This is a genomic window from Mucilaginibacter sp. A3364, from assembly GCF_059690715.1.
In genome coordinates, this window is sequence record NZ_JCAWED010000001.1 from 115344 (window position 1) to 173014 (window position 57671).

At 43.3% G+C, this 57671-nt stretch carries 50 protein-coding genes and 1 tRNA gene (2 of these 51 cut by a window edge); 24 read left to right on the forward strand and 27 right to left on the reverse strand.

The annotated features are described in order from the left end of the window. Nucleotides 1-462, reverse strand: the beginning of a protein-coding gene (locus tag AC59JT_RS00415) for a DUF6538 domain-containing protein (RefSeq protein WP_497394989.1). Its footprint begins 828 nt before the window's first position; the window shows 462 of its 1290 coding nt (coding positions 1-462); its start codon is at nucleotides 460-462; its stop codon lies off the left edge, out of view. Between the two features lie 331 nt (nucleotides 463-793). Further along, nucleotides 794-2470 (reverse strand): hypothetical protein, encoded by a 1677-nt coding sequence (locus AC59JT_RS00420; RefSeq protein ID WP_497394991.1) that lies wholly within the window; start codon nucleotides 2468-2470, stop codon nucleotides 794-796. 722 nt (nucleotides 2471-3192) lie between these two features. On the opposite strand from AC59JT_RS00420, the gene AC59JT_RS00425 reads away from it, so the two are divergent. From AC59JT_RS00425 to AC59JT_RS00450, 6 genes are all read left to right on the forward strand, one after another. Next, nucleotides 3193-4098, forward strand: a complete 906-nt coding sequence (locus AC59JT_RS00425) for a toprim domain-containing protein (RefSeq protein WP_497394993.1) — start codon at nucleotides 3193-3195, stop codon at nucleotides 4096-4098. 45 nt (nucleotides 4099-4143) lie between these two features. Next, entirely contained in the window at nucleotides 4144-5400 is a 1257-nt protein-coding gene (dcm, locus tag AC59JT_RS00430; protein ID WP_497394995.1) for a DNA (cytosine-5-)-methyltransferase, read from the forward strand. Between the two features lie 32 nt (nucleotides 5401-5432). Continuing rightward, nucleotides 5433-5804: a DUF2958 domain-containing protein gene (locus AC59JT_RS00435; RefSeq protein ID WP_497394997.1), complete on the forward strand. Its 372-nt coding sequence runs from the start codon at nucleotides 5433-5435 to the stop codon at nucleotides 5802-5804. A 266-nt stretch (nucleotides 5805-6070) separates the two neighbouring features. Next, nucleotides 6071-6952 (forward strand): ArdC family protein, encoded by an 882-nt coding sequence (locus AC59JT_RS00440; protein WP_497394999.1) that lies wholly within the window; start codon nucleotides 6071-6073, stop codon nucleotides 6950-6952. Between the two features lie 785 nt (nucleotides 6953-7737). Next, nucleotides 7738-8532 carry a hypothetical protein gene (locus tag AC59JT_RS00445; protein ID WP_497395001.1) on the forward strand — a complete coding sequence of 265 codons (795 nt, stop codon included), beginning with the start codon at nucleotides 7738-7740 and terminating at the stop codon, nucleotides 8530-8532. Between the two features lie 252 nt (nucleotides 8533-8784). Further along, nucleotides 8785-9156, forward strand: coding sequence for a DUF2958 domain-containing protein (locus tag AC59JT_RS00450; protein WP_497395003.1), 372 nt, complete (start codon nucleotides 8785-8787; stop codon nucleotides 9154-9156). Between the two features lie 37 nt (nucleotides 9157-9193). On the opposite strand, the gene AC59JT_RS00455 is transcribed toward AC59JT_RS00450, so the two are convergent. The 7 genes from AC59JT_RS00455 to AC59JT_RS00485 all read right to left on the reverse strand — a co-directional run bounded on the left by AC59JT_RS00455 (nucleotide 9194) and on the right by AC59JT_RS00485 (nucleotide 16198). Then, nucleotides 9194-9577: a hypothetical protein gene (locus tag AC59JT_RS00455; protein ID WP_497395005.1), complete on the reverse strand. Its 384-nt coding sequence runs from the start codon at nucleotides 9575-9577 to the stop codon at nucleotides 9194-9196. Next, on the reverse strand, nucleotides 9567-12281 hold the full coding sequence (mobF, locus tag AC59JT_RS00460; protein WP_497395007.1) for a MobF family relaxase: 2715 nt from the start codon (nucleotides 12279-12281) through the stop codon (nucleotides 9567-9569). The genes AC59JT_RS00455 and mobF overlap by 11 nt, the downstream gene beginning before the upstream one ends. 190 nt (nucleotides 12282-12471) lie before the next feature. Further along, entirely contained in the window at nucleotides 12472-13227 is a 756-nt protein-coding gene (locus AC59JT_RS00465; protein WP_497395009.1) for a hypothetical protein, read from the reverse strand. A 26-nt stretch (nucleotides 13228-13253) separates the two neighbouring features. Next, nucleotides 13254-14756, reverse strand: coding sequence for a type IV secretory system conjugative DNA transfer family protein (locus tag AC59JT_RS00470; protein WP_497395011.1), 1503 nt, complete (start codon nucleotides 14754-14756; stop codon nucleotides 13254-13256). Between the two features lie 70 nt (nucleotides 14757-14826). Then, nucleotides 14827-15024: a hypothetical protein gene (locus AC59JT_RS00475; protein WP_497395013.1), complete on the reverse strand. Its 198-nt coding sequence runs from the start codon at nucleotides 15022-15024 to the stop codon at nucleotides 14827-14829. A 101-nt stretch (nucleotides 15025-15125) separates the two neighbouring features. Further along, complete coding sequence (locus tag AC59JT_RS00480; RefSeq protein ID WP_497395015.1) at nucleotides 15126-15917, reverse strand: hypothetical protein; 792 nt, start codon at nucleotides 15915-15917, stop codon at nucleotides 15126-15128. Nucleotides 15918-15919: 2 nt separating this feature from the next. Next, complete coding sequence (locus tag AC59JT_RS00485; RefSeq protein WP_497395017.1) at nucleotides 15920-16198, reverse strand: helix-turn-helix domain-containing protein; 279 nt, start codon at nucleotides 16196-16198, stop codon at nucleotides 15920-15922. Nucleotides 16199-16476: 278 nt separating this feature from the next. Between AC59JT_RS00485 and AC59JT_RS00490 the strand changes: the two genes are divergently transcribed. Next, the gene (locus AC59JT_RS00490; protein ID WP_497395019.1) at nucleotides 16477-16785 is read left to right on the forward strand and encodes a hypothetical protein; all 309 of its coding nucleotides are present in this window, start codon (nucleotides 16477-16479) and stop codon (nucleotides 16783-16785) included. A gap of 151 nt (nucleotides 16786-16936) precedes the next feature. Then, nucleotides 16937-18181 (forward strand): hypothetical protein, encoded by a 1245-nt coding sequence (locus AC59JT_RS00495; protein ID WP_497395021.1) that lies wholly within the window; start codon nucleotides 16937-16939, stop codon nucleotides 18179-18181. A 181-nt stretch (nucleotides 18182-18362) separates the two neighbouring features. Here AC59JT_RS00495 and AC59JT_RS00500 read toward each other — a convergent pair. Continuing rightward, nucleotides 18363-18436 (reverse strand) — tRNA-Met (locus tag AC59JT_RS00500). 100 nt (nucleotides 18437-18536) lie between these two features. Here AC59JT_RS00500 and AC59JT_RS00505 point away from each other — a divergent pair. The 3 genes from AC59JT_RS00505 to AC59JT_RS00515 all read left to right on the forward strand — a co-directional run bounded on the left by AC59JT_RS00505 (nucleotide 18537) and on the right by AC59JT_RS00515 (nucleotide 21741). Continuing rightward, entirely contained in the window at nucleotides 18537-18920 is a 384-nt protein-coding gene (locus AC59JT_RS00505) for an START-like domain-containing protein (RefSeq protein WP_497395023.1), read from the forward strand. A 30-nt stretch (nucleotides 18921-18950) separates the two neighbouring features. After that, complete coding sequence (locus AC59JT_RS00510; RefSeq protein ID WP_497395025.1) at nucleotides 18951-20396, forward strand: LptF/LptG family permease; 1446 nt, start codon at nucleotides 18951-18953, stop codon at nucleotides 20394-20396. Between the two features lie 142 nt (nucleotides 20397-20538). Beyond that, a complete protein-coding gene (locus tag AC59JT_RS00515; RefSeq protein WP_497395027.1) occupies nucleotides 20539-21741 on the forward strand; it encodes a bifunctional 3,4-dihydroxy-2-butanone-4-phosphate synthase/GTP cyclohydrolase II in 1203 nt (400 codons plus the stop codon). On the opposite strand, the gene AC59JT_RS00520 is transcribed toward AC59JT_RS00515, so the two are convergent. Then, nucleotides 21738-26198 carry a translocation/assembly module TamB domain-containing protein gene (locus AC59JT_RS00520; RefSeq protein WP_497395029.1) on the reverse strand — a complete coding sequence of 1487 codons (4461 nt, stop codon included), beginning with the start codon at nucleotides 26196-26198 and terminating at the stop codon, nucleotides 21738-21740. The two genes, AC59JT_RS00515 and AC59JT_RS00520, sit on opposite strands and share 4 nt — an antisense overlap. A 192-nt stretch (nucleotides 26199-26390) precedes the next feature. Between AC59JT_RS00520 and tsaD the strand changes: the two genes are divergently transcribed. Together tsaD and AC59JT_RS00530 are read left to right on the forward strand one after the other, a co-directional pair. Continuing rightward, the gene (tsaD, locus tag AC59JT_RS00525; RefSeq protein ID WP_497395031.1) at nucleotides 26391-27392 is read left to right on the forward strand and encodes a tRNA (adenosine(37)-N6)-threonylcarbamoyltransferase complex transferase subunit TsaD; all 1002 of its coding nucleotides are present in this window, start codon (nucleotides 26391-26393) and stop codon (nucleotides 27390-27392) included. A 97-nt stretch (nucleotides 27393-27489) separates the two neighbouring features. Continuing rightward, a complete protein-coding gene (locus AC59JT_RS00530) occupies nucleotides 27490-27657 on the forward strand; it encodes a hypothetical protein (protein ID WP_497395033.1) in 168 nt (55 codons plus the stop codon). A gap of 95 nt (nucleotides 27658-27752) precedes the next feature. Here the strand turns inward: AC59JT_RS00530 and AC59JT_RS00535 are convergent, their stop codons facing one another. The 3 genes from AC59JT_RS00535 to AC59JT_RS00545 form a co-directional block, all read right to left on the reverse strand. Then, nucleotides 27753-28487 carry a hypothetical protein gene (locus AC59JT_RS00535; RefSeq protein ID WP_497395034.1) on the reverse strand — a complete coding sequence of 245 codons (735 nt, stop codon included), beginning with the start codon at nucleotides 28485-28487 and terminating at the stop codon, nucleotides 27753-27755. Then, a complete protein-coding gene (locus AC59JT_RS00540; RefSeq protein ID WP_497395036.1) occupies nucleotides 28484-29032 on the reverse strand; it encodes an RNA polymerase sigma factor in 549 nt (182 codons plus the stop codon). Before AC59JT_RS00540 ends, AC59JT_RS00535 begins: the two co-directional genes overlap by 4 nt. 303 nt (nucleotides 29033-29335) lie before the next feature. Further along, nucleotides 29336-29965 (reverse strand): polysaccharide deacetylase family protein, encoded by a 630-nt coding sequence (locus AC59JT_RS00545; RefSeq protein ID WP_497395038.1) that lies wholly within the window; start codon nucleotides 29963-29965, stop codon nucleotides 29336-29338. Nucleotides 29966-30082: 117 nt separating this feature from the next. Between AC59JT_RS00545 and AC59JT_RS00550 the strand changes: the two genes are divergently transcribed. The 4 genes from AC59JT_RS00550 to AC59JT_RS00565 all read left to right on the forward strand — a co-directional run bounded on the left by AC59JT_RS00550 (nucleotide 30083) and on the right by AC59JT_RS00565 (nucleotide 34690). After that, entirely contained in the window at nucleotides 30083-31531 is a 1449-nt protein-coding gene (locus tag AC59JT_RS00550) for a TolC family protein (RefSeq protein ID WP_497395040.1), read from the forward strand. Nucleotides 31532-31553: 22 nt separating this feature from the next. Next, a complete protein-coding gene (locus AC59JT_RS00555; RefSeq protein WP_497395042.1) occupies nucleotides 31554-32897 on the forward strand; it encodes an efflux RND transporter periplasmic adaptor subunit in 1344 nt (447 codons plus the stop codon). A 201-nt stretch (nucleotides 32898-33098) separates the two neighbouring features. After that, nucleotides 33099-34103 (forward strand): NAD(P)H-dependent glycerol-3-phosphate dehydrogenase, encoded by a 1005-nt coding sequence (locus AC59JT_RS00560; RefSeq protein ID WP_497395044.1) that lies wholly within the window; start codon nucleotides 33099-33101, stop codon nucleotides 34101-34103. A gap of 239 nt (nucleotides 34104-34342) precedes the next feature. Then, entirely contained in the window at nucleotides 34343-34690 is a 348-nt protein-coding gene (locus tag AC59JT_RS00565) for a hypothetical protein (protein WP_497395046.1), read from the forward strand. Between the two features lie 421 nt (nucleotides 34691-35111). On the opposite strand, the gene AC59JT_RS00570 is transcribed toward AC59JT_RS00565, so the two are convergent. Beyond that, the gene (locus tag AC59JT_RS00570) at nucleotides 35112-36998 is read right to left on the reverse strand and encodes a DEAD/DEAH box helicase (RefSeq protein ID WP_497395048.1); all 1887 of its coding nucleotides are present in this window, start codon (nucleotides 36996-36998) and stop codon (nucleotides 35112-35114) included. Between the two features lie 537 nt (nucleotides 36999-37535). After that, the gene (locus AC59JT_RS00575; RefSeq protein WP_497395050.1) at nucleotides 37536-38168 is read right to left on the reverse strand and encodes a porin family protein; all 633 of its coding nucleotides are present in this window, start codon (nucleotides 38166-38168) and stop codon (nucleotides 37536-37538) included. A 144-nt stretch (nucleotides 38169-38312) separates the two neighbouring features. On the opposite strand from AC59JT_RS00575, the gene AC59JT_RS00580 reads away from it, so the two are divergent. Next, the gene (locus AC59JT_RS00580) at nucleotides 38313-40052 is read left to right on the forward strand and encodes a glycoside hydrolase family 3 protein (RefSeq protein WP_497395052.1); all 1740 of its coding nucleotides are present in this window, start codon (nucleotides 38313-38315) and stop codon (nucleotides 40050-40052) included. 251 nt (nucleotides 40053-40303) lie between these two features. Here AC59JT_RS00580 and AC59JT_RS00585 read toward each other — a convergent pair whose 3' ends face one another. Genes AC59JT_RS00585 through AC59JT_RS00595 form a run of 3 tightly spaced genes read right to left on the reverse strand, consistent with a single transcriptional unit; the run spans nucleotide 40304 to nucleotide 43997 of the window. Then, on the reverse strand, nucleotides 40304-41389 hold the full coding sequence (locus AC59JT_RS00585; RefSeq protein ID WP_497395054.1) for a hypothetical protein: 1086 nt from the start codon (nucleotides 41387-41389) through the stop codon (nucleotides 40304-40306). A gap of 3 nt (nucleotides 41390-41392) precedes the next feature. Then, nucleotides 41393-42247 (reverse strand): class I SAM-dependent methyltransferase, encoded by an 855-nt coding sequence (locus tag AC59JT_RS00590; protein ID WP_497395056.1) that lies wholly within the window; start codon nucleotides 42245-42247, stop codon nucleotides 41393-41395. After that, nucleotides 42240-43997 (reverse strand): FAD-binding protein, encoded by a 1758-nt coding sequence (locus AC59JT_RS00595; protein ID WP_497395058.1) that lies wholly within the window; start codon nucleotides 43995-43997, stop codon nucleotides 42240-42242. Before AC59JT_RS00595 ends, AC59JT_RS00590 begins: the two co-directional genes overlap by 8 nt. A 289-nt stretch (nucleotides 43998-44286) precedes the next feature. On the opposite strand from AC59JT_RS00595, the gene AC59JT_RS00600 reads away from it, so the two are divergent. The 3 genes from AC59JT_RS00600 to AC59JT_RS00610 all read left to right on the forward strand — a co-directional run bounded on the left by AC59JT_RS00600 (nucleotide 44287) and on the right by AC59JT_RS00610 (nucleotide 49269). Continuing rightward, nucleotides 44287-47457, forward strand: coding sequence for an ATP-dependent helicase (locus AC59JT_RS00600; RefSeq protein WP_497395060.1), 3171 nt, complete (start codon nucleotides 44287-44289; stop codon nucleotides 47455-47457). Between the two features lie 86 nt (nucleotides 47458-47543). Then, nucleotides 47544-47834, forward strand: a complete 291-nt coding sequence (locus tag AC59JT_RS00605) for a GIY-YIG nuclease family protein (RefSeq protein WP_497395062.1) — start codon at nucleotides 47544-47546, stop codon at nucleotides 47832-47834. A gap of 58 nt (nucleotides 47835-47892) precedes the next feature. After that, nucleotides 47893-49269 carry a M28 family metallopeptidase gene (locus AC59JT_RS00610; RefSeq protein WP_497395064.1) on the forward strand — a complete coding sequence of 459 codons (1377 nt, stop codon included), beginning with the start codon at nucleotides 47893-47895 and terminating at the stop codon, nucleotides 49267-49269. A gap of 67 nt (nucleotides 49270-49336) precedes the next feature. Here the strand turns inward: AC59JT_RS00610 and AC59JT_RS00615 are convergent, their stop codons facing one another. From AC59JT_RS00615 to AC59JT_RS00625, 3 genes are read right to left on the reverse strand one after another with little or no spacing between them, the layout of a single operon-like run. Beyond that, nucleotides 49337-50140 carry an ABC transporter permease gene (locus AC59JT_RS00615; protein WP_497395066.1) on the reverse strand — a complete coding sequence of 268 codons (804 nt, stop codon included), beginning with the start codon at nucleotides 50138-50140 and terminating at the stop codon, nucleotides 49337-49339. Then, nucleotides 50137-51042, reverse strand: a complete 906-nt coding sequence (locus AC59JT_RS00620; RefSeq protein ID WP_497395068.1) for an ABC transporter ATP-binding protein — start codon at nucleotides 51040-51042, stop codon at nucleotides 50137-50139. The genes AC59JT_RS00615 and AC59JT_RS00620 overlap by 4 nt, the downstream gene beginning before the upstream one ends. Continuing rightward, nucleotides 51036-51251 carry a hypothetical protein gene (locus tag AC59JT_RS00625; protein WP_497395070.1) on the reverse strand — a complete coding sequence of 72 codons (216 nt, stop codon included), beginning with the start codon at nucleotides 51249-51251 and terminating at the stop codon, nucleotides 51036-51038. The genes AC59JT_RS00620 and AC59JT_RS00625 overlap by 7 nt, the downstream gene beginning before the upstream one ends. Nucleotides 51252-51451: 200 nt before the next feature. Between AC59JT_RS00625 and AC59JT_RS00630 the strand changes: the two genes are divergently transcribed. Together AC59JT_RS00630 and AC59JT_RS00635 are read left to right on the forward strand one after the other, a co-directional pair. Further along, nucleotides 51452-52462: a sensor histidine kinase gene (locus AC59JT_RS00630; protein ID WP_497395072.1), complete on the forward strand. Its 1011-nt coding sequence runs from the start codon at nucleotides 51452-51454 to the stop codon at nucleotides 52460-52462. A gap of 2 nt (nucleotides 52463-52464) precedes the next feature. After that, nucleotides 52465-53202 (forward strand): LytR/AlgR family response regulator transcription factor, encoded by a 738-nt coding sequence (locus AC59JT_RS00635; protein WP_497395074.1) that lies wholly within the window; start codon nucleotides 52465-52467, stop codon nucleotides 53200-53202. 31 nt (nucleotides 53203-53233) lie between these two features. On the opposite strand, the gene AC59JT_RS00640 is transcribed toward AC59JT_RS00635, so the two are convergent. The 5 genes from AC59JT_RS00640 to metK all read right to left on the reverse strand — a co-directional run bounded on the left by AC59JT_RS00640 (nucleotide 53234) and on the right by metK (nucleotide 57098). After that, on the reverse strand, nucleotides 53234-53644 hold the full coding sequence (locus AC59JT_RS00640; protein WP_497395076.1) for a hypothetical protein: 411 nt from the start codon (nucleotides 53642-53644) through the stop codon (nucleotides 53234-53236). 19 nt (nucleotides 53645-53663) lie between these two features. Continuing rightward, complete coding sequence (locus AC59JT_RS00645; RefSeq protein WP_497395078.1) at nucleotides 53664-54404, reverse strand: lysophospholipid acyltransferase family protein; 741 nt, start codon at nucleotides 54402-54404, stop codon at nucleotides 53664-53666. Nucleotides 54405-54707: 303 nt separating this feature from the next. Next, nucleotides 54708-55274, reverse strand: a complete 567-nt coding sequence (locus AC59JT_RS00650; protein ID WP_497395080.1) for an NUDIX domain-containing protein — start codon at nucleotides 55272-55274, stop codon at nucleotides 54708-54710. A 3-nt stretch (nucleotides 55275-55277) separates the two neighbouring features. Further along, nucleotides 55278-55766, reverse strand: a complete 489-nt coding sequence (locus tag AC59JT_RS00655) for a DUF3347 domain-containing protein (RefSeq protein WP_497395082.1) — start codon at nucleotides 55764-55766, stop codon at nucleotides 55278-55280. Between the two features lie 81 nt (nucleotides 55767-55847). Continuing rightward, nucleotides 55848-57098: a methionine adenosyltransferase gene (gene metK / locus AC59JT_RS00660; RefSeq protein WP_497395084.1), complete on the reverse strand. Its 1251-nt coding sequence runs from the start codon at nucleotides 57096-57098 to the stop codon at nucleotides 55848-55850. Between the two features lie 204 nt (nucleotides 57099-57302). On the opposite strand from metK, the gene AC59JT_RS00665 reads away from it, so the two are divergent. Further along, on the forward strand, nucleotides 57303-57671 hold the 5' portion of the coding sequence (locus AC59JT_RS00665) for a diacylglycerol/lipid kinase family protein (RefSeq protein WP_497395086.1). 522 nt of this gene lie beyond the right edge of the window; 369 of the gene's 891 nt are visible here — the first part of the coding sequence; the start codon lies at nucleotides 57303-57305; the stop codon falls past the right edge of the window.

Genomic DNA, 57671 nt, shown 5'->3' on the forward strand with positions numbered 1-57671 from the left:
ATATTGCACATCCGATTTTTCTATCCTTACCTCTCGTCTATATTCCCAAAATTTGGGTAATAGGTCGGACAGCATGATCTGTGGTTCAGGAATAATTCCTAGAACCGCTTCTGTCTGCTTTTCATTGAATTGCTGATTGAAAATAAAAAGCAGTCGCTTGACCAATTCTTCTAGGTTGCCGGTTGCAATCTCTTGTTTAGGCAAGTATTGAAATCCCAGAATAGCTGCACGTTCTACTAGGTTAGCATATGCATCATGAGTGTGTTTTTTGCCCGTAGCAGCGAGGCTCTCCCAATAATCAATAAGCTTTGTATGCTCTACCCCTGCGCGCCGCTCTGCCTCTTTTTTGCATTTTGTATGGAGGGACTTTTGAACAAACCTACGCGAGTCGTAGGTTTTGTATTTTACGGGAACCCGTCGATAAAATTGCCAGGTCGAACCGCGCAAGGTGAGATTATACATGAATTGTACCCCATTTTGTACGACAAGTTTTGGAAACTTGCGCTGGATACTATTCGCTGATCTTGATATGACCGGGTTTTAATCAACTTTATCAACGATAAAGTGGCCGATAATAACAAACCGTTCTCAATTTATTGGGAAAAATTGGAGCGGGCGAAGTCCTCGATATCGCGCAAATCAAAAACCTATCTGATTGATATTGTTAAGAAATTTTATACTGTTGTACAAGATTGTACGACAATCTGTATTACGTTCTTATAGGCATTTTAGAGCTATGATCTCGCTTGTCAATGTAAAAACAGTCTGCGGGCACTCCGTTAAACTACGCCATCTAATTATCAGTACCTTCCTGTAGGTGCTCATACTTATGAAGCATCGGTATAATCCGGTCCTTGATATGCGCGTAGTTGGCTTTTACGCCGTTGCGATTAAGTGTGATGTAAAACGGGGGAATGAATTTTATCTTTTGCTTGAAATTGCTAGTTAACAGTTGCCAAATTCGGTTTGGATTTTTCTCGAGTGCTGCCTCCATTTGCTCGAAATCGCTTACATGTATAAGTGTCAAAGGATATACATAAATGGATCGGTCATTAAAATCGTTCAAAAGCTCATCAAAACGCTTGTTAAATACCTGAGCCATTGCAGGTGTTTGAAACGCACGTTCGTTTACAACGATTACCGGCCATACTCTAACTTTTTTTTCAAATGAAAGACCAAGGTCTATATCTTTTAAATTTGTTCTTAAATTTTTGATATTATAAACTAGCTGATCTATGCCGAAATCTTTGAAAAAACGATTTCTATTATTACGGTAGAGAGTGTTCACGCTTCCACCAAATCGTGCCTCATCATACAGGGAGGTAGACTTTACTTCAGCTAACATAATTTTTGAAAGATCACGAACGTAGATATCGCCTGCTTCTTTCGTTCCTTCATTCGTTGGATACTTGAGTTCGTCAAACTTGCGGATAACATATCCTTGGGCATGTTTGAAAGAGCGCTGAAGTTTTTCAGAAATATATTTTTCAAAAAAATAACCAACGATAGATTTAAAGTCTTGCATTGTGGCTTCTCTACCGTCTGGCCATGACGTACCTTTTAGCTGATCGAACCAAAAGTCGTTTATAAATTGATAATAAGCTTTATCTAATAAAACGTTGATGTCCGTCAAAATATATTGACCGTCACCCCACTTTACAAATGGGCTTTTGCGTAAAGTGATGATTTTTTGGATGTCATTTCTTTCCCGTTTTTGTGATAAAGAGTCGAACAATGGAATTGCCCCACTTAAGGGATTCAACTGATAGAAGAACCTTAAGTGTGCAACTTGATTTTGATTCGCCATCCACATGCGATGCAATTCGAATATGAAATGTTCAAATGAAATGCCATAGGTGTTTTCAAAGTACTCGGTTATAGCCTGCGAGGTATCGGCATGATTTGATAGATATTCCATCAGACTCAAACCGCGGTGAACAGAATAGAATGGATCATTAACGAGTGATAATTCAGCAATAGGCAACAATTTAGGGCTTAGAGTCTCAAAGTTTATTGGCTCGTCTTTTTCTAAGCCTTGTAGGAGAAGTAATTCATCGTTTACAGCTAAAATGTAAAGCAATAATGGTTCCCATGTATCGATGTTGGTTTTGTACCCTTCTATTATGGGCACGTCCGCTTGCACAAGTTCTTCCATTGCCAAAAGGCAGCCTTGTCTAGTAAAAACCAAACTCCGTCTACCGCGAGCAACTTGGTCTAACAATGTAGAATATTTATCATATAAGGACGGTATGCGCCCGCAAAACCACATAAGCTCACTGGCTTGTGTCTCAAAAGATGTATCGACTGCCTTTTTTACAGTCCCTGATAAGCGGTAATTTAACCCCGCAAGCTCCAAAATTAAACAGTCTTGCGAAATATGCTGGATCAGTTGCAATCGATTTGGATGGCGTTCCCCGAATAAATCTTTATAGCCTAGGATTGCTCCGGTTTGTGGTAGAGGAAAAGTCATTAAAAATTTTCGATAAGTGTATTAAAGTTATCATTTAATTTAACGTTTGTTAGACTGGATTTCAAAAAAACTAAGATTGTTTTACAACGGCTGTATAAGGTTTAGAGCAAGCGCTTTCAAATTACGTTTTTTGTCTACCTCCACCATTTCTCGATTTAGCCGATCAAAAAAAATCAGGTATTCGTCACCGAACTTTTGGACAAGATGCGCAGCCGCCAAATGAGCTTTACTCAATTCTTCGTTTGTCACCATAACTACCTCTAATAATTAAATTGAAGTGAAAGTTTAGATTAAGAAAAAACCTCAGATCTCAATTTTGATTTTTTTCAACGATGAAAATGGTGAAAAATACATCTGTATGAATATACATATTGCACCTTTGATGTTGTCGTTTTTCTTTGCAATCATAAGTTGAATTGATTTAAGACATGCCTCCCGCACAACGCAAAAAACATAATGATAACGGAAGGCACTTAATGTTAAGCAAAAGAGATCAACTTTTAAATCGGAAACAAGCTGCGCGATATATAAATCGATCGCCCAATTCATTGTCGACTTGGGATTCAAGAAAAACTTACGACCTTAAACCCGTCAAGCATCGTGGCAAATCCTACTACCTGAAATCGGTTTTAGACAATTTTCTTGACCAGCAATTATTCAAACAAGCTAGAGCGTAGCACCGCTTAAAAAACACAAACAGTCTATATTACAAGGAGCGCCCAATGAACATTGAGCAGGCGAAGGCAATTCCTATTGCCGAAATTTTGAACAAACTTGAACTCCAACCGGCAAAGGATAGCGAAACCGACGCGGTTTATCACTCCCCTCTAAGGAATGAACATACCCCCAGTTTCCATGTCGATAAAACTGATAACGTATGGTTCGATCATGGTGCTGGCATCGGTGGTAATGCATTTGAATTAGTAGTGCAAATGCTAAAAGCTCGCGGGTTCGGATATCTGCCAACCGACGCATTGCGATGGTTTAGGAACACCAACCTAGATCCAAATCAGTTTAAGCCGCGCGATTCGGTCAAAGATAAAAAGAGCAAGTGGAAAATCATCCGTATCAATGACCTGGAAGACTTGGCATTAATCCGATATTTGAAACAACGGGGTATTAATCCTGAATTAGCAAAACGATATGTTTGCGAAGTATATGTTCGTAAGCGAAACACGCTTACCAAAATGTATGCACTCGGGTTTGAAAACGTAGATGGTGGCTTTGAACTACGAAATAAATTCGCGAAAAGTTGTGTGGCACCGAAGACTATCTCGTTCATCCGAGCAGATAAACCTAAGCCTAATGGCGTCATGATTTTCGAAGGTTTTCTGGATTTCCTCACATATCTAACAATTAAAAATGGCAAGAAAGAGCATGACATTATTGTTCTCAATTCTGTTGCTTGTGTTGATCATGCTATCCGGTACATCAAAAACTACGGCTACAAAGTTGCCTATACATGGCTGGATAATGACCAAACAGGCGCGGCAGCGCGAGAGCGCTTTGAAGAGTTTATCAAAACCGAGCCGGGACTACTTCATCATCCGCTAAACTATCTTTATATCGAACATAAAGATCTGAATGCTTGGCGTATGCACAAGTTAGGACTACCGGCTGTTTCTTAAGACTCATTGGCAACAATTTCTATCAATCAACTATGGGGCTATTAATTGACAACAATCAAAAAGATCAAGCACATCCGTGTCGCCGAGTTATTTGCCGGAGTTGGCGGATTTCGCCTTGGCTTAGAAGGCTACAACGGCAATTCTGCTATAAGCCGATATAAACGAAGATTGCGAAGTAACTACCGGACCGTTTGGAGCAATCAGTTTGAGCCTGCAACAAAGGCACAACATACCTCGAAAATCTATGTTAAGCGCTTCGGCGGTGATGGTCACGTTAACGAAGACATCACTACTGTTGCCGCTAAAGATGTGCCCCATCATCACCTATTAGTTGGAGGGTTTCCATGCCAGGACTTTTCCATTGCCAACCCAAGAAATCGCAGTGCAGGGCTAGAAGGGCGCAAAGGCATATTGTGGTGGCAGATTCACCGTATTCTCGAAGCAAATTTATTGGCCGACAAGCCGACCAAATATTTGCTATTAGAAAACGTCGATCGACTTTTGACCTCACGTAACGGGCAGGATTTTCACTCGATATTATCTTCGCTTAATCGTCTTGGTTACACGGTTGAGTGGCGGGTTATCAATGCTGCTGAATATGGATTTCCACAACGCCGCAGGCGTGTATTTATCCTTGCGTATCATGCGAGATCGAAACTTGCTTCACGAATTGAGTTACAAGAGTGGCTGCTCAAAAAAGGTGTTTTGACAAACGCCTTTCCGATAGCAAGCGAGGAGGTGTCATTTAATTCATTTCACCTCAATGATGCAGTTTTTGACAGCAAGAACCGACTGTTTGAAAATGCGGGCATCGTTAAACAAGGCCAGGTCACGACGGGCAAAGTCGTGCCAAACTTTTGTGGCAAATTGACGGATATAGATTCCGTGTTGCAACAAGAGAAGCTCGTACCTGCAAAGTTTTATATCGGCCGTAGTCGGCTTTCTAAGTGGCGAAAATATAAAGCCGGAAAGAATGAGAAGCGCGTCCGTAAATCGGATGGAGCAATTTATTATTACAAAGAAGGCGCGATGCCGTTTCCTGATGCCTTGGATAAACCATCGCGAACTGTAATCACATCCGAGGGCAGCTCCAGCCCATCGCGCACAACCCATGTCATCAGGACAGCATCCCAACGATACCGACGCTTGACTCCAGTAGAACTGGAACGGCTGAACTCATTTCCTGATGACTTTACGCAAGGCGTTTCAGATGTAAAACGCGGCTTCTTGATGGGAAACGCATTAGTCGTCGGCGTTGTAGAACGTATCGGCACTGAACTCGCAAAACGCATCAGTGAATAATATTACCCCTCTCAACAACAAAAGGATAAAGCATGCAACTTTTTTCAAAAGAGCAACGTGAACAACTCCTAAAAAACGGCAAAACCCCTGACAACGATCATAAGCCGGTGGTTAAACTTTTTTTGACAAATACGGCTTGTGTATGGCTTGTGAGTGAACTTTTTGCAGATCAGCCTGGTATTGCCTTTGGGCTTTGCGATCTCGGTATGGGTTTCCCTGAACTAGGATATTGTTATCTACCGGAAATACTAGATGCTGAAAATACAGCGAAAGGCATCAAGCTCAAATCTGATGAGACGTTTACAGGTAATTATCCAATGTCTGCCTACCAATCAGCAGCTCGCGAATTACAACAAATCATTACTGATGAAAAAATTGTAAGCAGCTTTTATCCAACCTTGTGAAGCTTCATTTCTTGGGTTTATAGCAAGTATTTGAAATGCCTTTTCTCTAATGAGTAGAAGGTTACGGAGCGGTGATTAACCGAAGCCGCTCCGCATCAAACATTATTTTCTCTCTGCCTACGGCATTCACTCGCCCATCCAAAATAACATTTGACACGTCGCTATGCCTTCGGTTGGCCATCCCCAGTAACCATCAACTCCACAGAAAAGGAAATCAAATGACACATGCAACTCAAACAACATACAAAACAACTTCATACATCGATGTGAAACAACTTGTAACCGACACAATTATTGAACAGCTTGAAAATGGGGTAATTCCGTGGCAACAACCTTGGAAAGGTGCAGATTCTCTCCTAAATGGCCTACCTTACAATGCTGTATCAGGAAATAAGTATCGAGGCATCAATGCCCTTTTACTTTGGTCTTCGACACTTAAACATGGTTTCCAAACAAATGAATGGGGTACATTCAATCATTGGAATTCATTAGGTGAATATATTCGCAAAGGCGAAGGCCAGCGCAAAGCGATGATCGTAAAATACGAACCAATCGAAAAAGATGCCGACGATGAAATAGTCAGACACGCATATTTAAAGAGATATTGGGTATATAACCGATGCCAACTTCAAAGTTGGAAAGACACTCCACCTGTGCCATACGTCAAACCCACGCCGTCACAGTTAATTGAGAAATCTGTAGCCATTGATGAGTTTGTTGCAAACACCGGAGCCTTGATTGAATCCCACGATGGCGGCGCATGTTACCGGCCTGTCGATGACAAGATCTTAATGCCTTTTCATGAGAAGTTTATTGATACACCGACCTGCACGGATATTGAAGGGTTTTACTCGACATTGTTACATGAACTTCATCACTGGACAGGTGCTAAGCACCGCTTGGATCGCACTATAGGTCAAAAATTTGGAGAACATGCATATGCGTTTGAAGAACTTGTCGCAGAGTTTGGTGCGGCGTTCGCCTGTGCTGATTTCGGTATTTCTACCTTGGAGAAGGGCGACCATGCAGCCTATATCGCAACTTGGCTTAAAGCCCTCAAAGACAACAAGGGGCTGTTAATCAGTGCTGCAGGTCAGGCCTCCACAGCCTTCAATTATCTGTGCAACTTACAACCGCAACCAGTTTAACCAAAGAGCCGCCTGGGCAATTGTTCAGGCGGTTTTAAATTTAGGTTTTTCCTTTTCTCTTAAAATGAAGGTTTTTTGTCGGAAACCTACCGAGGCCAGTCACTCCACCAACTATTAATTTCCCCGCCTACGGCTCCTCGCGCACAAATTAACAGCCGGTTCGTTCCCTTATACCTCGGTAGAGATGTTTCCTGTAACCATCAATTTAAGAGAAAAGGAAAAACCAATGTCAAACAACTTTCACGAAAAACAGCACGTGCCGGGTCGTAAAACCCGATTTAAAACTGTGGGTTGCTATGATTTATTTGAACGCAAATATGTTCCAATTGAAAATGACGAAGGTAATCCGTTACAGGATGATCGCACTTTTATTAGTAGCTGTGATCCTACCGTCGTCTGGACAGTTATAGAAGCTGATAACAATATATTATACATCGTTCCGGGTTTTCAATTCGTAAATCGGACTGGCTATTATATAATTTGTGAAAAATCGCGTGGACGCGGATACCATCGAGATTATTACTATTATTAAAAAAAACGGCCTTGGTTGCAAAACCGAGGCCGTTTTTTTACTGCATAATTTATCCCTTTAGGTACGCTTGATTTTTTAAATTTTTGTGGTTATAATTGTATGGGCTTTTTGGCAAGCCTGCTCGTTCGTGCAAAGATTTTATCAGCCATTGGATAAATAAATAATACAAACCCCGCGAGGGATGTTATCCAACCAAAGATTACGAACGTTAAACATATCGGATAACACAGCTCGCAATTAAAGGTATTGTGTTATGAAACCAATTGAATTTTTTAAACTCCAAGCAAAAAATCTTTACAAAGATTTTAAAACCCAAACGTCAACGTATGATCCGATGCTTAAAGAGGACGTTTACGGCTACACCCCCAGATTTTTCGACGTAGGCAGCCTATTTTTTGATTATGAGGTTAATGAAAAGGAATTTAGCCTGATGAACGCACAGCACTTGATTGCCAAGCTTGCAGGCTTTGAAAAATGGACAGCATTAGGCAAAGCTACAGAAGTCGAGCTTGAGCTTGGAAAGCTGCTATTTGAAAACCAGCATAAAATCAATGTCGTTGAATGGGAAGATTACAAACGAGGTGTAGAAAGGGATAATAAAGCCGTCTACGAAGCGGGATTTTGGCTAGAGGTTTTTATTAAGGTGTTTGCCGAGGTAGAAGGGCACAAAAGTTTTTTCCCTGATTACCGTTTAAGTCAGAAACAACACCAGGTAGTCACACCAATTAAATCAGGTAAAATAAGAACTCAGGATCAGGACGAACTCATCAACTATCTGCCGCTTAACTTTGAAAATAGCTTGAAATTCATTCAAACGGCAGAGAGTGCTTTTGAAAACGTCATTGAGCGGATGGAACCGTTACATCCTGAGGCAACACGCAAATTATGGAGTGCCGATCATTACATCAATTTGCTGTTCTCCAAAATGATTAGTCTGCCAATTATGCGTAATCATGCATTAGGGCTAGTTGAATCCTTGTTATTTCCGCATGTGCAGAGGTTAGCCTTGAAAGCGGACGAAATGGCAATAAAACCTAATCAATCGTAAGTCTAACTTGATCTAATCAATCTTCAAAAGCCATCTTGCATATCGTAAGGTGGCTTTTCATTTGTTTTGCCTTCCCTGTAAAGCAGGGTAATTGATTACTATCGGAAATTAACCGAAGTCACTCACTCCACCAACTATTATTTTCCCCTGCCTGCGGCATTCCTCGCGAGGCAAAATAACAGCCGGTTCGTTCGCTTAAACTTCGGTTGGTCATTTCCTGTAACCAATCACCCCACAGGAAAGGGAAAACAAATGAAACTTATTACCAAAAAACAATATACAAAGCTTATTAGCAATGGCAGCGATAAAAATCCAAATAAAGATTACCCGCCAGTAATCAGGATTTTTGTTACTAGTACCAATTGTAGTTGGCTCATTAGCGAACTTAATCCAGATTATCCAAACATTGCTTTTGGTCTTTGCGACCTAGGTATAGGTTTTCCAGAATTGGGATACGTTGACGTAGAAGAAATTAAATCGCTTCATTCCCCAGGCAGATTCCGGCTTGTAGAACGTGATTATTTTTTCGAAGGCAAATATCCGCTATCCGTTTATGCAAGAGCAGCTAGACAATATGAGCACATTGTAGACGATGAAACTATAGTATCTCAATTTGTCGAATAAATTAAGTTCAACGGTTGTCGTCAAACGACGGCAACCGTTATATACTGGATTTAATAGTAATCTCATTAACCACTGGATCGTCTAAGACAAGGTCATTGTATCGCGCATCTTCGCAGTACACCGTTTTTCTATAATGAAGCGCGATAGACTTATATAAGGGGTTTAATCGTTCCCCTACCAACTCAACAACTTCTTGGCCGAAGGATAATTGCATATGGGTATTGTTAGGATTAACAGATCCCGAGTCAAGGCGGCTGTAGTCCAAAAAATATTGTTTACCGTCGGGCCAAACTAAAAACAGGCACCGCCCCAATTCTCCGGCCTTGTATTCCACATCGGAGTCATCAACCGCTTCGCTTGATACATCTTCGTCAACAGGCTCTTCCTGTTTCTCAAAATTTGATAAAAAATCACGGTTCATATTCTAAACGTGCCTTTAGGTTCGGTTTTTCGCGTTTCGGTGCGTTAATTTTATCGTGTTGCTTTTCGGGAGTTATCTGCGGATTAAAGATTTGTTTACGTGGATGTCCTACTAACTCCATAGCTGACATACGATCTCCCGCACGTTCGGCATACTCCAATAGTTGTTCCTTATCATCGGTATAAATGGTTGCGCTATAACGGCCACGGGATGCGGCAACATAAAAAAGCTTGGCATCAACGGCGGGGAATGTAGCTCCTGTTAAAGATATCAACGCCCGATCACAGGTTTTCCCTTGCACCGAATGTGATGTCGTACAGTAGGCATGGTCGATATGTCCGTATTCGAAACTGAGTACGTATGTAGACTTACTTTCCCTGTTTTTGCATTTGATCTCACCAGCTTTGCTAATGGAAACTACCTCGAACATTTGCCCATTACTTAGTGTCTTTTCGTTTTTGTCATGTCCATTTTTAGTTACCCGAACTTTGTCACCTTTGGCGAGGTTTAGAGTAATAGGCTCGTATAGTGAAAAAGCCTTGGCCTTATTTAATGGTAGGGCGATTTCCCTGCCTTGCTTATTTGTAATGGCAATGATCTCGTTTTCGACGCTTTTAACCGCCCAAACTGAACCGCGCTTGATACTTGGTGCGTCAAGGTCAAATTGGACAATATTACCGACCTGATAACTTCGAGCATTTGATTTTTGAGCTTCCGTAAGATTAAGGTTCGCAAGCTTTAAAAACGATTTTTCTTTTTTATCCAATAATCCGATTTGCTGTAACTCGTTTCGGATGTCACGTGTAATTGCCTCGCCCTGTTTGTGGGTTGGGGATATTACCAAAACGCTTGCTTTACTTTTTGCGGCTGAAATGTAATCGGCAACTAACTCAGCGTTTGGGTTTAGCGGGTCAATTTGACGGATTGAACCTATTTCGTCGAGTTTTCCGAAAGCTGCATTTACATTTCCGTTTGCCAAATCCTGTACCGCAGCTCGATATGTTTCGTTTTGTTGGCGGCGTATTTTATTCACTTCCGCAGGTTTGATTTTGCCAACATCAATCAAAATTTTCATGGCATCACCCCTTGACACAGAGCTGTGTTGGAGCGGGTCACCTAAAAGGACAAGGCGCGCATTTTTTTGCGTCGTGAGTTGCAGGAGCGTTCTCATATCTTTGGTTCCTAAAAGTCCGGATTCATCCACGACTAGCACTTGATCTTGGATTTTGTCTTGTACATCTTTGCTGATGATAAGGCGGGCGGCTGTTTCGGAATTGTTAAAGCCCTCTTTCATTAATACCTCCCGTACAGATTGCGCCGTCGGCGCAACGTAAACGGCTTCTTTACCTGCGGCCTTGAGGTGTTTGTCCAACTCGGTAAGTAATGTTGTTTTACCGGCACCCGCAGCGCCACGAACGATGGAAACCATATTCGGACTAGTTAATATGTTGCTTACCGCAGTTTTTTGCTGGCCGTCCAAATCAATATCGGGCAATTGGCTGTACAATGGCCTGAATTTGTTTTGGCCGTTTCGGGCGAGCAATACCATTTCTTTTTCTTCGGCTAGTACTGATTTTTTTGTGCAGATTTTTTGAAAGCCTTTTTGAACACGGATAAAGGATTGATCGCTATTATAAGCATTGTCGATATCATCTAAACTTATGGAGTTGTTGCCCACGGTTAAACGATAGGCATGCTCTAGGAGCCGTCTTTCGTCAATGGTAGATAAACGCTCAAAAACATGCTTTGCGGCATAATCTACGGTTTGTTGCGGTACGAGCTTATGACTCATAGTTTTATCTCTGTGGCGGATCACTGCCTCGCCTAAAGTTTCCTTACCAACTGAAATTTCGCGTATTTGTCTACGCCATTCATCTTGAAGCTCGGCCATGGTTAAATCTTTTTGCTTTTTGCCGCGAGTTCGCTGGCCTAATTGATCTAAGGTTTTTTCGTCAGTGATTCCGTGCTCGGCAGCAAATTGGCCGATCTCACTTGTTCGTTTACCAAAATGTTCGAGGACATGGACTGGAACGCCTACAACTTCGAAGGCAGTTTTTGTTTTCCGAACTTTATACCCAAGTGCCATTAGATTATCGGCGAGACGCTTATGAAATCGCTGTTGGTACATTGGCAAGCTGCGCATGATCTCTTGGAAATTTCCAGCCTTGTAGCGGCCCTCGGCTGAGTCCCACGTAACGTTAAATACTGAATTGTGGCAATGCAAATGCGGATCACTAACACCAAATTTTGATGGCCTTGCAGTTTGATGTATAAATTCGGCAATAACCATTTCTCCCGTGTGCTTATTTTCGTCCTTGCCGTTTTTGCGAACACGAGTAAGCATATCACGTTCCATTTCGGCCATGGTATCACGCACCGCGCTTTGGAAACTTTGTAAAATGTGATCATCTTTGCTCAGGCAGTGAAGTACGGATACCGACTTGGGGCAGTGGTAAGAGATATCATAAAATACTGTGCGTTTTTCTTTTGTACGGGGTGTTAGATTACCCCCTAAAATTGGGTGTTGATTTTCGCATAGAGCGAAAAAGGTATCGCGATCGGCAACGACATTTATACCTAGTCTTTGGGCAGCTAAACCATAGAAATGGCCTTGAAGCTCTTGGCTGGAGACGTAATATCGGGTTGGCTGAAGGCTTTCTGTAAAGTATGCCTTAGCATGGGCAGAGTTGACTGTGGCAAACATTCGAATCATTGCGTGATGGTATTACCATTTGGCAAATCAACCGGCGTCTTTCTCGCTTTATCAACGTTGGTTAACGCCAGTTGACTTGTCCAATATGGATAAGTTTTATCCTAAACTTTGTTAGGTTCTAAGTCAGGGAAAGGGGTGTTATTTTCAATCAGACAATCTTCCCTAAGAGTTAGGGGTTTGGTTAAAAGACCTCAACTGCCGGTTCTTCATCCATTAAGCTTTCGGCGACTTTACGACGCATTTCTTTATCTTTCGGACGACGTGATGTGTGCATTTGAAAACCCCTCGTTTGATCCGGACCTAAGCCTTCGACGAAAGTGTTGACCATTTCCTCATTCGCAATTCGTTCGTCGTTTTCATCCAACAATGCTTGATCGCCAAGGTAAAATCGGGCGGCCCAATTTAAACTGTAGATGATGCTACTAACTATTAATACATAGCCGATACTTTGTTTAAATATTGCCATGACTACCCCTGCAATCAGAAATACTGCAGGCTCATAATAAACCGCTATAAGGTGTGGATTTGGCGCTATTCCAAACGGCCTAAATTTATAGAACCAGTCATTTACTTCTCCGCTCGATAGACTGTATTGATCAAAGTCATAAGTGCCGACGTTGCGTTTAACTTCCAATTGGCGTTTAAAAGAAAAAATTAACATAGCTACAATGAATGCGTACCAAGTCAAATTCTCGCCGATAACATCCATCACAGACATGAAGTAAGGCATTTTAATTACTGGGTATGCTGCAAGTAGGCCTGCCAGAAATAAATTTAGCGCTAAAAGAAAGTGCCTCTCACCGAGATTTTTACGGGTAAAAATTTCGAGAATTGCTACTGGCCAAGACCCGATGATAAGGAAAAAGGTCAAAAAAGCTACCTTGAATACATTAGTCCGTTTTTCAACGGTTGCGAAATAGACATTTGTTTTTTTCATGATTTCTAATTTTTAGTTTTTAATACTTATTTATAATTCTGATTGAACATGATTTTCTGATGGTTTTTACCATTGAATAAAGGGTCGCCTTGCACATGGATGTATGCTTCAACGATGCAGTGAGGATGCCCGCCTGTTTTAAGCCTACTAAATGCTTCAGGTCGGAGTTGCCGTTGATCCTTTAAGCTATATGATTTGGCATGCGAAAAATTTTTGGCGTAGGTTATTGATTGACTTGGATCAATTATAGTTTCATCGCCGATTATATCTGAAGCTCTTTTGTTAGTAGTTACACAGTTATTTGAAAAATAGAAAGTTGTATTCAGGGTAGCGAGAAATGAAGCTACCTTATCTTGAGACTTTTGTCCTCCCATAGCGCCGTAATACTGATGTATATTTTGTGCGATGTAGACGAGGGCGATGCGTGAGCTGCGAGCGGTAGCTTGAAAGGCTGCGTCGTGCTCCATAATAAACTCATGACTTTCGTCGCTCCAAAGGCAAACAGGCCTGTCATTTTTGGCTATATCCCGCGTTTCAACACTTAGTTGCCAGATATATTTGAATAGTAATTGCGCTGATCTTGCTGCTTGAAAATATTTTTTTACTGGCAAGTCAATTAGTATGAGTTTACCGGCCAAACTATCTTCAGGAGTAATTGTCGTTTTACCGCTACAGAAAAGTGAATAAATCGGGTCTTGGAGCAGGTGAAAAAGAAAATTGCTTACCGATAGTAGGATAATGCTTTTGGTTCGTTCAGCGAGCGTTTTAAACGTCTCATTGAAGAATTGCTCGACGAACTTAAAATCCCTTGCCCTAGGAAATTTTTTGATAAAGTATTTTTCGCAAAATTCCCGGTCTTCAAAAATCGCCTTATCGCCATCAGTCCACTTTTCTTTCCAATCTTGATAGTCAACGGAAATGGATTGTTTTATGGCTTCAAAAGCCCTGTTGAAGGCACTGTTGGGGTTTTCTTCGGGTTCTACTTCCGTATCTTCGTCAGCGCCTTTAGGAGCCGACTGTACGATGTCATAAAGCAGTTGCACGCTTACCTGGTTGTAAGCTAATTGGCATAGCGATATAGTATTATAAAGGAGTAGGTCTAACGATTTCTCCCAAAACGGATCATCGGCTTTTCCACCTGAATTTTGATCGCCGCTTCTGATAACGGCTTTTAAAATATTCAAGAGGTTCATGGTAAAACCGCCAGCAGCTTGCTTACCCGACAAATAACTTAGAAAGTCAAAACGGTGTTGTGATGATGGGCCAAGTATTACTAAGTCATTCGAACGGCCAGCCAGTTTTGCGTACTCTTCCCAGGTCTCGCGTTCGGATTTGGCCGAAAGGATCACAAAACCGAAGCCAGCACGAAGGTACTTTAAGGCTAAAGTTTTCATCGAAGAGCTTTTGCCCGAGCCGTTGCTGCCCCAGCATTGCACCCCAAGTATTGAGTGTTTTATACACCAATTTTGGGATGAGTTATCCCCTTTGCCAAACTGCAAGAGCTTGGCATTCAAATCAAAAGAAGTCATATTTTTAAGATTTTTTTTAAAGAAGAGTTGATAATGACCCTGCCTCACGTCTGAAGCAGAGTCAATCAAGTTACTTTTTAAGGCGGTCGTCGTGCTCCTTTTGCGACATACCAGCGCCGTAAGTATTATGGCGAGATGTGCTAAAAGTTGTACTGCCACCGTCATGGTCTTTGATCCAATGACCATTAGACTTGTTTATCCATTTGTCCTCATCTTGTGATGACCGAACATACCCCGCAGCTTTGCGAGAACTTTCGTGATTACTCATAACATTATGATTAAATCGTTGTCCTACTCTTTTTCAGCTTTTCGGATACGCTGGCCTGATGTTGTGGTATTCGGCGTGTTACCCAATTGCGCAATATTCTGTTACCTATCTAGGCCTTTGTTTTTAGTTTTCGTTTTGTTTGGTTTCAGCACATCGTTAGCAGGTGTCTTTTTATTTTGCCCTTTAGGGGCAGGAATACTTTTAAAACCATGCTCAGCCTGAAGCGCCTTATTTTGAGCATCTACACCGTTATACAGGCGTTGGATACTGCCTTGTAGATCGACCCGGTCCTTCGGTGATAAGTCCGAATAGTCTTGAAATATCCGTCCTTTGGGATCTTTGCTATGTAGGGCAACCAGATCGGAGTTGTATTGCTCCATACCATGCTTTATTCCGTCAATGTAGCCGCTATATTTATCGTGGCTTTCCACTGCATTCTTAAGGGCAGTTTTGTGACCCTGGCTCAATCTGTATCCGACATTGAATCCTTTATTAAACTCGGGCCCTTTTTTAACATCGCTGGATACCGCTTGCTCTTGCTTCATTTTTTCATGTACGGTAAGAATTGCGTGTTCTTTACTGGCAACCTCTAAACCCCGCCTGTAATCTTTGTTCAACTTCTTAGTGTCCAATAGATGGCCAATTTGCTTTGGGTCATGCTGGCTTAACGTCCTGCCATTAAAAAAGCCATTGCGAAATTCTCTTGTATTATCCTTGCGCGGCACGTTGGCATTGAAATGGTGATGATCTCGTCCAACCTGCATCATCTTCACAAATTCGTTTTTTGAGTTGCTCTTAATTATCTTCTGCATCAACGCGGGTTCGTAAGAGCTAAGCATGTAACCAATGTTGTAGGCCCGTGCCATCCGTTTTTCTTCTTCTGTTAGTGCCATGATTATTTACGTGCTTTACTTTCTAAATATTCGTCTACTGATTCACGATCATATAAGATGATTTTAGGGCTGATGTAAGAAACTCTAAGAGCACCAGTATCCCGGATCTTTTGTAATGTTGTCGAACTTGATATTCCCAAGAGGGACATCACAATTTCTCCGCTTATCCACTTGTCACCTTTGTCTTTTCCTTTAAGACGTTCGTAAAGTGTTTCTACAAGGACTAAGAAGTCCGGTTCTTTCAGGCAAATAAATTTCGCCTCTAGCGTATTATTCTCCATTCTCTATTGGGTTGATGTCTATATTTTCTTGTTTATCTGATAGGTCTGGTTTTGGCGGTGTAACTGATCCGGAAATGCAATCAAGTCCGCTTAGCACGTTCCAAACGTCATACGACGATATGTTTGAGGCTGGTTCTATTACGGCTAGCTCCCAGTGTTCCGTGGACTTATGGTTATTTCCCATCACTATACTGTTGACCTAATAACTCTTGACAATTCCTGATAATGTGTTATGTATATACAATCTTATTGGCACTAATCTAAGTTGGAGCGAAGCAATGGAATTTCCTGAAGGCTATATTGAATTCAGAAGAAATATATCGGTTGGAGAACAGGGTAAACTTATCTCTTCCGAAGATTTTGAGAATTACGTCGCTCAACATGGAATAGAACGAGCGCTTGGTTACTTGGAAGCAATGAAAGATTTCAATGCCTATGCTGAGGTTATACTTGGCGGCGGTTATTGCAAAAATGGGCTTGCGGAAACCGGCCATAGAGTGAAAAAATATTTGGGTGAACTCGTAAATCATAATGAAGTCTTTTTAAAAGAAATGGCTTTAAAAAAAGGGTTTGATATACAACCTTAATCACATGAGCTCATTTCGTAACATTTGACTCAACAAAATTCGACTCAGTAAATTGTCACAAAAAGTGGTTTTGCATTTTGGGAGAAATTGTTGATCTTGATTGAAATTATATTGTATGTGGGTCCACAAATTTGTATTTACGAAGCTCTATATGGTGTTTGCGGAGTATTGGGTAACAAATGATTTAGTTAAGGATGATGGTCTTATCAACAAAGGCACATCATACAAAGCAAAATCTAAGAATATTTGGGATGCTACGGAAAAGTTATCTGACGGAACTAGGCCTTACATCATACATCGTATACTAGGTAATTACAAAACTTCATACTGGATATTTTATAGATTACTAACAAATTATGATTCGCCTTCCGGTACAGTAAAAAGATGTAATGGGGATTATCAGGACATAGAACCCAACTATATTATAGCATCAATTCGACATCTCAAAAAATACAAAATCCCCAGCCGCTATACTTCACAGATAAAAGACAAGCTATCACCTACGAATGACGCAGATAGTATTTCGGAGATAAAAGCAGAAATTCTATTGCAAGTCTTCATAACTCAGGTTGCTCCAGAGCTTTTGGAATATTTATTACCAAAGGTTGTATCGTTGAACAAGCTTATTTTCGATGACTATGACGACTTCATGTGGAAGTATAAGTATAAAGCGATAGGTCATCGAACAATTTATCAAAGAAATAATAGTCCAATCAGAGCAGATGATATATATTTTGCGATGTACGACTATTTCGATTTAATAACAAAATCTGAATTTGGAAGAGCCTTCGCCTATTGGGATCCAGAGAAAGCGACAGCATTATGGGTAAGTGGATATAAAGAGTTTGCCAACACATACAGGACGAACATTGCTATTCGGCCAACCCTAATTAAGAACCTTCAAATCAAAAGACGGTTTGGGGTTCCAATAGTAGAAAATAAACTAGATTCAAAAAACTTAAGTTTTGTAACTGCTAAAATTGAACTAAAAATAGTTGAATTTGTAGTTATACCCTCCATCCCTAAACGATATCAATTTGCAGGATGGCCTCCTGACCGAAATGCATTTGTAAAATTAGGGATTGAACAAAAGGACATAGTGCCTCACAAGTATTTGAAGCGTTACTTCGATGAACTCTTTAATTTGCCAAGACTTTTTGAATCAACAAGTCTGTTACGAGAAAAATATAAAAAGGAATGGAGTACAACTGGAACTAAGACTAAAGAAAGCCATATCTCAATAAGTTTTAGGTTCGATCATTTTCATAAGAACTGGCTTATTACAGGGATAGAAAGTCTTAAAACTAACATTGAGTTTCTGCCATCTAGTCGCTCATTTATACTTGAACCTATAGGTAAGTTGGATGGGCTAATTCGTACAAGACTTATTTATTGACTTGTCTATAACTGGTATTTGGTATTGTTGATACTATTAGGCAATCATCACTCAATCGCATTGATTGCCAAACCCTTTAACGACATTTCGTAGCATGATACAAGGTTGAGGCTTGTTGTACCTATGTTGTACCCACACAAAAAAGCCTATTACGATTTCTCGTAACAGGCTGATTTTAAAGTAGCGGGGAGCAGGATCGAACTGCCGACCTTAGGGTTATGAATCCTACGCTCTAACCATCTGAGCTACCCCGCCGGAGGTCCCTTTAAAAAAGGTTTGCAAATATAGGATAAATTCGTTTCCTTTAAAAAAAATGTTAACATTGTGTAGTTAGCATCCCTTTATAAACCCTAATATGTCTGATAATAAGAAGAAATTTACCCTGGAGTATGAGATCAAATCATCTCCCAGAATATTATATACCTTTTTAAATGAGCCTAATGGCCTTTCGCAATGGTTTGCTGATGATGTAACCATCCGCGATCAAACTTATACCTTCACCTGGGATGACGAGCCGCAAAAAGCCAAACTGGTTAACGTAAAAGAGAATAAACTGGTACGTTTTAAGTGGCTTGATGACGAACCACAGTGTTATTTTGAGATGGAGATCGTGCAGGACGAGCTTACCAATGATGTTGCCCTTAGCGTAACCGACTTTGCCACCGAGGATGCCATTGCCGAGCGCAAGCTTATTTGGGACAACCAAATACAATACCTCATTAGCGTATTAGGTGCATAAGGGGAAAAAATTTTCCCTAATTTTGCATTTGTGAAAAAGATACACCTGCTGTTACTAAAATCATTTATAAGGCCCTTTGTAAGTACCTTTTTGATAGTAATGTTTGTGTTGTTGATGCTTTTCCTGTGGAAATACATTGACGACCTGATAGGCAAAGGTTTTGAGTGGTATGTTATTGCCGAGCTGATGTTGTACGCATCAGCCACCAATGTTGCTATGGCGCTGCCGCTATCGGTGCTCCTGTCATCCATCATGACCTACGGCAGCCTGGGCGAAAACTATGAGCTGGTAGCCATCAAATCTGCCGGTATATCGCTAACACGGGCCATGTACCCCATGTTTGTGTTGGTGAGTATTTTGAGCGTTAGCGCTTTCTTCTTTTCGGAGTACATGCTGCCGAAAGCCAATCTTAAATATTTCTCGTTACTGTACGATGCCCGCGAGCAGAAATCGGCTAATTTTTTGCCGGAGAATGTGTTTAGCAACAGTTTCCCCAATTATACCATCCGCGTTAAGCGTAAAGATGCCGACGGCCAAACCCTGCACGACTTAATAATTTATCACAAAGACCCCATGGGTAGTGATAATTATATGATGCTTGCCAAAGAGGGTAAAATGTACAAAACCAACGATAACAAATACCTGGTAATGGAGCTGAAGGATGGCATTAGATATTCGGAAGCTGCATCAAAAGGCAATTATAATGAGCGCCAAACGCTAACCCGCTTCAGGTTTAGCGAAACAAAAACCAAGTTCGACCTATCCAGCATGGGTTTTACCCGTAGGGATGAGGCCCAGTTTAAAGGCGCTTTCCAGATGATGAACCTGCGTCAGCTGGGTGATACTATGAAATTGATGGATAGGAATCTGGATAGCAGCCGGATTACCAACTACCGTTTAATATCGCCCTATATAAAATATTTAACTATGCCGTCCGCGTCGCGGGTTAAGCAGTATGATAAATATACAAAGCCCTACATGAAAACCGCCAGCCGTACCGAATTAACAGCTTCATTAGCGGCAGCCAGCGGCGAGGTACGTTCTATACAGGACCTGATCAAAAACCGCAACATAGGGTACCAGGAAAACTCGTTCAGCGTACATAGCGCCGAGGTGGAGTATCAGAAAAAATTTACGTTATCGGCAGCTTGTTTGGCGTTATTTTTAATTGGTGCGCCGCTTGGGGCCATTATCCGTAAAGGGGGGCTGGGCTTGCCGGTTGTGGTGGCGGTGGTGTTTTTCCTCATCTACTATATCATATCAACCATTGGCGAAAAAGCGGTAAAAGCCGGCGACGCATCAGCATTTGTAGGTATGTGGATAGCTATTGTGGTACTTACGCCTTTCGGCTTATTCCTATCGTATAAAGCGGCTAATGATTCGGTAATATTTGATGCCGATGCTTATAAGCGCGCCATAGGCAAGTTTTTTGAACCCATCAAAGCGAAGTTTTTCAAGAAGAAATCGGTTAATTAGAGATTGAAGATTAGTATTTCCTTCTGCAGGCAACTGATCATTGATCGCCAACGTCATTAACACAGCACACATCTTTACACAACCCCGACTGAATTTTCGGCCACTAACATTTACATTTGTTTATTAATTAGGCTACCATAATATGTTAAATACCATTCCAGAAGCTATTGAGGCTATTAAAGCGGGTAAAACCATTATTGTTGTTGATGACGAGAGCCGTGAGAACGAAGGTGACTTTTTAACCGCCGCCCGCAATGCAACACCCGAGGCTATAAACTTTATGGTGAAGCATGGCCGGGGCCTGGTATGTGCGCCAATTACCCAGCAACGTGCTACCGAGCTGGAGCTGGAACCCATGGTGAGCCACAACACTACATCCTACGAAACAAACTTTACAGTATCGGTTGATCTGTTGGAGGGATGTACCACCGGTATATCGGCTACCGATAGGTCAAAAACTGTAATGGCCTTAATTGACCCAAATATCGCCCCTGAGGCATTGGGTCGCCCCGGGCATATATTTCCTCTAATAGCCAAAAACGGTGGCGTATTGCGCCGCGCAGGGCATACAGAGGCAGCTGTCGATATGGCCGTACTGGCAGGTTTTGAACCGGCCGGTGTTATTTGCGAAATTATGACCGAGGACGGCGAAATGGCCCGCCTGCCCGAACTTTTAGTGCTGGCTAAGGAATTTGATATGAAGATCATCTCTATCAAAGACCTGATAGCATACCGCCTGGATACCGAAACGCTGATCAGGAAAGAGGTATCGGTTAAATTACCTACCGAGTGGGGCGACTTTGACATGATAGCTTACACCCAGATCAATACCGGCGAAAACCACATTGCCCTGATAAAAGGCGCCTGGGAAGTTGATGAACCAATATTGGTGCGCGTGCATAGTTCATGTGTTACCGGCGATATCTTCGGCTCGTGCCGTTGCGACTGCGGGCCGCAGCTACATGCAGCCATGCAAATGATAGAGAAAGAAGGCAAAGGCGTTATTGTATACATGAACCAGGAAGGCCGCGGCATTGGCCTGGTAAATAAACTAAAAGCCTATAATTTGCAGGAAGCCGGCTTTGACACTGTTGAAGCCAATATTAAACTGGGCTTCGGTATGGATGAGCGCGATTACGGCATTGGCGCGCAGATACTGCGTAGCCTGGGCATATCAAAAATGCGCTTAATGACCAACAATCCTAAAAAACGTGCAGGCCTTATTGGCTACGGTTTAGAAGTGGTTGAAAATATGCCTATAGAAATTGCGCCTAACCCGCACAACGAAGCATACCTTAAAACCAAGCGCGACAAAATGGATCATGCCATTTTGCGGAATCACTAATCTTCGTCGTCAGTATTTTTAGGGCCTGCGCCGGTGGTGTCAGGCTTGGTGCGCGGTACTTCGCCGGGTGTGTTGGTTGGCACGGTTGGGTCAACAGGGCGTTGTTGCCTGGTTCGGCGCCTGAATATATTCTGCAAAAATTCCTTCACATTATCAAAATCGCGCTGGTAAACCAGGCCCAGGCCGTTAACATATTGCGCTGTTAACTGGTCTACAGTGTTTAGGGTAGTAGTGTTTAGTACACGGTAAGAATATCGGCCGGTTAAACTTCCGTCCCTAAACTGGCGGATGCGGTATAATGCCTCAAAGTCCTTCGTTAGCTTGCTGAAATCAGAGTTTAATAAACTGGTGTTATTGTTGAAAATGCCGTTGCCGGTAGCGGCGTTATTAAACAAGCTTCCGTTAAATACCAGCCTGTCATTAAAGAATTTTACCGAAGCGCTGGCTTCGTTAAACGAGCGGATAGTTAAGTCAAAACCTTTGATGTTTGATTGCGATATAAAGCTGTTCAATTGGTTAAATGCAAACTCGCTCACCGCGCTGCTGGCGGTATTTACCACCTGGTTACCTATATTATTGTTATTGCCCGGCGCAAACGCGCGCCTAACAATAATGCTCAGGGCTTGCTGGTTACGGTTATTGTTATCCGCCAGGTAAGTGCCCACATCGTCTTTAATTGACGGCTCGGTTGGGAAGTTAAAGTCAAACTCAATAACCGGCTGTATCAGCGATTTGGTGATGATCAATTCGGCCTGTACCAATACCTGCTGGCTACCACGTGGTGATTGCAGGCCCGCTGCAGTATACAAAGGCGCGATATCTGTACGAACCTCGTAAACGGCTTTCAGGTTTATATCGGCATTGCTTGGGCTGCCCGTCCATAGGATGGTACCGCCCTGGTTTACCGTAAAGTTTTTACTAATAAAGTTTTTGGCCGTAAACTCAAACTTACCGGTAGTGATCTGGAAGTCGCCAAACATGTCAAAATCGCCCAGGCTGTTTATTTTAAGCTGTAAGTTACGTGCAATACCCGAGCCTTGCAGCACGCCGTAGTCGGTAGTTATGCGCACTATGCTTTTTTCATCGACATTAAGCACCATGTTTAAGGTAACGCCGTTAAAAGCCTTGGCAATGGTTGCGGCATTGCCCGTGGTGTCTTTATGGCTAACATGTTTAATAAAATCGTACTCGCTAACAGTTGATGAAGTATTTAATGGCAGATTGAAAACCGTACCCGCTTCGGTGCTGGCATTAATATCAATACTCATGTTATCAACCGGGCCGTTAAACTTGAAAGTACCGGTGGCATAGGCTGTACCAAAGTATACGTGGTTATCCTTAAAGGCGGTATTGAGCGCCATCAGGTTTGCGGCCTCCAGGCTTACATTAATAGTTGGGTTTGATAAATTATTAAGGTCTACAGAACCGTTAATAGTGCCTTTGCCGCCATGGGTATCCTTTAACTGCACGTTTTTCAACGTAATTACGCTGTTTTTTACCGTAACCTTATCTTCAAGAATATAGGCTGTTTTTAAATAGTTAACTGTTAGACCGGTGTTGTTAAACCGGATATCGCCATTTAGCTCAGGCTTTTCGGGCGTACCGGTAAGCTTGATATCAGTGGATATGGTTCCTTTAATATCAGATACCAGGCTTTTGATAAATGGTTCCAGGATGATCACCTGCGTTTGATCCATTTTAATGTCGAAGTCCAGCTTATCGGGTTCATCTTTCACAATAAAATAGGTGCCGTCAACTTTCAGGGTTTCCAGTCCTTTGTTTTGGATATTGATGTTCACCTTGGCTTGCTGGGCTTCATTATCCAGGTTTGATACAATGCTTACGTCACCTACCAACGTGTTGTTCATGCGCATAGTATCAATTTTCAAATGCGCGTCAATCCCCGGCGCTTTAAGTAGCGATGCCAGTTTCACTTCCCCGTTCAATAAGCCACCCATGCTAATATCCGATGCTTTGGTAAGCTGGTTAATGGTGCTCATGTTAAATTTCTCAAACACTACTTTCAGTTCTTCTTCCGGGTTTGATGATATAAAGCCATCTATCTTCACTTTCTGAGCGCCGTTTGATAGCTGGAAACCTTCTACCTTGGTTTTTCCATCCAACAGGCGTATCTGCACTTCTTCCTGTATACGCCATTTCTGGTTTTCCAGTATCACGTCAGACGGCAGCAGTTCCAGTTTGGCCGTAGTATCGCGCCCGAAAGCTACCAGGCCGTACAAGTCTAACTGGTTGGTAGCATCCTTATCCGCCAGTTTAATGTTAAATTTTAAGCTGTCGCGATTTAGGAAATTACTGATATCAACGTTTTTGATGTAGAGGTTCTTGGTCAGATCAACGCGGGTTAATGATACGTTGAGCATCAGGTTCTCGGCGCTGGTGTTTTCGTCAAGGATGAGGTCATGAAAAACAATATCCCCATATTTAATCGTTTTTACATAACCGCTTAATGATGCCTGTTGGGTATTGGAGTTAAACGTGCCGGTAAAGGTTCCCTGCTCGGGCACTTTCAGATCGGGCAGGAATATGGCCGTAAGCGGATCAAGATTTTTAATAGCCAGGTTAAACTGGAAATTTTGCGGTTTGGGCTGCACAATGTCCAACTTTAGCGATGGTACGTATTTTTTTACGATAGTTTTGAAATACGACGGTAAGGTAGCCAAATCAAAACTACCGCGTATACTGCCATCCAAAGCATCGCTGCGGAAAGCTATCGACCTGTCGTTACCCTGCCCGCTGGCCTTTAAATAAGCCGAATCTAACAGATAATTATTCCGCGGGTCAATTATCCGCATAGGCGATAGCAAAACTTCCCCCTCAATATTCTTCAGATCATTACCCGAAACTCTTGCCCGCATATTGGTGCTTAGGGTGATGGTATCCTTTAGCAGTTTTAGCTTGTTTAGGTTGGCATCGGCAATGTTGGCGGTGAAATCATATATCGGAAGCTTGGGCGCAAGGTCAATAACACCTTTGGCATCCAGCTTAATATTCCTATCGTTAATGGTTAGTACGCCATCAATTTTTTGGCGGGCAAATGTGCCGTTAAGCGCTACGTTGTTGTAGGTATAGCCTTTAAAGGTGATGTATTGTATTTTGGCTTTTACCTTGGTGTTTAAAGTTTTTACATCGTCGCCACTACCGCTAACTGCTGCCGTAAATGTGGTGCGGCCCAAAGTGTTTTCGCCTAACAGCGTGCCCAGATCAAAGTTCGTGGCATCCACCTTTCCGCTATAGCTTGGTACGCCTTTTTTATTGATCTTAAGGTTAATGTCGGTATCAAACCTGCCCAGGCCGGTTTTAAATGTGCCAAAGGCTACAAAATCATTTTGTAAGCCGGTAAACCTACCGGTAAAGTTTACGTTGCCAAATTTTTCTACGATGGCCGGTGCCACTGCTTTCGGGTTGCCTGTAAAGCTTTTCATCAGGCGGTCAATGTCTTTTTTATTGGTGGCTACCTGCTCAAAGTCAAGCTCCATAAAGGTATCTTCCCAAACGGGTAGGCCTTTGATATCAAAATTGCCACGAATAAAAGTAGCCTGGCCTGCGGTAACCGTCAGATTTTTTGCTTTAAGGTTGTTTACACGGCCTTGCACGCGGCCGTCTAAGCCCAGTTCAAAGCTTATCTTGTCCAGTCCGCTGGTAAAGTAGGCAATGTCTTTTGAGGAGATATGTGCCGATTTAAGGTCGGCATCTACACGCACCTTCGTTTCAAAATCCTTCATATCATCAAAGTTTTTGAAACGCATGCGCAAATGATCGCGGATGATGGAATTAGGCGTTTTCAGGAACATCTTTTCCACCAATATCTGGTTGGTATCCACGGTAGCATTGGCGGTAAGGTTCTCTATTTTGAAACCGCTTTTTTCCTGCAGGGTAAGGTTTTTTACATCGCCGCGGAAAAGGTGGTTTTTGATGTCCATATTGGTAACCTCTGTGCTGAACTTACTCACGTCAAGGTCGTCAAAGTTCATACCCTTCACAAAATCCTGACGCATGGTGTTTTTATACCGGAAGCGGAAGTTGTTGATCTTTACTTTGGCAAACAGCATGGTCCATGGTTTGCCTGTGGTGGTATCTTTAGATGCGAAACTATCTACAATAAACTTAAAATTGGTTTTGTTGCCCGGCAGGTTTTTAAGGTAAAACGAGCCATTATCCAGTTGTATCAGCTTAAAGTCAATTAAACGTTTTTGTATGCTGCTAAAAAGCGAGAAGCCATTCAGTTCAACAGTAAGTTTTGGGGTGTGTACCAGGGTATCCTGCTGCTTATCCAAAACATACAGATCCTCTAAAACAACCGATGTAAATGGCTTGATATACAGGCTCTTGATGTCAACCTTCGTGCCCAGTTTTTCTGATAAATAGGATGTAGCTTTTTTGGCGGCCCAGGTTTGCACGGGCTTGTATTGAAAAATTAAAACCAATATGCTCAGCATTAACAACAGTATCAATACTATGCTGAGGGCTATTTTGAGTACTTTTTTAATAACTTTGCCTTTTGATAATGTGTGATTGAGTGAATTAGCGAATGACTGAATGTTAACAGCTATTGTTAGATAAGGTTTACAGCGAATAAAATTAACTCACTCCTTCACTCCTTCACTCATTCAATAATTCAAAATTAAACAATGTCTGTAATTTTAGCCATAGAGTCTTCTTGCGATGATACCTCCGCAGCGGTTTGTGTTGATGGAAAGGTGTTGAGCAATGTTATTGCCAACCAGGCCATTCACCAGGCTTACGGCGGTGTTGTCCCCGAGCTTGCCTCAAGGGTTCATCAGCAAAACATTGTTCCGGCTGTACAACAGGCATTATTAAACGCAAAAGTAAACAAAAATGATATTGATGCGGTAGCTTTTACACGCGGACCGGGACTTTTAGGCTCTTTACTTGTAGGCGTATCATTTGCAAAAGCTTTCGCGCTGGCCAAAAACATCCCGCTTATTGAGGTTAACCACATGCAGGCGCACGTTTTGGCGCATTTTATTGGTGATGAAAAACCTTCGTTTCCTTTCCTGTGCTTAACGGTTTCGGGCGGGCATACGCAGATCGTGTTGGTGAAGGATTATTTTGATATGGAAGTAGTGGGCCAAACGCTTGACGATGCAGCCGGCGAAGCCATGGACAAAACCAGTAAAATACTGGGCCTGCCTTATCCTGGCGGACCGCTCATCGACAAGCACGCGCGCCTGGGTGACCGTACCAAATATCAATTCCCCGAACCGCAAATACCCGGTTTTGATTTCAGCTTTAGCGGCTTGAAAACATCCATACTGTATTTCATTCGCGATAACGTGGCCAAAAACCCAACGTTTATTGAAGATAATATTGATGATATTTGCGCATCGGTTGAATATCGTATAGCAACCATACTGCTAAACAAGCTTAAAAAAGCTGCCTTGCAATATGGCATTAAAGACATAGCCATGGCAGGCGGCGTATCCGCCAATACAGGTTTACGTAACGGCTTAAAAGAACTATGCGAAAAGCAAGGATGGAATTGTTTTATCCCGCCAATGCAATACTGTACAGACAATGCCGGCATGATTGCCATTGCCGGCTATCATAAATTTTTAAAAGGCGAATTTACCGGGCAGGATGTAACCCCGCTGGCAAGGATGCCTTTTTAGTCGATAGTCCATGGTCGATAGTCCATGGTGTTTTTATAATAAAAATTAATAAAGTTCTACCATGGTCTATCGACTATGGACACAACAACCAACATATATGTCAGCTCCATCACTAATCTTCTGGGCAATATTTGTACTGCCGCTTATCGGCTTTTTAATTTGGGTAATGCGCCAGGATAAGCGCAAAGGCAGCTTTGGCCTTATTGTGCTGGCTGTTATTGTTATTGTGTGTCTGGCTTATATGCGCTGGAATAAGCTGATATAGCGCTTTTGAATATCGAACACTTGATGTCGAATATCCAACACCGAAGTTAATTATTCCATTCCCTTCGATATTCAGTATTCTTCGATGTTCGATATTCACTCTTTCTTATTCTTTCGTGGAAAGTGTATACTCGTATCGCCACGTAACCAACGTTGCTTAAGATTCAGGCTTCCCGGCACACCACTAACTGTTCTTGGGGTGGTTGTTTTTCGGGTGGGCTTAACATCCATATTCGCTCTTACCGCAGTAGTTTTAGTTTTTCGTGCTGGCCTCAGCGTATCTATCCTTCCCGGTATGGTTTTACTTTTGCGGGTAAAACGGATGCTGGTATCGCCGCGTAACCAGCGTTGTTTTAGGTTAAGCGCGGTATCCCTGGTAGGGCGTGCCGTTTTGCGCAGCTTAACGCGACTTACCGTATCTCTTGCCGCAACCGCGCGCGTTTTTTGAACCCGGTGCACGGTGTCTCGTTTTGCGACTCTGGCTACTTTACGTGTTTTGCTAACGCGATGTACGGTATCTGCTATAGCGGGGTTTATTTTATGTTTTGGGCTGTTATGCTGACTAGTTGCTGTAGCCAAACTGGCTTGCCTGCTTTGGTAAACCGCCAGGGCCGTAATACCGGTGCCTAAGCTTAGTCCGGCTATCCATAACACCATAATTTTTTTTGATAGCCATACTTTAAAGTATAGCGCCAGGCCTAGTATCCCTACGGGCATAGCTATTTGTAATGTTTTTTCCATGTTGTTCCATCCCGCGGCGGCATTGGCCGGTACAGGTAATTCGTTAAACTTTTCAAGTAAGTGTGCTTGTAGCGATGATTCTTCTTTCATGATCTTACTTTATTCGTGTTAATTTTTTCGCGTAACAGTTGTTTTGCTGCCGATAGATGCCAGCGTGAGGTGCTTTGGCTGATGTTGAGCATAGTAGCGATCTCGCCATGATCAAAGCCATCCACCTCGTATAAATTAAATACCAGTTGGCTGGCCTGTGGCAACTCGCGAACGTAGCTTAGCAGATCGGCAGCGTACAGGCGGTTCAATGCATCGGGCGATAGTGGGGCTATATTATCCGTCTCGCTTATATCATCATGGTTTTGAAACCGCATTTCGCTGCGCTGCAGGTCAATGCAACTGCGTATCATAATGGCATTTATCCAGCCGGCAAGGTTTCCCTTTGCTATATCGTAACTGCTTATTTTTGTAAAAACTTTCAGGAAACCGGTGTTCAAGGCCTCTGGCACCAGTTCGTCAGATCGTAAATAGCGCATGCAAAGCCGGTACATGCCCGGGTAGTACAGCAGGTATAATTGCTGCTGTGCTTTACGCTTGTTGGCCACGCATCCGCTAATAATTACTGATAGTTCCTGATCGTTCATAAAACTGTTAACTAACCATAAATACGGCGAGGGAAATTAAAACGCTGGGTGGAAAAGGAATTTTTTATGAAGTTAATAATATCGAACGCTGAATAACGAATAATGAACACCGAAGTGATTAGAATGAAATCTGAAAAGGAGCACTGAATAATTGCTCCGTTAGGAGCAAAAGCTCGGTAGAAATTCAATATTGAGTTTGCATTCGCTCCGTAGGTGCGAAACTTATGAATAGGCACCGGGCGATGTTACGTACCTACGGCACGTAAATAAAATGGTAATGGTGTTGCTACCGAGCTTAAACTCCTACGGAGTTTGTGATAGCGTTTCAAATTTATACCCCTGCTTACTCCATTCCTCTATCGCCCCCGGCAAAACATACTCCAACCGGTCAAATGCCTTTAAGCTATCATGAAAAACAATAATGCTGCCCGGCTGGGTATGCTTAAGCACATTCTTCAGGCATTTTTCGGGATTAAGGTTAACGTCGAAATCGCCGCTCAATACATCCCACATCATAATTTTCAGATCCGGCCGGGCTTGCTTCAATAATTTTATCTGCGATTTTTTGATGCGGCCGTAGGGTGGGCGAAACAGCGGCGTATCCAATTGCTTATCCGCCAGTAAAAAATTATCCCGGTAGGTTTTATCGTCGGTTTTCCAGCCTTTAAGGTGATTATAGGTGTGATTGCCTATGGCGTGGCCATCTGCCAAAACCTGCTCAAACACATCGGGATGCTTGCGCACATTGTCGCCAATGCAAAAAAAGGTAGCTTTGGCCTGGTGTTGCTTTAAAATATTTAGAACGAATGGTGTAACAATGGGTATAGGTCCATCGTCAAAGGTCAGATAAATGCTACGGTCAATGCGCGGGGCATCCCAAATCAGTTCGGGATAACATTTTTTTAGAAGCCACGGAGTTTTAACCAGATACATTTAACAGATGTTAACTTTAGATATATAACTAATTGTTTTAAATTTAGCAGGATATCTGCCAAAGCTAACATCTGAAAACCATCAACTGAAATAAAATAGTACGGAAGCACCTATTAAATGAAACAATATATATCAGTACTTAAGCAGGCGGGCATAACGGGTATGCTGCTGTTGACTGTAGGTTTTACTGCCAACGCGCAAGAAAAAATTACCCTGCAAGGCGCGGTTGACCGTACGCTGGCTAATAACCTTAACATTAAACAATCGCTTATTAACGAAGCATTGGGCGGCGAGGACCTGCAGCAGGCTAAATATAATATGCTGCCAAGCTTAAATGCCAGCACCAATGGTGGCTATAACTTTGGTAGAACGCTGGTGCCGGGGCAGTTGCTTTATACTACAGCATCATCATTTAACGCCAGTGGTAATGCGCAAATGAATTTAACGCTTTTTCAGGGCGGGCAATTGCGTAACCAGATACTACAAAACCGTTTGCTGTTGGATGTAAACAAAAGCCAGACGGCCAAGCTTAAAAACGACTTGATACTAAACGTTGTTACCACCTACCTGCAAATATTAACAAACCAGGACCTGGTAACCGCAGCCAAACAACAGGTTGACCTGGCCAACCAAACCCTGCAACGTACGGATATTAGCTTTAAAGTGGGCAACCAAACCCTTGCCGACCTGGCACAGGCCAAAGCACAGGTATCAACCGCTACTTTAAATTTAACAACTGCTCAAAATCAACTAGATATTTCAACGCTGGTACTTAAACAGTACATGGAGATGAACCCCAACACCGAGATCAGTGTAGAGAAACCGGATATTAGCAAACTAACCAATATTAAAACCGTTTACGATGCCAACGAAGTGGTAAGAACGGCGCTGTCAATAAACCCCGACGTATTACTGGCCGAAAAGCAGGAAAAAACCTACGCACAGGCTATCAAAATAGCGAAGGGTAATTATTACCCTACCTTAAGTTTGTACGGTGGTTTGGGCTCGCAATATTCAAGCAGGTTAACTACAAGGCCGGTGGGTTTGGGTCCGCAGGTATTTCCGCAAATAGGTACGGTGCAAGGTAGCGGTGCGCAGGTAATTTCGGTAAGCCCGGTACAGCAAACCATTTTTGGCGATTACCCTGCCTGGAGCCAGATACGCGACAACTTTAACCAAAACATAGGTTTGAGTTTACAGATACCTATTTTTAACCGCTTTAATACACGTACCACGGTGCGCAAAGCGCAACTTAGTTACCAAAACGCGCAGATAGGTACGCAGCTATCAAAAAACAACCTGAGCAAAACCATTATCCAGGCAGTGCTTGATCTGAACGCTGCTGATAAGCAATATCAATCGGCCCTGCAAACTTACGAGGCTAATAAAGAAGCGCTGAATGTTACACAAGAGCGTTACAACGTTGGCCTGGTAAACTCGTTAGATTACAATACTGCTGTAACCAACCACAACAAAGCGCAAAACGATATGATACAGGCACGTTATAACGTGATATTCAGAAGCAAGATCATCGATTATTATTTAGGAAACACCATTACACTATAAAATATAAAATCCTCGTACCATCATGGGAAAGACTACAAAATATATATTAATAGGCCTGGGCGCACTGGCTTTACTTATTATAATAGGCAAGGCTACCGGCGTTATTGGTAAAAAGAAAAAAACACAGGTAGCTACCGAAAAAGCTGAAGTGCGTGATATTAGCGAAACCGTATCGGCCAGCGGCAAAATTAAACCACACGTGGAGGTTAAAATAAGCCCCGAAGTATCGGGCGAGGTGGTTGAGCTGCCTATTAAGGAAGGCGACGTGGTTAAAAAAGGCCAGCTATTGTGCCGCATCCGCCCGGATATATTGCAGTCGGGTTATGATAGGGCGGTAGCTTCGTACAACTCGCAAAAAGCTAACGTAGGTAACAGCAGCTCGATGTTAAAACAAGCCGAAGCTACGTTTAATAACCAGGAAGGTATTTACAAACGGAGCAAAGAACTGTACGACAAAAAAGTACTAACCACCGCTGAGTTCGAAAATGCTAAGGCCGCTTACGAAGGTGCGAAGGCATCGTATGAAGCTTCAAAGCAAAGTGTTATTGGCGCTAAGTTTGGCTTGGCGCAATCGCAGGCTACTGTTAAAGAGGCGCAGGATAATTTGGTGAAAACCACTATTTATGCCCCGGTTGATGGTGTGGTATCAAAACTATCTATCGAGATTGGCGAGCGCGTGTTAGGTACTGCCCAGTTTGCCGGTACCGAGATCATGACCATATCCGACCTGAGCCAGATGGACGTGAACGTTGACGTAAACGAAAATGACATCAACCGCATCAGCCTTGGCGATTCGTCAAAAATTGAGGTAGATGCCTTTCTAGGGAAAAAGTTTAATGGTGTAGTTACCGAAATTGGCAGCTCGGCCAACGTGGTTGGTACCAACGCCGACCAGGTTACTAACTTTACCGTTAAAGTACGTATCGACCCAAAATCATACACCGCGTTATTGAAGAAAGATGCGGTTAACCCATCGCCTTTCCGCCCGGGATTAACAGCTACGGTTGATATAAAAACTAATCAAACTCATGCGCTATCGGTACCTATACAATCGGTAACCACCCGCGAGGAGAAGAAAAATGAAGATAAATCGGCTCCTAAAAAAGACGCTGTAAAAACAGCCAGTACGCCTGTTGCTAAAGAGTATGTATTTGTTTTAGGTAAAGATGGTAAAGTAAAACAAACACAGGTTACCACCGGCATACAGGACGATACCAACATACAGATACTAACAGGCCTTAAAGCAGGCGATGAGGTAGTATCGGCACCATATCCGGCTATCTCCAAAACCCTGAAAGACAAAGACGAGGTTGAAAAGGTTGACAAATCAAAACTGTTTAACCCGGAAGAGAAGAAGGAAGAGTAATTTCTTGATGTGCGAATATGCGGATGTGCAGATGTGCAAATAATTAATAAAAGGCTGACCTACGGGTTGGCCTTTTTATTTTAAGCTTGTGCATACAGCCATCAAAAAAATCATCTGCATATCCGCACATCTGCATATCCGCACATTAACTCCACATCCGCATATCTGCACATCCGCACATTTTCCATACCTTTACAACTTATGCAAAAAGGCAACAAGGTATTAGTAGTTGGTGGGGGTAGCTGGGCTACAGCCAATATCAAAATGCTTACGGACAACACTACCGAAAAAGAAATTTTTTGGTGGATGCGTAACGCCGAGGCGGTTGAGCACGTGCAGAAATTCGCGCACAATCCTAATTACCTGAGTTCGGTGGAGATCAAGGTGCCGGCTGAAAATATCTCAACAGATCTGAAAAGCCTCATCGCGCAAGCTGATATTATTTTGCTTAACGTACCCGCAGCTTTTTTGAAAGACGCCCTTGAAGGTATCACGGCTGATGATCTGCGTGATAAAAAACTGGTATCAGCCATTAAAGGTATTGTGCCTGATGAAAACCAGATAGTAGGCGAGTTTTTAAACCAGCAATATGATATGGGTTTCGATAGGTTTGCCGTGATCAGCGGCCCATGCCATGCCGAAGAGGTTGCGCTGGAGAAACTATCTTACCTCACCATCGCCTCCGGCGATCCGGCCTTTGCTGGCGAATTTGCCGGCATGATCAACACCCGCTACCTTAAAACCATTGTAAGCGATGATATTTACGGTACCGAATATGCGGCCGTTCTAAAAAACATATACGCCATTGCCGGCGGTATTTGTCACGGCGTGGGCTATGGCGATAACTTCCAGGCGGTGTTGATATCAAACGCCATCCGCGAGTTAATGCGCTTTGTTGATGCCGTACATCCTATCACCCGCGATATTAAAGAATCTGCCTATCTGGGCGATCTCTTGGTGACCGCTTACTCGCAATTTAGCCGTAACCGTACCTTTGGTAACATGATAGGGAAGGGTTATACCGTAAAATCGGCACAGTTGGAGATGAACATGATTGCCGAAGGCTATTACGCCATAAATTGCCTCCACGAGGTGAATAAGCAACACAACGTTTATATGCCTATTGCCGATGCGGTTTATAATATCCTCTATCAAAAAAAATCTCCGTATCTGGAGATGAAGAAATTGGCGGAAGCGTTGAATTAACCCCATTCTATTGCGCCCTTTTTATTAGCCCCATCGGGGCTTCGTGTTTATAGTAGCCGTAAAAATGACATTAGGCTCCGTAGGTGCCTCGTGTAATTCTAACGCATGACGGAGCACCTACGGAGCTCATTGCTTGTTTGTAGATATGCTATAAACACGGCGCTCCTATGGAGCGAATTGCAGATCTATTCGCGTTTTGGCAAAAAAATTGTATTAACATCCCCGTTAATACTATTACTATGAAAAACACATTCAAAATAGGACTTCTTGTTGCTGCTATTTGCAGCGCAGGCCCGATCAATCAAACCTTCGCTCAGGAAAAGAAACCTGTAGGTAAACAAATAGAAAAAGCCGCTACAGATGTAGGCCATGCAACAGCTAAAGGCGCAAAAGCCGTGGGCAAAAAAACATCCGAATTAGCCAGCAAAGGCGCCGCTGCCGTAACCGATAAACGTTTAGAAGGCTACTGGGCTTCAACCGGCGAATTAGTATATGTTGACGAACATGGCAAATACTTTTATGTAGACAAAAAAGGTCACCGCCAGTTTATAACCAAAGCGCAGATGCGCACTAAACCATTGAAATAAAAAATGGTCAATACTACAATAAATACTACTACTATGAAAACATATGCATTAATAGCCGTACACGTTATCACAGCGGCGCTGTTGGTAAGTATGGCGTAAGTCGGAGATTAGAGGTTGGTTGATCAGTGATTGGTCAACTAGTTAGTTATATAAAGAATGTCATCTCGAGCGATAGCGAAAGATCTATACACACGCTGAGCAATCGCAAAAGCTCGTGTATAGATTTCTCCCGTTGGTCGAAATGACATTTCATTTTTAATATAACGCTGTAAAATACAAAAACCCTTCCGAGGCGATCAGAAGGGCTTTGCAAACTAAACTAAAAACTAAAAACTTATATTTTGAAGATTAAAGATTGGTTGTTAAAGATTAGTTGAATTGCTTCAGCTAATCTTTAATCTTCAATAGCTAATCTTTGCTATTAAAACCTGCGCTTACGCTCGCCACGGTCTTCACGGCGTTTGCCTGAAAAATCGCGGAAACCGCCTTCTCTGCGCTCGCCGCCGCCGGTGTTACCACCTTCGCGGTTACCACCGTCACGGCGTGGGTAGCCACCACCGTCTCTGCGATCGCCACCACGATAGCCTCCGCCATCTCTGCGATCGCCACCACGGTAACTACCACCGCCATCACGACGGCGTTCGCCGCCGCCACTACGGCTGCTGCTGGTGCCTTCGCCGGATATTTCTATCCTCACTTCGCGGCCTTTGTATTCAACACCTTTAAAGTTGTTCATTACCGTATCAACCTCGGCATGAGGTACCTCGAAGAAAGAGAAAACTCCCTTAACATCTATCTTACCTACAACACGACCGCTAATTTTTGAGTTGTTACAGATGTAACCTAACAGATCGCCACGGTTAAACTCGTCTACCGAACCTAAGTTGATAAACAAACGGGTATACTCACCACGTCCGCCACCATCACGTTGGCCACGCTCGCCGCGTTCGCCACGCTCACGGTCAAAACGGCCTTCTTCAACAGAAGCGTTCAGATCAGGCGCATTTTTGTAATAATCCAGGAAGCGGTTAAACTCTATCGAAGCAAAGCGGGTTACCAACTCTTCTTTCGACAGATCTTTAAACTCTTCCATAATACGTGGTACGTATTGTTCAATTTGTTGCTGGTTAACCTCTACATCGTGTATTTTGTGTACTATCGAGAACAGTTGTTTCTCGCATACATCAAAACCGGTAGGGATCTCGGCCTTAACAAATTTTTTGCCTATAACACGCTCAATCGAACGTATTTTACCCAGCTCTTTAGCGTTAACGATGGCAATTGATACACCTGTTTTACCGGCACGTGCAGTACGGCCGCTACGGTGGGTGTAATTCTCGATCTCATCAGGTAATGAGTAGTTAATAACGTGTGTAACGTCGTTAACGTCAATACCACGGGCAGCAACGTCGGTAGCAATTAACAATTGCAGACTGCGCTCACGATAACGTTTCATTACCTTATCGCGTTGTTGTTGCGATAGGTCGCCGTGTAACGAGTCGGCATTATAGCCGTCTTTAATCAAAGCTTCGGCAATATCCTGGGTCTCAATTTTGGTACGGCAAAAAACAATACCAAAAATGTCAGGGTTAAAATCAACAATACGTTTAAACGCGGCATATTTATCGCGGGCACGCACTACATAGTACTCGTGCTCGATATTGGCGTTGCCGGTATTTTTTTCGCCCATGGTTAACTCAAACGGGTTATCCATGTATTTTTTGGCGATGCGCCTAACTTCGCTAGGCATAGTTGCAGAAAACAGCCAGGTTTTCTTGCTGTCCGGAGTGGTTGACAGGATACTATCAATATCTTCCTGGAAGCCCATGTTCAACATTTCGTCGGCTTCATCCAGTACCACATACTTTACATTCGAAAAATCGATAGCGTTGCGGTTAATAATGTCAAGCATACGGCCCGGCGTAGCTACAACAATTTGTACACCACGGCGTATCTGACGCAGTTGGTCAGAAATACTGGCTCCTCCATAAACGGCAACAACGTGTACGTTGTTCATTTTTTTGGAGTAGTTTTTTATGTCATTAGCAATTTGCAAACAAAGTTCGCGCGTAGGGCATAAAACAAGCGCCTGTGGGTGATTTTCTTCGAAATCTAACAGTTCTAATAATGGTAGGCCAAAGGCAGCAGTCTTACCGGTCCCGGTTTGGGCTAATCCGACAAAATCGTTGCTGCCTGTTAACAATACCGGGATTGACTGTTCCTGGATTGGAGTAGGATTTTCAAATCCTAATTCAGAGATGGCATTAACAATATCATGACGGATTCCCAGATTTAAAAATGGGTTCATGATTTAAAATAACGTATTTGGCTACATCGCCAAATCGGGCGCAAAGGTAGGGTTAATTATTGGATTAAACAAGCAGGTTTTGAATAAAGTTGGAGTGTGTAAATAAATGATTAGAACGGAGTTAAGTTTAAACGGAGAATTAGACAATAGGATGATGATTTAGGGATCCAGGTGCTGATTAAGGGGGCGATAGTTGGGTAAGACCTACGAAGTTTAATTAATATCAGGTGTTAACCTATTGCGTTAAGGATGGGAGCGGATACCGGCCCTGAGCCTAAGGCCTGCAGGCGTATGAGCGTACAGCCTGGCCCGCAGGGGAACGCCCAAAAGCAAACCATGAATTTATATTACCTTGAATTTGCCCGTAAACCGACATTAACCCGAAGGCGCAAAATATTGCTTCTTTACAGCGCACAAAAAAAGCCGCCTGTTTTCACAGCCGGCTTCCCGCATTAGCGTTATTTATCAGATCAGTTAATTTATGTTAGAAAAGCCGTCCGAGTTACAGGCGGCCCGCGTTAGCGTAATCTAAACAGGTTAGTTAAACTTAAAGCCTAAGCTAATCTGTAAGGCCTGGTTACGGTACGACGGTAAAAAAGTGCTGCCGTTGGTATTGATGCCTTTAACATCAATAGCATAACGTGCATACAAATCAACATCATTACTTAAGTTAATGCCCGCCCCAACTACACCTGCAATAAAGGTGCGGCTGCCGGTATATTTATAGTGGTCCTGGTTGCTGGTAAAGTTGCCGCCAAAGTTATAGTTATTGGCTATCATGTAAGAGAATTGCGGACCTGCAAAAATGTTAATGCCGGCTACCGGCATCTTGGCCAGCAAAGGTATGTCGATATATTGCGAGCGCTGGGTAAAGTTGCCGCCTGCTGTGCTGGCGCTGTAACCTTTTTGCGAAAACAATAACTCCGAGCGGATGATCAGGCTATGGTTAATAGGATAATCTAAAGTAAAGCCGGCGTTAAAGCCACCAACCGAACCGCTGTTAAAGTTATTGCGCACACCTTGTACACCTGACAGGCCTGCGCCTACGGTAACACCAATACGTGTTTCGTAAAAATCGTCGTAATCTGTACGGGCTCCGTTAAAAAATGTTTGTGCATTTGAAGCGCCGGCTAACAATACACATATAGCTATAAGGAAAAACTTTTTCATGTGTAAATATTTAATGTTGTTGTAGTTACGTTAATTTAATCTGTACGGTTTTTAATCCGATGTGTGAGTTAATATTATATACCTGTATACGACTCTGAATATTAAAGGTTGCAACAGATTGTTATTTTAATTTATTTTTGAGCTATGAACCGGTTAACAATACGCCACATCTCGCTTTCGCTCCTTATCTCTCTTTGTATCGTCACCGGTGCATCTGCCCAACAGAAAAGTTATATTCAATTATTGGGCCAGCAGAATAAATGGGTTGATTCGGTATACCATAAGCTAACGCGAAGGCAAAAAGTTGCCCAGCTTTTTATGGTGCGGGCACACACAAATTTGGGTCAGAAGTATATTGATTCTGTAGGTAAAGTTATTCATAGTCAAGGAGTTGGCGGTGTTGTGTTCTTCCAGGGCGGGCCGGGCCGACAGGCGGTTGCGATCAATAAATATCAGCACCTGGCCAAGGTGCCCCTGCTTATTGCCCAGGATGGGGAATGGGGAATTGGGATGCGACTGGATTCCACACTTTCATACCCATACCAGATGACTTTGGGTGCCATACAGGATAACAAACTAATATACAAACTGGGCCAGCGCGTAGGCTACGAGTTTAAGCGCCTGGGCATGCAAATGAATTTTGGGCCCGTAATGGATATTAACAATAACCCCGATAACCCGGTGATCAACTACCGCTCATTCGGCGATAATAAATATAACGTAGCCCAAAAAGGTGTGGCTTATTTTAGGGGGATGCAGGATGCAGGCTTGTTAACCACCGCCAAGCACTTCCCGGGCCATGGCGACACTAATGTTGATTCGCACGTAGGTTTACCAACTTTGCCTTTTACCCGCGGCAGGTTAGATTCGTTAGAAGAATACCCGTTTAAACAGGCTGTTATGGAAGGTGTAAGCGGCATTATGGTGGCGCACATGAGCATCCCCGCGCTGGATACCACCAAAAACCTGGCATCAACGCTTTCGCGCAACATTGTAACCAAAATTTTGAAAGATACTTTGGGCTTTAAAGGTTTGGTGGTGAGCGACGGTATGGAGATGCAGGCCGTAACCAAATACTTCCCGCATGGCGAAGCCGAGCTTAAGGCATTCATGGCGGGGAATGATATCATCGAACTTTCAACCGACCTGAAAGGCTCTATCCTTAAAATAAAAAAAGCCGTACGCAAAGAACAGATAGACGAAAAGGAATTTGAGGCGAAAGTGAAAAAAGTGCTGGCCGCTAAATACTGGGCCGGTCTAAATGTTAAAAAAGACGTACCACTAAAAAATGTATTTGAGGATTTGAACAGCGCCGGTGCCAAAGAACTGATACAGGAACTAAGCGATGCCGCGGTAACCCTGCTACGGGGCGATGCGCAAACCCTGCAGCTCAACCCGCTGCTAAAAACGGCTTTGATCAGTATAGGCGTTGACAAAACCACCACCTTCCAAACCGAAATGGCCAAGTGGTATACCAACAGCACCAAATTTATTGTAAACAAAGGTACCCCCGTTGCCGAACTGAACAGCATCATAGAAACCCTTAGGCAGTACGACCAGGTTTTTGTAAGCATTCACGACACCCGTACCCGCCCCGCCAGCAAACTGGATTACAGTAACGGTGTAAAACAATTCATAGCGGCCCTGCCGGCCAACAAACCAACGGTGATGAGCGTTTTTGCCAACGCTTACACCATAGCCGGCCTGCCCGGAATAGAAAAAAGCGTGGGCCTGCTGGCCTGCTACCAAAACAGCGAGCAGTTGCAACTGTCAGCCGTAAAATCCATCACCGGCCAAATAAAACCGATGGGTCGCCTGCCGGTAAGCGTAAACGTCTTTTTCCCTACGGGGACTGGCGCGGGGTATATGCAGAGTGTGCCGTAGAGAAGAAAACCGATAATGTAGACATGCAATATTTTGCGTCTCCCACGCACTCAGGTACGTAACTCTATGGCGTGTTTTAAATGTCCTATGGAAGACACAAAGTATTGCATCTCTACAATAACGCTTTCAATTTATATTTTGATAAGCTCCGTTAGGAACATCCTGTTTATAGCAATATTTTAATATAGAATACAGGCTCCGTAGGTGCCGCCTTTGCCATTTGTTTTCATTGCTTGGTGCATTGACCCACACTAATAATCATAAACATGCTCTATCACAACCTTATCGTGAATAAGCGCCTTCAACGTGTGGCTTAAATTAGTTACCGTGGTAACCAATACGGTACGGGTTATACCCGGTTTTGTTGGTATAGGCTGCTCAAATATCACCTTAAAGCTACCCGGCTTTAATGCTTTATTGTTTAAAACTGATAGCATAATGGCTCCTGTATTACCCGCTATTTCTTCAAAATTTACGCCTTGCGCTGCATATGCCGATGCCGATTGGGCAAATAACGCATATCTAGGCAGATAGGCCAGACGTTTGCCGCCGGGCAATGTTTTTAAGCCGCTTGCCAGGCTGTTTGCTGTTGCTGATCTATCCATAACAACAGAGGTTTTTAACGATGCTTCCTCGTACGCTGATTGTGTTGCCAAGCCTATAAGCCAGCCGTAGCCGATTTTTACTAATAATTCGGTAGTTAAATAATACCGGCGCTCCAGCTTTCGCAAAAAATGGGGGCCGCCTAAACTTGTGTTCCTCCACAGATTTTTTAATTCGGTGGTAAAATTATACTGGTACCAGGGCAAAGCCTCAATAAACTTAACGTACCGGGCCTCATAATCGGCGTTAAATTTATCTTCGGTAGTCATTGTCGCATCGGTTTGGGTATTGGTTAAACGTCCTGCTACTGTTTCGTAAACCGCTTTAACACCATACTCAACAGTTGTGCTCCCTGCAATAACCCAAATCATTACATGATAGCCCGTGTTGTAGGGAAAGGTATCCTTGATCTGGTCATTCACTACACTATAGCCTCCCCACATTTGCTTAATGTGTGTGGTGTACGGAAACGTTGTTGAGGTATGCTGTTTAAAATAGTCGGCCTGCTCGGCCGGGCTAAACACCAGGAACCACTCGGGGTAGGTTAAAAAAGTTTGGTCGGGCGGGCGTGCATCCTTTGCCGGTGTTAGCGGTTCTGCATTGGTAATAAGCCACGCCTTATCAACCACTAAACCCTCACCGGCCTTAATGGTTGCCGGCTTATTGTTTTTTAGTGCGAAAGTAAGTATCGCTAACAATACCGCAACCAAGGTTAATATGCGCAGCCTTTTCATGCCTTATTTAGTAAATAACATCAAAGTATTATCCGATGGATCTTTATCCTGCAAAATGCGTTCGCCGGCATCTTTAAAACCAGCTTTCTCTATTAATGCAGCCCAATTATTGGCCGATTTGAAGTTTTTGAAATCATTGGCCTCAAATTGCCATGATTCATTCAATCCTACGTTAAAAACGGTATGCACCAGCGATACAAAGGTCGCCATTTCGGCTGTTTCCACATTATGATCGCGAATGATAAATGAGCCGCCGGGGCGCAGTATGCGGTATATAGACGCGATGAAAGTATCCAATTTATCAACAGGGCAATGGTGCAAACCGATATAGCAGGTTACTACGTCCAGGCTTTCGTTTGGTATTGCCTCGGTTATTGGCTTGTATCCTTCAATATCAATAAATGTACCCAACTTGCTTAGTTGGCCGCGCTCCATAATATCTCCCGGCGAATTGGTTGGGGCAATATCATTGATGAGATATATAGGGCCGGTAACTGTTATTTCGTTGCGCAAACGGCTAATGTAACGGCCCGTCGAACCAATTTCGGCGTACCCGTTAATTTGTTGTTTGCCATTAAGCAGTTGCAGGGTTTGGCGGGCGATCTCCTTTTTTTGTTTTTTTAAAGCAGGCAAGGCATAGGTTAACTCCGATAAAAAAGGCTTAATGCTTTTAAGCTTACTTTGTATGGCTTTGTATATTTCTTCATCGGTTTTACCGGCGGCGGTTTCATCTTTTATTAATTGATGAAATTTATCTTCGGGATATAAATGAAATATTACCTGTAAAAAGCGGTAAAACGCGTCGCTCCATTGTGTATTGTTAAATACAGCTTTAAATTCAGATGTAGTGTTAGCCATGGTTTTGCGGGGTTGATGTTTGATAATAGGTATCCCAAAAAATGTTCCTGAATTTGTATTCGGGGTCTAATTTTGCTTTCAGGGCGAAAAGTTTTTTGGCGTTAGGATAAGCACTATGAAATTGTTGCGCGGTAGCGTGTACCTGGTATGGTAAATAGTAAGCGCCGTTTGCGGCAATTACAGCATCGGCCAGTTCACGCGTCCAAACCGCTACGGCATTTTTTGAAGCAGCATCAGTACGTTGCTTATAATAAACCACAAAAGCAAAAACTTCTTCGCGCGCCCAGGCCAGGTAAGTGCCCGGGTCGGCCTTGGCATGGCGTATTGATACATTAAGCACATTAACATTAAAGCGTATAAATATTTCGGCCATGCTTTGTTCAAACTCTTCAAAGTTGTTCACCGGCACAAAATATTCAAGCAAAACATAGGTGCTGTCAGCGCGCGATCGTGGTTCAAGTTCGGCTACATCATAGCCTGCTTCGTAGTTGCGCCAGTGTATTTTCTTACCCCTGAATAACAAAGGGTCTATCAAAAATTCGCGGCGCCATTTGCCCAGCGGCGTTTCTGTAAACGACCATAAAAAGTACCGCTCCAGCGGGTACGATTCTTTAAGAGGCATTAAGCGCGTTTTAACAGTTGGTTTCTCATCGGTCTCCATCCAGCTTACTGCACGTAGGCGTTTGTAGCGTGGCGGATAGATGTCGCCGTTGTGAAAAACAACCCGCTCATTATTCCTGATGTTGTTAAAAAAGTATTCCTTATACTCTTCTATCCTCATTTTTTTATCCATGCGCTTTATCGCGAGGTTGTCGGCCAGTTGCAGTTGCACCCGGGCAATAATGCCAATGCCATTATAGCCACCAATGGCGCCAAAAAACATTTCCGTGTTTTGCGTAAGGCTGGCTTGTATTAATTTCCCATCGGGCAAAACAAGGTCAATATATTTTACCGATAGCACCACCGGGCCCATGCCCATGTACCTGCCATGCGCGTTAACACTAAGCGCCCCACCCACGGTAAAGTTGGCATAGGTTTGCATAATTTTTATACTCAGGTTGTGCGGGTCAATATATTGTTGAATATCGCACCAGCGTATACCGGCTTCAACGGTAATTAATTTTTCGGCAACCGAGAAGTCAAGCACCCTATTCAAGCGTCGCATATCAATATGCAGGCTATGCGGGCTTGCCGTTTGGCCCCCCATGCTAAACCGTCCACCGCCAACAGATATTGCTCCCTTGGTATTATGCACAATTTCGCACAATTCTTCTACCGTTTGCGGGCGTTCAATTTTATTAACAAATACCGGGTTTAGCCTCGTAACGTCGTCAATAATACGTTCGTCGGTTTTAAGATGGGCAATTTCCCGGCCCTCGTCATTTTTTAAATAATCTGGCGCCGATCCGGGTACGCTGCCGTAGCCATTATCGGTATAGTTGCCTTTTTTAAAGCCAAGTCGCCATATAAGCCACAAGGGCCCGGCAACGGGTATTAAAATAGCCAGCAACCAATAGCCCGAATAGTTTTGATCATGCAGGCGTTTGGTTGAAGTACATATGATTGCCCAAAATAATACAGGGTAAAGTATAAAGGTTGAAGCCTCGCCAATGGCGAAAAGCAACAGGTTATACAGCACGTAAAACGCGCACCAATAAAATAACGAGGCAAGCCAGTAGCTGCCTTTTGAAAGGCGACCGTTAAAAGTAAACAGCAAGTAACTTACCGGCAGCTTTTGTTTAAGGCGCATAGGCATTGATGTATGGTAGCGCAACTAAGATATAGTTTTATGATCTATACGCCAATTTTAAAACGGTGTACTGGCAAATAGGTGCCAAAAAAAGCTAATACCAAAGGTGCAGCACGTAAAATCATCGAAATATTAATTATTTGATAATGAATGCTGTAGCGCGCTACACCAGGTGTAGCACTGTAGCGCGCTACGCATACAGCGCTACACTGCGCCTTATCAGCCCCGCTTAAATTGTTTAAAAATGAGGCCGCGTTATGGACCTCGGTTTTCCTATCTTTACTCATCTATGATGAATCCCAATCCGCATAAGTATAACGTTAAATTTCAGGAAGCATTAGCCGGTTTAAACCCCGAACAATTAGCCGCCGTTAACAAAATGGATGGCCCGGTGCTGGTAATTGCCGGTCCCGGTACCGGTAAAACGCAGATATTGGCCGCCCGGATCGGCAAAATATTAACCGACACCGATGCCCTGGCCAGCGAGATATTGTGTTTAACCTATACCGATGCAGGCGCGGTAGCCATGCGCAAGCGTTTGTTCGAGTTTATCGGGCCCGATGCGTATCGTATCCATATCTATACCTTCCATGCGTTTTGTAACGAGGTTATCCAGGAAAACCTGGAGTATTTTGGCAAGTTGAATCTGGAGCCGCTGTCAGATCTGGAATCGGCTATGTTGTTTCGCGAGTTAGTAGACGAAATGCCCAACGACCACCAGTTGAAGCGCTTCACCGGTGATATATATTACGATGTACCAAGGCTGAAAAGCCTCTTCTCCACCATGAAGCGCGAAAACTGGGACGAAGCATTTATAGAACGCGCCATTAACGAATATCTGGAGGACCTGCCCAACCGCGAAGCCTTCATTTACAAACGCGCCAATCCCGCCAAAGGCATCGCCATAGGCGACCCGAAGCAGAAGGATATTGACGAGGCGGCAGACAAAATGAAAAAGCTGCTGGCCGCCGTAGCCGAGTATGGTCGTTACGATGCCAAAATGAAAGCCCGCAACCGGTACGATTATGATGACATGATCATTTGGGTACTCAAAGCCTTCCGCGAAAATGAGGAGATATTGCGCCGTTACCAGGAGCGCTATCATTATATATTGGTAGATGAGTTTCAGGACACCAGCGGCTCGCAGAATGAGCTGCTCAAATTCTTGCTCAACTATTGGGAAACCCCTAATGTGTTTGTGGTGGGCGATGATGACCAGTCGATATTCAAATTCCAAGGTGCCAACATGAAGAACATTTTGGATTTTGCCAATGATTATGTGAGCACCCTATCCACCGTAGTGCTGAAGCATAATTACCGCTCAAATCAGCACATCCTGGATATTTCCAAAGCCCTCATCAACCGCAATAACGAGCGGTTGACCAAGCAGTTGCAGTTGGACAAGGATCTGCGCTCGTCGCACCCAAGGTTCAGCGACTTGACCATACAACCCACCATCCGCCAGTACGAAAACCCCGATCAGGAACTGGTTGATGTGGCCATCAGCATCAAAAAGCTGGTAGCCAAAGGCGTGCCGCCCGGCGAAATTGCGGTCATATATCGCAACCACAGCCAGGTAGATGATCTGATCCAGTTCCTCGACGCGCAGAAAATTGCCTTAAACACCCGTCGCAAAATTGATATCCTGACCATACCCTTTGGCGAAAAAATTATCAATATCCTGCGTTACCTGGCCATGGAGCTTGACTCGCCCTGGAGTGGGGATGAGTTGCTGTTTGAGATCATGCACTATGATTTTTTCAAAATAGCGCCTATAGAAATTGCCAAGGCCAGCATCGCGGTAGCTAAGGATAATTTTGGTACGGCGGCCAACAATCAGCCTAAAACCTCATTGCGCAGGTATATCCATGAAATGCGTACGCCGGCCCAGGTTGGCCTGTTTGACGCGCCGCCCAATACAGAGATGAAATATCTTATCAGCAATATCGATTTGTTGCTAACGGAGGCATTGAGCGTTACCCTGCAGCAGTTGTTTCAGCAGGTTATTAGCAAAATGGGGATATTGCGCTATATCATGCATCAACAGGATAAGGGTGTGTTTATGCAGATATTGACCAACTTCTTTGACTTCCTGAAAGATGAAAGCCGCAAGAATCCCGAGATCAAGCTGGCCGATTTCCTGAAAACCATCGACACGATGAAGGAGCACAATATCCGCCTGGATCTGAACCAGATCATCTTCTCGGATAATGGAATTAACTTCCTAACGGCCCATGGTTCAAAAGGGTTGGAGTATGAGCATGTATTCTTCATTGGCTGCGATAAGCGTACCTGGGACAGCAAGGGCCGTAACAGCGGTTTCAGCTATCCCGACACCCTGACCCAGGCCGCTGCCGATGATATTGCCCAGCAGGAGGAAGCCCGTCGTTTATTTTATGTGGCGCTTACGCGGGCCAAGCAATGCCTTAATATATCCTACGCCGGCAAAGGCAAAAATGGTAAAGACCAGGAAGCATCGCAGTTTATTGGTGAGATACTGGCCGAAACCGACATGATGGTGGAGCATCCAAACGTTAGCGAAGCTGATATGCTGGAGTTTTACGCCACCCAGTTCAGCGAGGCGGATAAGCCTAAGGTTGAGCTGCTGGATACCAATTACATCAACCAGTTACTGCAAAATTATACGCTGTCGGTAACGCATTTGAATAATTATTTGGATTGCCCGCTGCGGTTCTATTTTCAGTGTTTGATCAGGGTGCCTTCCGGTAAAAGTCCGTCGGCTACGTTTGGGCAGGCGGTGCATTGGGCGCTTAACAAAGCTTTCAGGTGGTTAAAGGACGATGATGATAACTTCCCGACCACCGAGCAATTCATGAAAGAGTTTAAGTGGTACATGTATCGCAACCGCGACTCGTTTACCAAAGAGGAATTTAAACTACGCGTTGATTACGGCGACAAAATACTTCCACCATACTACGAGCAAAATATCCATATATGGAACAAAGTGGCGCTCACCGAAAAAGGCATCAAAAATATAGAAATACAGGGCGTGCCGATAAAAGGTAACCTGGACAAAATTGAGTTTGAAGGCAAGCAAGCCACCATTGTCGACTATAAAACCGGTAAACTCAAAAACGCCAAAGACAAACTAAACGGTCCAAGCGAGGGCAAACCCGAAGGAGGCGATTACTGGCGCCAGGCGGTATTTTACAAAATATTGGTTGATAACGACCACACCAACGATTGGGAAGCAACCTCAACCATATTTGAGTTTGTGGAGCCGGTAAGCGAAGGCGAATATCATAAAGAAAAGATCGTTATTCGCCCGGAAGATATTGAGTTGGTAACAGAGCAGATCACTTCGGTTTACCAAAAAATACAGGCGCATGATTTCAATACAGGTTGCGGTAAGAAGGAATGCGACTGGTGCCATTTCGTCCGCAGTAATTTCACGCAGGTTGATGATATGCTGACTGTGGCGGGGGATGAGGAAGAGTAACAATGTTTGAAAAACCATGCGCGTGAGGTGTCATGCTGAGGCACTCGAAGCATGAGCGCAAAGGCCAATAACGAGTTTATAGACCGATGATGAAACAATATTATGTTTATATTCTGAAATGTGCCGATGATTCGTATTACACCGGAGTAACCAATGATTTGGACAGGCGAGTGTGGGAACATGAAACCGGCTTTAACCCCAATTGCTATACCTGCAAAAGAAGGCCGCTTAAGCTAGTATTTCAAGAAAGATTTACCGATATTACACAGGCAATTGCTTTTGAGAAACAGGTAAAAGGCTGGACTCGCAAAAAGAAAGAGGCGATAATAAGAGGGGATTGGGATGCGTTACCAGACTTATCGCAAAGGCATGGTTGAGAGGCCCGACGCGCATGCTTCGAGTGCCTCAGCATGACACCCTTTTTAATTTGATTTTATGAAACACCTCAAACTCCTCATCCTATTATTCCTAGCATCCCCAACCCTCGCTCAAACCACTATCCGCCAGGACGCGGCTATTAAGCAGATGGTTGACGACGTCTCCTCAAAAAACATTGAAGCCATCGTGCGTAAGCTGGTAAGCTTTAAAACCCGCCATACGCTGAGCGACACCACCAGCAAAACCGAAGGCATTGGCGCCGCCCGTAACTGGATAAAAAGCGAGATGGAGAAATACGCCGCCGCGTCAAACGGACGCATGAAGGTGGAATTTGATAGCTTTATCCAACCAGCAGGCGGGCGCATTGATAAGCCAACGGTATTGAAAAATGTATTGGCCATATTAAAAGGCACTGACCCTACAGATACCCGCATTTATGTAGTATCCGGTCATTATGATTCGCGGGTTACGGATGTGATGAATGCTAAAGGTGTTGCGCCGGGAGCTGTTGATGATGCATCGGGAACGGCGGTTTCTATGGAGATTTGCAGGGTGATGGCATCGCGATCATTCCCGGCTACTATTATATTTATGGCGGTGCCGGGCGAGGAGCAGGGTTTGAATGGATCGGCGCATATTGCTAAGCGTGCTAAGGATGAAAAATGGAACGTGGATGCTATGCTGAACAATGATATTGTTGGCAATACCTACGGACAAGACAATGGACTTAAAGACAATACCCACGTACGCGTCTTCAGCGAGGGCGTACCCTCAATCAACGCTGTTTTGCGTGGCGATACTACGCGCAGGGTAGCCACGGCTATCAGTAGTTTGATCGGTAATGGCGGCGAATCTGACAGCCCATCGCGCCAGCTGGCCCGTTATACTAAGGAAGTTGCCGAACGCTATGTTGATCACCTGGATGTGAAACTCATCTACCGCCGCGACCGTTTTCTGCGTGGCGGCGATCAAACTTCGTTTCAGCTCAATGGCTTTACCGCGGTGCGTTTAACCGAAATGAATGAAGATTTTGTACGCCAACACCAGGACCTGCGCACCGAAAAAGATATTAAATACGGCGATTTGCCCGAGTATGCCGACTACAGCTATATCCAAAAAGTAGCCCGCATGAATTTATCTGTACTGGCTAACCTGGCCACCGCGCCGGCCGCGCCCGAAAATGTGGGCGTTACCACATCTGGCCTCACCAATAATACTACCTTAAAGTGGCAGACCCCAAAAACGGGAAAAAAACCGGTAGGGTATTATATTTTAATGAGGGAAACTATTAGTCCGTATTGGGAGAAGAAGATCTATGTAACCGGTAATGAAACTACGCTGGGTTATTCAAAAGATAACTATTTTTTCGCCGTGCAATCGGTTGACGAGGCAGGGCATGAAAGTTTGCCTATATTTCCGAAACCGGTAAGATAGTCTTGAGTCCGGAGTCTTAAGTCCAAAGTCGACTTTCGACTCAAGACTAATGACTTTCGACTAAAAACTATTTCACACTCTTCCGCTGCACAATATAAAAGCCCGCTATAAAAACTACTGTTGATACTGCGAGGCTGATCCAAACATCCTGCGTAAAAATATCAACTACTATTTTTGATGGCGGCATACCTTTAGTGCGCGGAAACATACTTTGCAGGGCAAGCATAGGGTGTGCGTAAGGGATAGTATACGCATATTTCCAGCCGCCGCCGGCCGCTATAGCACCAGTTAAAAAAAACAAGAAGCCAACGCCCATCGGCTTTAAAAAATCGGCCCAAAGCAAGCTCAATAAAAATTGTATAGATAGGATGCCCAGGGCAGAAAGGAATAGCTTAAAATATATTTGAATTAAGGTCCATTCAGGATGATAATCGGCAAAGCGTAATTCTTTCGGTTTTAAGAGGCCCAGCAAATCACCAAAGCCTATGGTGAACAAGGCAAAAAGCATCATCGCCGTAAAAACTAAAAACAACGCGTAAACAAATTTGGCCGAGTAAACCGACCATTTGGGAATGGGTAAACTAAACAGTGTTTTCCAGGTATCGGCCTTATGTTCAATAGCATTTACCGAGTAGCCGATGAATATCACAAACATGGGTAGCAGCAAGCCGCCCATTATATTTAGGGCCAGGCCTGCAAAGCGCATCCACATCATCATGCCCGGTGTGCCTATCATTTTTTCGGCCTGGCTATAGTAACCTATAGATATAAACAGTGTTAACAGGAAGGGCAACAATATGGCCGCCCAAAAACCTAAAGTTTTGCGGCTTTTATAAAATTCTGATCGTAAGGATAGTACAAAGCCTTTCATTTTGCCGGGGTTTGGGTAATGTCTAAAAACAATTTTTCAAGGTCTTTTTGCACTTTGTGTATGCTGTAAACGGTATGGCCGTTTTGGTTAAGCAGGGTATTTATTTCGCCCGTTTTTTGTTTGGTTTGATAAGCAACCAGCAAGCGGTCATCGTCTACTTCAACCACCTGGTGCCCGTTTTTGGTAAGCAGGTTGGCGGCATCAACCGTATTATCGGTTTCAATACGTACCGATGGCTGGCTGATAGTTTCCAGGTCTTTTATTTCGCCCTGAAACAACAATTCGCCATAATTTATAATGCCTACGTGAGTAGCCATGCGCTCAATTTCGGCCAGTAAGTGGCTTGAGATGAAAACGGTTTTACCATGATCTTTCACCAGCTTTTTCAATAACTCGCGTATTTCGATAATACCGTTGGGGTCGAGGCCGTTGGTGGGCTCGTCTAGTATCAATAGTTTAGGGTTTGATAACAGGGCCAGCGCAATACCCAGCCTCTGTTTCATCCCTAATGAGTAATTGCCGGCTTTTTTATGCTCGGCGTGTTTTAGTTGCACCAGTTCCAGCATTTCGTCAACACGCTGCGCGCTAACCTGTAGCAATATGGCGCGGTTTAACAAATTTTCTTTACCGGTAAGGTGGGCGTAAATAGCAGGTTGCTCAATGAGCGAGCCTATTTGTGAGAGTATCTGATTTCGGTTGCTTGCAAAGTCAAGGCCGAATATCTGGATGCTTCCTTCCTGCGTTTGCAGCAGGTTTAGCAGTAACTTGATGGTAGTGGTTTTCCCGGCACCGTTTGGGCCGAGAAAACCATATATACTTCCTTCCGGAACTTGTAGTGATAGTGATTTGACAACGGTTTGGTTGCCAAAATTAAAGGTTAATCCGTTGGTTTGGATTACCATGCTTTTTGCGAATTTACTGATGCTACAGTTTTAAATAAAGCCACGCCTTTAACAAACAGCGAGGTTGCTTTAACAGATGTTGTAGTTGCAGCTACTTCATCATCCTGGCTATTTTGTTCAACCTGGTAGCTAATACCCATTATTAATGCAAACATTACAGGGGCCAGTAACAGTACAAAAGGATTGGTGTTTGTAAATATCTTTTTCATTGCGATTGTTTTGATGATACAAAGGAATATCAAAAAAACGGACCGCTAAAAACATTTAGACCAACGGATTTTATTTGTAGATGAACGCCAAACCGCCTCCGCATGCCCGTTGGTCGATATTAACTGCCTGTTCATCGATGGTAAGCGCATCTACATCTAATTAAATGTGGCTAAAAAATCAAAATATTAAATTTGATGTAATGAAAAAACGCTGGTCCCTATTCTGGCACATATTTATCTGGCTATGCCTTACGGCACTTTTTGTGTTCGTAATTCATAGTAATAACAAAATGTCGCTGCACCGCATATTGGTGGTGTTTATATTGTACGGGGCTGTTAACGTTAGTCTTTTTTACCTCAACTATTTATTATTAATACCCAAACTATTAAACCGCAAGCGATATGTGTGGTATACGGTGGCGGTTTTAATAGCCACGTTTGCTTACGGCTTTGGTAAGTATGGTATAGCGGAAGTATTTCACGATGTGGTACTCAAACATAAAGAGGGTACACTTACCTTCAAGCAGTATTTTATCAGTTCGGTACTGGTTAACATTATCTTCCTGTTTTTAAGTGTGGTGCTCAAGTTTGCCAGCGACTGGTTTTTGAACGAACGTATACAACGCGACCTGGAGAACCAACGCCTAAGCGCCGAACTGGCTTTTCTTAAATCGCAGATCAATCCGCATTTCCTGTTCAACTCTTTAAACAGTATATACTCGCTGGCTTACCAGCAGTCAACCAGTACGCCGGGCGCTATTTTAAAGCTGTCGGAAATTATGCGGTACATGTTGTATGAGTGTAATGATAATAAGGTAGCGCTGGAGAAAGAGCTACAATACCTGCAAAACTATATTGATTTGCAACGCCTGCGTTTTGGCGATAAGGCCTATATTGATTTTAAAGTAAGCGGCGAAGTGGGCGATCAGCAAATTGTGCCATTATTATTAATAGCATTTATTGAAAACGCCTTTAAACACGGTGTGGCCAGCGATGATCAATCGCCCATAACCATGCTCATTACGCTTGATGGCGAGCATCTCAACTTCTTTATCCAAAACAAAAAACACACACATAACCGCGATGCTGTAGGTGGCATTGGGCTAAATAATGTGCGCCGCAGGCTTGACCTGCTTTACCCCGGCAAATATAATTTAGATATAAGGGACGAAAGTGATACCTACACTTGCGAATTATCCTTAGTTTTATAGCCATGATCAGGTGCCTTGTTGTTGATGATGAGCCTTTGGCCTTGCATATATTGGAAGACTATATTTCCAAAGTGCCTTTTTTAGAGTTGGTAAAAGCAACCACCAACCCTATTGAGGCCTTGACTATGGTGCAGGATGGCAACATAGACCTGGTTTTTCTGGATGTACAAATGCCCGAACTTACCGGCATACAGTTCCTCAAGATCGCCAACGGCAAAACAAAAGTTATATTAACAACCGCTTATTCGCAGTATGCGCTGGAAGGCTATGAGCTTGACGTAGTCGACTATTTATTGAAACCTATAGCTTTCGACCGCTTTTTTAAAGCCGTACAAAAAGCGCAGGGCATCATCAAACCGGCAACAACACCGGCCACTACGCCAGAGCCTGTGCAAGTACAGCAGCAACAGCATGATTTTTTAAGCGATTTTATCTTCGTTAAAAGCGAACACAAAATACAAAAGGTATACCTGCACCAGATATTGTTTATAGAAGGACTGAAGGATTATATCTCCATCTTCACCACAGGAGAGCGCATCATCACGCTGCAAAACATGAAGAAAATGGAAGATACCCTGCCGGAGAAACACTTTGTGCGGGTACACAAATCATACATCGTAGCGCTAAACAAGATAGACAGCATAGAGCGTAGTCGTATTCGTATAGGTGATAAGATCATTCCCGTAGGGGATACCTATCGCGATGAGTTTTTCAAGATCATTGACGGGAAGAACGTGTAGTCTGAAATCTTGAGTCAAGAGGCGGGTGGAATTACCAAACTAATTGGTCTAGATCACTTTCCTTAACGTCTTTTAATTTCTGTTTTTGATTTGTGCCAATATCAAAACTCCAAAGCGACCATTCATCTGTAGTAGAGGGTGCAATCAGCAAATGAACCTGGAAAGGTCCAACCTGTTTTATATTCTCTATCCAAGAAACCTCCTTGTCATTAATCGCTTGAATATTTTCGCTCCTACGCCATATTATTAACTCCGAACCTCCAAGTATACACCATTCTTCGTTGTCGCTAATTAATCCAATAGACGGATCACCATACATGTCACCAAGATATATGTCTTTATTTGACCGCTTGTCAATTAGATAGCCACACTCAAACTCATGTCCTATGATATACTTACTGCTTTCAGCAAGTATTTTAAAATTGGGATTGGACATGTTCATGTGGTATCAAAGTTTAGGGTTAGGCAGTTTGCCCCAGCGCTTTCTTTATCCTGTCCTCCGCTTCTTTAACCACTTCTTCAACCGTGCCGGTTGATGGCTCAATAGGTTCTAATACTTCGAAGGTAATTGGGGTGAAGGTATTCAACGGATAAAAGCCATATTGGATCATCTGCCACGCATTATTTATAGCTATGGGGACGATCAAGGCGTTAGGACATTTTTTAAGTATGATAGCAATGCCGCCCGCCTGAAAAGGTTTAACAACGCCGGTTTTTGAGCGGGTACCTTCGGGGAATATTACGCACGACCAGTTGTTCTCTTTCATGCGCGTGCCAAGTTTACCCATTTCCATTAGCGACTGACGCGGATCTTTACGGTCAATGTTAGCGCCGCCGCCATATTTTAGGTTGAAAGATATGGACGGTATGCCTTTGGTCAATTCAATTTTTGAAATAAACTTAGCGTGATATTTGCGCAGATACCAGATAAGTGGTGGTATATCAAACAAACTTTGATGGTTTGACATGAATATCATCGGCCTATCGGTAGGCAGGTTTTGTTTGTTGATGAATGTTGTGCTATTACCCAATAGATAGGGGGTTTTGGTTAAACCCAGGTCAAGCACATCAACCCAAAACTTGTGCGCTTTATAGCCAAAAAGGCGGTAAGCTATCCATTGTATAGGATGGAATATGAGCAGTAATAAAACAAATACTACTATGGCAATTGGTGATAATATGTAGCCGAAAAACTTTTTCATGCGGTAAACTAGTGCGCCATAAAATTAGGAATAATTTGATAATTAGTTTGAATAGCCAAGCGCGCTCAATGCTTTGCTTGTCCTAAATTAGGTTTACAGGGTGCGCCATTTTGGTGCGCCACTTTCAAATTGAAAAATGCCAATAAAATATTAAAGTATTGATAGTCAAATATTTATATATTATGACAGGGTGCGCCGCATTGCGCCGCTTTTTTGCGTAAAATCCTATAAATCAATATTTTATGAAATTTAGCTGCGCCACTTGCGCCACTTTTAAAGTGGCGCACCCTCTTTAATTTTCACCTAACGTGGTAAGCGGTTTTCAAGCATTAATAATTTAACTTTTAACACGCCTGCTACGGTCATGGAGTCGGTTATCCGGCCATCGCAAACCATGCGATAAACCTCGTCAAACGGAACCTTGCGTATTTGTAGTTGTTCGGTATCCTCAGGTTCGGCTTCAAATTGTTGTAAGCCCGTGGCGAGGTAAATAATGCTTAGCTCGTCGCTTACCGAATTACTGAGGTGCATGCGTTGGATCTCGATCCACTGACTGGCTTTGAGGCCTGTTTCTTCCAACAGTTCCCGCTTCGCGGAAGTAAGGGGTTCGTCATCAAGTGGGCCGCCGCCTTCGGGAATCTCCCAGCTGTATTCGTTCAGCACAAAACGGTATTGCCCCACCAGGTAGGTGTTCATGTCCTCATCTAAAGGTATTACACCAATGGCCCGGTTCTTAAAATGTACCTTACCATAAATGCCCGGGTTGCCGGATGGATTGATCACCTGGTATTCGGTAACATTTATCCATGGGTTATCATAAATGTCTTTTTTTTCGGTAACCTGCCATGGGTTTTCTTCGGGATGCTGCATGCGTTAGTGTGCTTTTAAACTGCCTTGCACGCTGCCTGCTTTGCCGCCATAAGGGCTTTTGGCAGATGCTGTTTTGCCTAACCAATACTTACCATCTGCACTTAATTTGTAAATAGCAACCGGGCTGGCGTCAAGCATTTTTAAGGTCTCAAAAAAATCGAAAGATAAGGACGAAAAGCTTTGCTTCTGCGCCGCAATATTGCCACCCTGGCTCACTCCACGACAATCACGCATCAGCTTATCTAAATGGCTAAACCATTGGCTATGCTGGCTATCGGTCATGGAGTTTACCGGTATTGTTTTCAAATCCCATATCATGCCCTGCGATTTTTCGGTAGCCAGGTCGGGTTTGTTGGCTGCCAATGCTTTCTGCATTTCAAAATAGTTGGTTATCACGTTTTTTAATGCCAGGCTCATACCACGGTCGGCTTTGGCAGTGCTAAATGCCGATAATACCAGCATTAAACAACAAGCAGCTTTGATCAATTTCATATATAAAGGGGTATAAAATACAAAGGGCGATGGTTAACCATCGCCCTAAAGTAAAAAAATCTGATTAAAAAATTGTTATTGTTATATTCCGAAGGATGCTTTCACCTGGTCAACATAGTCTAGTTTTTCCCAGGTAAATAATTCAACCTCCTTAGTAATTACCGAACCATCATGGTGGGTAAAGCTTTTAGTAACGGTAGTGCTTGGTTTGCCAAAGTGGCCATAAGCGGCAGTTTCGCTGTATATAGGGTTACGCAGTTTAAAGCGTGTTTCGATAGCGTATGGGGTCATGTTAAATATGCCTTCTACTTTTTTAGCTATTTCGCCATCGTTCAAATTAACTTTAGCGGTACCGTAAGTGTTTACGTAGATACCCATTGGCTGTGCAACACCAATAGCGTATGATACCTGTACCAATACTTCGTTACAAACACCGGCAGCAACCAGGTTTTTAGCGATGTGACGGGTAGCATAAGCAGCCGAACGGTCAACTTTTGAAGGGTCTTTACCCGAGAAAGCACCACCACCGTGAGCACCTTTACCACCGTAAGTATCCACAATAATTTTACGACCGGTTAAGCCGGTATCGCCATGCGGGCCGCCGATAACAAATTTACCGGTTGGGTTAATGTGGTATTTAATTTCGCTGTTAAACAGGTGCGCGTATTTGGCATATTTAGCTTTAACACGTGGGATCAGGATGTTAATGATATCCTCGCTGATCTTGGCCAGCATCGCTTTCTCCTCATCAAAATCATCATGCTGAGTTGAGATAACGATAGCATCGATACGGGTTGGTGTATTGTTATCGTCATACTCCAACGTAACCTGCGATTTGGCATCCGGACGTAGATACTTGATCTCACTGTTTTCGCGACGGATAGCGGCAAGCTCAATTAATAAAGCGTGAGCCAGATCCAATGCCAATGGCATATAGTTATCAGTTTCAACAGTAGCGTAGCCAAACATCATACCCTGGTCGCCGGCGCCTTGCTCTTCTTTAGCCTTGCGGTCAACACCCTGATTAATATCCGGCGACTGCTCATGAATGGCCGAAAGCACACCGCATGAGTTTCCGTCAAACATATATTCGCCTTTGGTATAACCAATTTTGTTGATTACATCGCGGGCAATTTTTTGTACGTCTAAATAAGCTTTTGATTTTACTTCGCCGGCTAAAATAACCTGACCGGTAGTAACCAAGGTTTCGCAAGCCACCTTCGATTCAGGATCGTGCGCTAAAAAATTATCAATTAATGCATCCGATATCTGGTCGGCAACTTTATCCGGGTGTCCTTCTGATACAGACTCTGAAGTAAATAAATACGGCATGTGTTATAAATAAATAAAAGTAAAAAGGGAAGGAGGGCTTATTAAAGCAGTGTAAAGAAGTAAATATTAGCACTTTTTTACGTGGTTGCAATCCGGTTTGTATCCAAACCGGAGAAATCAGTCCACTTTCCGTGGGGCCAAAAATAAAACAATTTTTACAAAGCAGAAAATAGATTTACTTTTGGACGCTTAAAATACAGAGACTTGAAACGTAGCATATTATTTATCATAAATCCGATATCAGGCGGGAAGAAGAAGGACAACGTGCCTGAGGCGATAGAGCAGTATCTGGATGCTTCGTTATTTGACTATCACATAGCCTATACCGAACGTGCGGCCCATGCCCATCAACTGGCAACCGAAGCCATAGGTAAATATGATGTTATTGTTGCCGTGGGCGGCGATGGTACTATTAATGAAATAGCGTCGGCGCTGGTAGGCAGCCAGGCAACATTAGGCATAATCCCTTTTGGTTCGGGTAATGGCCTTTCGCGCTTTTTGGGTTTATCTATGGAGGTTGAAGGCGCTATTAAAATGCTTAACGACGGCCTGGTAGAATGTATTGATTCGGCA

Coding starts and splice junctions, on each gene's coding strand:
- AC59JT_RS00420 (WP_497394991.1), bottom strand. CDS start 2,470: ATGACTTTTCCTCTACCACAAACCGGAGCAATCCTAGGCTATAAAGAT.
- AC59JT_RS00425 (WP_497394993.1), top strand. CDS start 3,193: ATGAACATTGAGCAGGCGAAGGCAATTCCTATTGCCGAAATTTTGAAC.
- AC59JT_RS00435 (WP_497394997.1), top strand. CDS start 5,433: ATGCAACTTTTTTCAAAAGAGCAACGTGAACAACTCCTAAAAAACGGC.
- AC59JT_RS00445 (WP_497395001.1), top strand. CDS start 7,738: ATGAAACCAATTGAATTTTTTAAACTCCAAGCAAAAAATCTTTACAAA.
- AC59JT_RS00450 (WP_497395003.1), top strand. CDS start 8,785: ATGAAACTTATTACCAAAAAACAATATACAAAGCTTATTAGCAATGGC.
- AC59JT_RS00455 (WP_497395005.1), bottom strand. CDS start 9,577: ATGAACCGTGATTTTTTATCAAATTTTGAGAAACAGGAAGAGCCTGTT.
- mobF (WP_497395007.1), bottom strand. CDS start 12,281: ATGTTTGCCACAGTCAACTCTGCCCATGCTAAGGCATACTTTACAGAA.
- AC59JT_RS00465 (WP_497395009.1), bottom strand. CDS start 13,227: ATGAAAAAAACAAATGTCTATTTCGCAACCGTTGAAAAACGGACTAAT.
- AC59JT_RS00470 (WP_497395011.1), bottom strand. CDS start 14,756: ATGACTTCTTTTGATTTGAATGCCAAGCTCTTGCAGTTTGGCAAAGGG.
- AC59JT_RS00475 (WP_497395013.1), bottom strand. CDS start 15,024: ATGAGTAATCACGAAAGTTCTCGCAAAGCTGCGGGGTATGTTCGGTCA.
- AC59JT_RS00480 (WP_497395015.1), bottom strand. CDS start 15,917: ATGGCACTAACAGAAGAAGAAAAACGGATGGCACGGGCCTACAACATT.
- AC59JT_RS00485 (WP_497395017.1), bottom strand. CDS start 16,198: ATGGAGAATAATACGCTAGAGGCGAAATTTATTTGCCTGAAAGAACCG.
- AC59JT_RS00490 (WP_497395019.1), top strand. CDS start 16,477: ATGGAATTTCCTGAAGGCTATATTGAATTCAGAAGAAATATATCGGTT.
- AC59JT_RS00495 (WP_497395021.1), top strand. CDS start 16,937: ATGGTGTTTGCGGAGTATTGGGTAACAAATGATTTAGTTAAGGATGAT.
- AC59JT_RS00505 (WP_497395023.1), top strand. CDS start 18,537: ATGTCTGATAATAAGAAGAAATTTACCCTGGAGTATGAGATCAAATCA.
- AC59JT_RS00515 (WP_497395027.1), top strand. CDS start 20,539: ATGTTAAATACCATTCCAGAAGCTATTGAGGCTATTAAAGCGGGTAAA.
- AC59JT_RS00520 (WP_497395029.1), bottom strand. CDS start 26,198: ATGCTGAGCATATTGGTTTTAATTTTTCAATACAAGCCCGTGCAAACC.
- tsaD (WP_497395031.1), top strand. CDS start 26,391: ATGTCTGTAATTTTAGCCATAGAGTCTTCTTGCGATGATACCTCCGCA.
- AC59JT_RS00530 (WP_497395033.1), top strand. CDS start 27,490: ATGTCAGCTCCATCACTAATCTTCTGGGCAATATTTGTACTGCCGCTT.
- AC59JT_RS00535 (WP_497395034.1), bottom strand. CDS start 28,487: ATGAAAGAAGAATCATCGCTACAAGCACACTTACTTGAAAAGTTTAAC.
- AC59JT_RS00540 (WP_497395036.1), bottom strand. CDS start 29,032: ATGAACGATCAGGAACTATCAGTAATTATTAGCGGATGCGTGGCCAAC.
- AC59JT_RS00545 (WP_497395038.1), bottom strand. CDS start 29,965: ATGTATCTGGTTAAAACTCCGTGGCTTCTAAAAAAATGTTATCCCGAA.
- AC59JT_RS00550 (WP_497395040.1), top strand. CDS start 30,083: ATGAAACAATATATATCAGTACTTAAGCAGGCGGGCATAACGGGTATG.
- AC59JT_RS00555 (WP_497395042.1), top strand. CDS start 31,554: ATGGGAAAGACTACAAAATATATATTAATAGGCCTGGGCGCACTGGCT.
- AC59JT_RS00560 (WP_497395044.1), top strand. CDS start 33,099: ATGCAAAAAGGCAACAAGGTATTAGTAGTTGGTGGGGGTAGCTGGGCT.
- AC59JT_RS00565 (WP_497395046.1), top strand. CDS start 34,343: ATGAAAAACACATTCAAAATAGGACTTCTTGTTGCTGCTATTTGCAGC.
- AC59JT_RS00570 (WP_497395048.1), bottom strand. CDS start 36,998: ATGAACCCATTTTTAAATCTGGGAATCCGTCATGATATTGTTAATGCC.
- AC59JT_RS00575 (WP_497395050.1), bottom strand. CDS start 38,168: ATGAAAAAGTTTTTCCTTATAGCTATATGTGTATTGTTAGCCGGCGCT.
- AC59JT_RS00580 (WP_497395052.1), top strand. CDS start 38,313: ATGAACCGGTTAACAATACGCCACATCTCGCTTTCGCTCCTTATCTCT.
- AC59JT_RS00585 (WP_497395054.1), bottom strand. CDS start 41,389: ATGAAAAGGCTGCGCATATTAACCTTGGTTGCGGTATTGTTAGCGATA.
- AC59JT_RS00590 (WP_497395056.1), bottom strand. CDS start 42,247: ATGGCTAACACTACATCTGAATTTAAAGCTGTATTTAACAATACACAA.
- AC59JT_RS00595 (WP_497395058.1), bottom strand. CDS start 43,997: ATGCGCCTTAAACAAAAGCTGCCGGTAAGTTACTTGCTGTTTACTTTT.
- AC59JT_RS00600 (WP_497395060.1), top strand. CDS start 44,287: ATGATGAATCCCAATCCGCATAAGTATAACGTTAAATTTCAGGAAGCA.
- AC59JT_RS00605 (WP_497395062.1), top strand. CDS start 47,544: ATGATGAAACAATATTATGTTTATATTCTGAAATGTGCCGATGATTCG.
- AC59JT_RS00610 (WP_497395064.1), top strand. CDS start 47,893: ATGAAACACCTCAAACTCCTCATCCTATTATTCCTAGCATCCCCAACC.
- AC59JT_RS00615 (WP_497395066.1), bottom strand. CDS start 50,140: ATGAAAGGCTTTGTACTATCCTTACGATCAGAATTTTATAAAAGCCGC.
- AC59JT_RS00620 (WP_497395068.1), bottom strand. CDS start 51,042: ATGGTAATCCAAACCAACGGATTAACCTTTAATTTTGGCAACCAAACC.
- AC59JT_RS00625 (WP_497395070.1), bottom strand. CDS start 51,251: ATGAAAAAGATATTTACAAACACCAATCCTTTTGTACTGTTACTGGCC.
- AC59JT_RS00630 (WP_497395072.1), top strand. CDS start 51,452: ATGAAAAAACGCTGGTCCCTATTCTGGCACATATTTATCTGGCTATGC.
- AC59JT_RS00635 (WP_497395074.1), top strand. CDS start 52,465: ATGATCAGGTGCCTTGTTGTTGATGATGAGCCTTTGGCCTTGCATATA.
- AC59JT_RS00640 (WP_497395076.1), bottom strand. CDS start 53,644: ATGAACATGTCCAATCCCAATTTTAAAATACTTGCTGAAAGCAGTAAG.
- AC59JT_RS00645 (WP_497395078.1), bottom strand. CDS start 54,404: ATGAAAAAGTTTTTCGGCTACATATTATCACCAATTGCCATAGTAGTA.
- AC59JT_RS00650 (WP_497395080.1), bottom strand. CDS start 55,274: ATGCAGCATCCCGAAGAAAACCCATGGCAGGTTACCGAAAAAAAAGAC.
- AC59JT_RS00655 (WP_497395082.1), bottom strand. CDS start 55,766: ATGAAATTGATCAAAGCTGCTTGTTGTTTAATGCTGGTATTATCGGCA.
- metK (WP_497395084.1), bottom strand. CDS start 57,098: ATGCCGTATTTATTTACTTCAGAGTCTGTATCAGAAGGACACCCGGAT.